Annotated in this window: 51 protein-coding genes (1 of these 51 cut by a window edge); 28 read left to right on the top strand and 23 right to left on the bottom strand. The window is 69.2% G+C overall.

The features are described 5' to 3' along the window. The 4 genes from ACR4XJ_RS09440 to ACR4XJ_RS09425 form a co-directional block, all read left to right on the top strand. A protein-coding gene (locus ACR4XJ_RS09440) for a sensor histidine kinase (protein WP_434754986.1) crosses the window boundary here: on the top strand, positions 1–891 show its 3' portion. The gene continues 723 nt to the left of window position 1, outside the view; the window shows 891 of its 1614 coding nt (coding positions 724–1614); the start codon falls outside the window, past its left edge; it ends in the stop codon at positions 889–891. A gap of 1465 nt (positions 892–2356) precedes the next feature. Then, on the top strand, positions 2357–2638 hold the full coding sequence (locus ACR4XJ_RS09435; RefSeq protein WP_333506971.1) for a hypothetical protein: 282 nt from the start codon (positions 2357–2359) through the stop codon (positions 2636–2638). A gap of 51 nt (positions 2639–2689) precedes the next feature. Continuing rightward, complete coding sequence (locus ACR4XJ_RS09430) at positions 2690–5305, top strand: heavy metal translocating P-type ATPase (RefSeq protein ID WP_434754985.1); 2616 nt, start codon at positions 2690–2692, stop codon at positions 5303–5305. Between the two features lie 51 nt (positions 5306–5356). Continuing rightward, positions 5357–5794, top strand: coding sequence for an HMA2 domain-containing protein (locus ACR4XJ_RS09425; protein WP_434754984.1), 438 nt, complete (start codon positions 5357–5359; stop codon positions 5792–5794). Between the two features lie 23 nt (positions 5795–5817). Here the strand turns inward: ACR4XJ_RS09425 and ACR4XJ_RS09420 are convergent, their stop codons facing one another. From ACR4XJ_RS09420 to ACR4XJ_RS09405, 4 genes are all read right to left on the bottom strand, one after another. Further along, positions 5818–6108, bottom strand: coding sequence for an Ada metal-binding domain-containing protein (locus tag ACR4XJ_RS09420; RefSeq protein WP_434754983.1), 291 nt, complete (start codon positions 6106–6108; stop codon positions 5818–5820). A gap of 154 nt (positions 6109–6262) precedes the next feature. Continuing rightward, the gene (locus ACR4XJ_RS09415) at positions 6263–7507 is read right to left on the bottom strand and encodes a phosphoglycerate mutase (protein ID WP_434754982.1); all 1245 of its coding nucleotides are present in this window, start codon (positions 7505–7507) and stop codon (positions 6263–6265) included. A gap of 390 nt (positions 7508–7897) precedes the next feature. Beyond that, complete coding sequence (locus tag ACR4XJ_RS09410; RefSeq protein ID WP_434754981.1) at positions 7898–9214, bottom strand: homoserine dehydrogenase; 1317 nt, start codon at positions 9212–9214, stop codon at positions 7898–7900. A 31-nt stretch (positions 9215–9245) separates the two neighbouring features. Then, on the bottom strand, positions 9246–10430 hold the full coding sequence (locus ACR4XJ_RS09405) for an aminotransferase class I/II-fold pyridoxal phosphate-dependent enzyme (protein WP_434754980.1): 1185 nt from the start codon (positions 10428–10430) through the stop codon (positions 9246–9248). A 363-nt stretch (positions 10431–10793) separates the two neighbouring features. Between ACR4XJ_RS09405 and aroL the strand changes: the two genes are divergently transcribed. From aroL to aroC, 3 genes are all read left to right on the top strand, one after another. Then, the gene (gene aroL / locus ACR4XJ_RS09400) at positions 10794–11327 is read left to right on the top strand and encodes a shikimate kinase AroL (protein WP_434754979.1); all 534 of its coding nucleotides are present in this window, start codon (positions 10794–10796) and stop codon (positions 11325–11327) included. Positions 11328–11530: 203 nt separating this feature from the next. Continuing rightward, positions 11531–11953: a universal stress protein gene (locus ACR4XJ_RS09395; RefSeq protein ID WP_434754978.1), complete on the top strand. Its 423-nt coding sequence runs from the start codon at positions 11531–11533 to the stop codon at positions 11951–11953. Between the two features lie 46 nt (positions 11954–11999). After that, positions 12000–13061, top strand: coding sequence for a chorismate synthase (gene aroC / locus ACR4XJ_RS09390; RefSeq protein ID WP_434754977.1), 1062 nt, complete (start codon positions 12000–12002; stop codon positions 13059–13061). A gap of 228 nt (positions 13062–13289) precedes the next feature. On the opposite strand, the gene ACR4XJ_RS09385 is transcribed toward aroC, so the two are convergent. The 3 genes from ACR4XJ_RS09385 to ACR4XJ_RS09375 all read right to left on the bottom strand — a co-directional run bounded on the left by ACR4XJ_RS09385 (position 13290) and on the right by ACR4XJ_RS09375 (position 16680). After that, the gene (locus tag ACR4XJ_RS09385; protein WP_434754976.1) at positions 13290–15353 is read right to left on the bottom strand and encodes a CHASE2 domain-containing protein; all 2064 of its coding nucleotides are present in this window, start codon (positions 15351–15353) and stop codon (positions 13290–13292) included. 274 nt (positions 15354–15627) lie between these two features. Beyond that, the gene (locus tag ACR4XJ_RS09380; protein WP_434754975.1) at positions 15628–16212 is read right to left on the bottom strand and encodes an OmpA family protein; all 585 of its coding nucleotides are present in this window, start codon (positions 16210–16212) and stop codon (positions 15628–15630) included. A 9-nt stretch (positions 16213–16221) separates the two neighbouring features. Then, complete coding sequence (locus ACR4XJ_RS09375) at positions 16222–16680, bottom strand: FecR family protein (protein ID WP_434754974.1); 459 nt, start codon at positions 16678–16680, stop codon at positions 16222–16224. A 701-nt stretch (positions 16681–17381) separates the two neighbouring features. On the opposite strand from ACR4XJ_RS09375, the gene recD2 reads away from it, so the two are divergent. The 5 genes from recD2 to ACR4XJ_RS09350 all read left to right on the top strand — a co-directional run bounded on the left by recD2 (position 17382) and on the right by ACR4XJ_RS09350 (position 23275). Further along, complete coding sequence (gene recD2, locus ACR4XJ_RS09370; RefSeq protein ID WP_434755170.1) at positions 17382–19580, top strand: SF1B family DNA helicase RecD2; 2199 nt, start codon at positions 17382–17384, stop codon at positions 19578–19580. Positions 19581–19644: 64 nt separating this feature from the next. Further along, positions 19645–21126 (top strand): NlpC/P60 family N-terminal domain-containing protein, encoded by a 1482-nt coding sequence (locus tag ACR4XJ_RS09365; RefSeq protein ID WP_434754973.1) that lies wholly within the window; start codon positions 19645–19647, stop codon positions 21124–21126. Beyond that, the gene (locus tag ACR4XJ_RS09360; RefSeq protein ID WP_434754972.1) at positions 21123–22487 is read left to right on the top strand and encodes a MiaB/RimO family radical SAM methylthiotransferase; all 1365 of its coding nucleotides are present in this window, start codon (positions 21123–21125) and stop codon (positions 22485–22487) included. Before ACR4XJ_RS09365 ends, ACR4XJ_RS09360 begins: the two co-directional genes overlap by 4 nt. 101 nt (positions 22488–22588) lie before the next feature. Continuing rightward, positions 22589–22828 (top strand): type II toxin-antitoxin system HicA family toxin, encoded by a 240-nt coding sequence (locus ACR4XJ_RS09355; protein WP_434754971.1) that lies wholly within the window; start codon positions 22589–22591, stop codon positions 22826–22828. A 39-nt stretch (positions 22829–22867) separates the two neighbouring features. Then, positions 22868–23275 carry a type II toxin-antitoxin system HicB family antitoxin gene (locus tag ACR4XJ_RS09350; RefSeq protein ID WP_434754970.1) on the top strand — a complete coding sequence of 136 codons (408 nt, stop codon included), beginning with the start codon at positions 22868–22870 and terminating at the stop codon, positions 23273–23275. A gap of 274 nt (positions 23276–23549) precedes the next feature. Here ACR4XJ_RS09350 and lipA read toward each other — a convergent pair whose 3' ends face one another. From lipA to ACR4XJ_RS09330, 4 genes are all read right to left on the bottom strand, one after another. Continuing rightward, positions 23550–24458: a lipoyl synthase gene (gene lipA / locus ACR4XJ_RS09345; RefSeq protein ID WP_434754969.1), complete on the bottom strand. Its 909-nt coding sequence runs from the start codon at positions 24456–24458 to the stop codon at positions 23550–23552. Next, complete coding sequence (gene lipB, locus ACR4XJ_RS09340) at positions 24388–25044, bottom strand: lipoyl(octanoyl) transferase LipB (protein WP_434754968.1); 657 nt, start codon at positions 25042–25044, stop codon at positions 24388–24390. Before lipB ends, lipA begins: the two co-directional genes overlap by 71 nt. Positions 25045–25116: 72 nt before the next feature. Continuing rightward, positions 25117–27861, bottom strand: a complete 2745-nt coding sequence (locus ACR4XJ_RS09335; RefSeq protein ID WP_434754967.1) for a small ribosomal subunit Rsm22 family protein — start codon at positions 27859–27861, stop codon at positions 25117–25119. Positions 27862–28094: 233 nt separating this feature from the next. Further along, positions 28095–29894: an ASKHA domain-containing protein gene (locus ACR4XJ_RS09330; RefSeq protein ID WP_434754966.1), complete on the bottom strand. Its 1800-nt coding sequence runs from the start codon at positions 29892–29894 to the stop codon at positions 28095–28097. A gap of 225 nt (positions 29895–30119) precedes the next feature. Here ACR4XJ_RS09330 and ACR4XJ_RS09325 point away from each other — a divergent pair, with 225 nt between their 5' ends. Together ACR4XJ_RS09325 and fliM are read left to right on the top strand one after the other, a co-directional pair. After that, positions 30120–30587, top strand: coding sequence for a hypothetical protein (locus ACR4XJ_RS09325; RefSeq protein WP_434754965.1), 468 nt, complete (start codon positions 30120–30122; stop codon positions 30585–30587). A gap of 164 nt (positions 30588–30751) precedes the next feature. After that, entirely contained in the window at positions 30752–31732 is a 981-nt protein-coding gene (gene fliM / locus ACR4XJ_RS09320) for a flagellar motor switch protein FliM (RefSeq protein WP_333506953.1), read from the top strand. Positions 31733–31897: 165 nt separating this feature from the next. Here the strand turns inward: fliM and ACR4XJ_RS09315 are convergent, their stop codons facing one another. The 10 genes from ACR4XJ_RS09315 to ACR4XJ_RS09270 form a co-directional block, all read right to left on the bottom strand. After that, on the bottom strand, positions 31898–32737 hold the full coding sequence (locus ACR4XJ_RS09315; RefSeq protein WP_434754964.1) for a tRNA pseudouridine synthase A: 840 nt from the start codon (positions 32735–32737) through the stop codon (positions 31898–31900). A gap of 3 nt (positions 32738–32740) precedes the next feature. Further along, positions 32741–33550 carry a MotE family protein gene (locus ACR4XJ_RS09310; protein WP_434754963.1) on the bottom strand — a complete coding sequence of 270 codons (810 nt, stop codon included), beginning with the start codon at positions 33548–33550 and terminating at the stop codon, positions 32741–32743. Then, positions 33507–33947, bottom strand: a complete 441-nt coding sequence (fliJ, locus tag ACR4XJ_RS09305; protein WP_434754962.1) for a flagellar export protein FliJ — start codon at positions 33945–33947, stop codon at positions 33507–33509. Before fliJ ends, ACR4XJ_RS09310 begins: the two co-directional genes overlap by 44 nt. A 125-nt stretch (positions 33948–34072) precedes the next feature. Next, on the bottom strand, positions 34073–34810 hold the full coding sequence (locus ACR4XJ_RS09300; protein WP_434755169.1) for an adenosylcobinamide-GDP ribazoletransferase: 738 nt from the start codon (positions 34808–34810) through the stop codon (positions 34073–34075). 14 nt (positions 34811–34824) lie between these two features. Beyond that, positions 34825–35712, bottom strand: a complete 888-nt coding sequence (locus tag ACR4XJ_RS09295; protein ID WP_434754961.1) for an SAM hydrolase/SAM-dependent halogenase family protein — start codon at positions 35710–35712, stop codon at positions 34825–34827. Positions 35713–36017: 305 nt separating this feature from the next. After that, positions 36018–36713 carry a redox-sensing transcriptional repressor Rex gene (locus ACR4XJ_RS09290; protein WP_083818067.1) on the bottom strand — a complete coding sequence of 232 codons (696 nt, stop codon included), beginning with the start codon at positions 36711–36713 and terminating at the stop codon, positions 36018–36020. Between the two features lie 64 nt (positions 36714–36777). Then, a complete protein-coding gene (locus tag ACR4XJ_RS09285) occupies positions 36778–37107 on the bottom strand; it encodes an ATP synthase F0 subunit C (protein WP_333506947.1) in 330 nt (109 codons plus the stop codon). A gap of 55 nt (positions 37108–37162) precedes the next feature. Continuing rightward, positions 37163–37864, bottom strand: coding sequence for a F0F1 ATP synthase subunit A (gene atpB / locus ACR4XJ_RS09280; RefSeq protein ID WP_333506946.1), 702 nt, complete (start codon positions 37862–37864; stop codon positions 37163–37165). Positions 37865–37868: 4 nt separating this feature from the next. Next, complete coding sequence (locus ACR4XJ_RS09275; RefSeq protein WP_434754960.1) at positions 37869–38303, bottom strand: ATP synthase subunit I; 435 nt, start codon at positions 38301–38303, stop codon at positions 37869–37871. Next, on the bottom strand, positions 38272–38550 hold the full coding sequence (locus ACR4XJ_RS09270) for an AtpZ/AtpI family protein (RefSeq protein WP_333506944.1): 279 nt from the start codon (positions 38548–38550) through the stop codon (positions 38272–38274). Before ACR4XJ_RS09270 ends, ACR4XJ_RS09275 begins: the two co-directional genes overlap by 32 nt. Positions 38551–38795: 245 nt before the next feature. On the opposite strand from ACR4XJ_RS09270, the gene ACR4XJ_RS09265 reads away from it, so the two are divergent. Beyond that, complete coding sequence (locus ACR4XJ_RS09265; protein ID WP_434754959.1) at positions 38796–39278, top strand: pyridoxamine 5'-phosphate oxidase family protein; 483 nt, start codon at positions 38796–38798, stop codon at positions 39276–39278. Positions 39279–39447: 169 nt separating this feature from the next. Then, positions 39448–39960, top strand: coding sequence for a multiheme c-type cytochrome (locus ACR4XJ_RS09260; RefSeq protein ID WP_434754958.1), 513 nt, complete (start codon positions 39448–39450; stop codon positions 39958–39960). A 119-nt stretch (positions 39961–40079) separates the two neighbouring features. Here ACR4XJ_RS09260 and rlmD read toward each other — a convergent pair whose 3' ends face one another. Continuing rightward, positions 40080–41522 (bottom strand): 23S rRNA (uracil(1939)-C(5))-methyltransferase RlmD, encoded by a 1443-nt coding sequence (gene rlmD, locus ACR4XJ_RS09255; protein WP_434754957.1) that lies wholly within the window; start codon positions 41520–41522, stop codon positions 40080–40082. 245 nt (positions 41523–41767) lie between these two features. On the opposite strand from rlmD, the gene ACR4XJ_RS09250 reads away from it, so the two are divergent. Then, a complete protein-coding gene (locus tag ACR4XJ_RS09250) occupies positions 41768–41908 on the top strand; it encodes a hypothetical protein (RefSeq protein WP_333506940.1) in 141 nt (46 codons plus the stop codon). A gap of 211 nt (positions 41909–42119) precedes the next feature. Here the strand turns inward: ACR4XJ_RS09250 and rfbA are convergent, their stop codons facing one another. Beyond that, positions 42120–42998, bottom strand: a complete 879-nt coding sequence (gene rfbA, locus ACR4XJ_RS09245; protein ID WP_434754956.1) for a glucose-1-phosphate thymidylyltransferase RfbA — start codon at positions 42996–42998, stop codon at positions 42120–42122. Positions 42999–43694: 696 nt separating this feature from the next. On the opposite strand from rfbA, the gene rplU reads away from it, so the two are divergent. The 11 genes from rplU (at position 43695) to ACR4XJ_RS09190 (ending at position 55247) form a co-directional block, all read left to right on the top strand. Further along, on the top strand, positions 43695–44003 hold the full coding sequence (rplU, locus tag ACR4XJ_RS09240) for a 50S ribosomal protein L21 (protein ID WP_007523828.1): 309 nt from the start codon (positions 43695–43697) through the stop codon (positions 44001–44003). Between the two features lie 18 nt (positions 44004–44021). Further along, positions 44022–44291 carry a 50S ribosomal protein L27 gene (gene rpmA / locus ACR4XJ_RS09235; protein WP_035066468.1) on the top strand — a complete coding sequence of 90 codons (270 nt, stop codon included), beginning with the start codon at positions 44022–44024 and terminating at the stop codon, positions 44289–44291. Between the two features lie 198 nt (positions 44292–44489). Beyond that, positions 44490–45596 (top strand): GTPase ObgE, encoded by a 1107-nt coding sequence (gene obgE / locus ACR4XJ_RS09230; protein ID WP_434754955.1) that lies wholly within the window; start codon positions 44490–44492, stop codon positions 45594–45596. Between the two features lie 47 nt (positions 45597–45643). Beyond that, entirely contained in the window at positions 45644–46831 is a 1188-nt protein-coding gene (gene proB, locus ACR4XJ_RS09225; protein WP_434754954.1) for a glutamate 5-kinase, read from the top strand. 219 nt (positions 46832–47050) lie between these two features. Beyond that, the gene (gene thiD / locus ACR4XJ_RS09220; protein ID WP_434754953.1) at positions 47051–47896 is read left to right on the top strand and encodes a bifunctional hydroxymethylpyrimidine kinase/phosphomethylpyrimidine kinase; all 846 of its coding nucleotides are present in this window, start codon (positions 47051–47053) and stop codon (positions 47894–47896) included. 591 nt (positions 47897–48487) lie between these two features. Continuing rightward, entirely contained in the window at positions 48488–49789 is a 1302-nt protein-coding gene (locus ACR4XJ_RS09215) for an ATP-binding protein (RefSeq protein ID WP_434754952.1), read from the top strand. Beyond that, positions 49761–50996 carry a PAS domain S-box protein gene (locus ACR4XJ_RS09210; RefSeq protein ID WP_434754951.1) on the top strand — a complete coding sequence of 412 codons (1236 nt, stop codon included), beginning with the start codon at positions 49761–49763 and terminating at the stop codon, positions 50994–50996. Before ACR4XJ_RS09215 ends, ACR4XJ_RS09210 begins: the two co-directional genes overlap by 29 nt. After that, complete coding sequence (locus ACR4XJ_RS09205) at positions 50993–51244, top strand: hypothetical protein (protein ID WP_434754950.1); 252 nt, start codon at positions 50993–50995, stop codon at positions 51242–51244. Before ACR4XJ_RS09210 ends, ACR4XJ_RS09205 begins: the two co-directional genes overlap by 4 nt. A 409-nt stretch (positions 51245–51653) precedes the next feature. Next, positions 51654–54077 carry a methyl-accepting chemotaxis protein gene (locus ACR4XJ_RS09200; RefSeq protein WP_434754949.1) on the top strand — a complete coding sequence of 808 codons (2424 nt, stop codon included), beginning with the start codon at positions 51654–51656 and terminating at the stop codon, positions 54075–54077. A gap of 482 nt (positions 54078–54559) precedes the next feature. Further along, positions 54560–54844 (top strand): helix-turn-helix domain-containing protein, encoded by a 285-nt coding sequence (locus ACR4XJ_RS09195; RefSeq protein ID WP_434754948.1) that lies wholly within the window; start codon positions 54560–54562, stop codon positions 54842–54844. A 10-nt stretch (positions 54845–54854) separates the two neighbouring features. Then, positions 54855–55247: a hypothetical protein gene (locus ACR4XJ_RS09190; RefSeq protein WP_333505892.1), complete on the top strand. Its 393-nt coding sequence runs from the start codon at positions 54855–54857 to the stop codon at positions 55245–55247. The last annotated feature ends 135 nt before the right edge of the window (positions 55248–55382 follow it).

Here is a 55382-nt window from a genome sequence, read left to right as displayed (position 1 = left end):
GCGGCCATGGTGGACATCGCCGCGTCGGCCACCCCCGTGGACGCGGAGTTCCGCATACTCCGGCCCGACGGCCAGGTGCGCTGGGTGCATGCCCGGGCCTTTCCGGTGCGCGACGGCGACGGCCGCGTGTACCGCGTGGCCGGGGTGGCCGAGGACGTCACCGCCCGCCGCCGGGCGGAGGAGAGCATTCGGGCCTCGCTGCGCGAAAAGGAAATCCTGCTGCGCGAGGTGCACCACCGGGTCAAGAACAACCTGCAACTCATCGTCAGCCTGCTGAATTTGCAGGCTGCCTACGCCGACGGGGCCGCCGACCGCGAGCGGTTCATCGAAAGCCGCAACCGCGTGGCCTCCATGGCCCTTGCGCACGAGGAATTGTACCGCGCCAACGACTTGGCCAGCGTCAACTTCGCCGACTACGTGGAACGGCTGGCGCGCAGGCTGGTGCTGGCGTCGGTGGATGCCGAGGTGGAACTGGCGCTGGACCTGCCGCCGCTGTTCCTGCCGGTGTCGGCGGCCATCCCCTGCGGGCTGATCCTCAACGAACTGGTCACCAACGCCATCAAGCACGCCTTTCCCGGCCGCGATGCGGGGCGCGTCGCCATCGTGGCCCGGCGGGACGGGCGGCTGGTGGAGGTGCGCGTCACCGACGACGGCGTGGGGCTGCCGGAAGGCTTCGACCCCTCCGGGGGGGCCACGCTGGGCATGCAACTGGTGGGCAGCCTGGTGGCGCAGCTGGGCGGGCGGCTGAAGGTGGCCTCCGGCCCTGCGGGGGCCAGCTTTGCCGTGCTGTTCGAGGAGAACGAGGCCGAGCCCGATGCGCCGGACGTGGGCCACGGGTTGCCGGAGATCACGGGGCTGGCTGGAGAGTTCATTGCGCCGGACGAAGGATAGGGGCTGTTTCTAAATTGTCCTTTCGCCCGTTGGCTACGTCAAACTTCGCCTGCCATGGCTTTGCTGTCCTTATCCGTAAGACTCGCGCTGCGCGCTCGCCTAACGGCTAAGGCTCGGTCGAATACGAGAAGAGTACGCTCTGCGGTCGCCATCCGTGCTTTGCTGTCCCCATCCGTAAGGTTCGCGCTCCGCGCTCACCAACGGCTGGGGCAAGGCTCGCAAGCTCGCCTAACGGCTGAGGCATGCTCCCTCATGGCAGGCTCGTTTTCCTTGCCAACGAACAAAAATCCTAATTTGGAAACAGCCCCTAGGGGCGCGGCGGAGCGTTGTTCCGGCGCGCGCGTGCCGGAGCCTGTGGCGGGCGCTCGCATGGACGTCCGGACGCATGGACGTCGCAACCCGCATGCGGCGCGTCAGCATAACGTCAATCCATGTACTTTTTTTCTCATCCGCCCGGTTTTGCCTTGACTTCGGGGACTGGCGGGCGGAACATGTCCTTGCACCGACCGGACGCTCAATGAGCGCCATGCGGCCGATGCATGCCGAAATCTCCGCTCTGCGCACCACCGCGCGGGAGGCCAGGCCATGCGTTCACGCCGTGTCCCGTCCGTCTTTCTCCTTCCTTCCCTCTACGCCCCCTGGACGCAGTCGTCTTCTCCCCTGTCTGCTTGTTGCGCGCCCGCCATGCCGGGCCAGCGGCGTCCGGGCCGCTCCATTCCTGAACCTGTCATTGCCGGGCCGCCCCGCCCTCGCGCATTTCGCGCGGCACTCCGCCGGGCGGCCTCGTCCGTTGTCCTCTCCGTTCAGTACCCGCATGCGGCGGGGCCGTTTCGTGTACGGTCAGCCGTTGACCAGAAGACATGCCGCCCAGGCGGCGTCCAGCAACGCGCCGTCACGTCCCCGTTCCGGGAAGGCGCGGCGCAAACCCGGTGGACGACGGAAGCCGCCTGCCGATCCTGTCGGGCCAGGCCCGAGGAGGCACCATGAGTTTCGCGGATATCGGTTCCATTGTCGTTGGCGTCATCGTGCTCGGAGTGATCGGATACTTCATGTACACCAAGCTCCTGAAGCACTAGCGCAACACCATCCGCATCGACCCGGCCCACCGGCCAGCCACGCTTGACCGACCGGCGCGATCCGCCCCGCCGATGCCCCTTGCCGGCGTCCTTCACTTCACTGGAGGACGCCGGATTTATTTGTGTAAAGAGGACGGCGTGTTGAAGTTGAACGTGATAATCAGGCACAAAATTGGAAAAAGATTGTCACGATCCGGTTACGGGTGCTAGCGTTGGCAAATCCTCTGTCCCATCCGGTCGACATCGGCCAGGGCGGGGGCGGAGAAGGGGTGTTGACAGTGATTTTCGATATCAAATAAGGTGGCACTCCCGCACGGCACCGGGCCGGCGGAGGTGATTGCCTGACATGGCCGGACGCGTGACGGCGCACTCAGCACAAGGAGTCGGGAATGAACGAGAATCTCAAGTACGGGCTGTATTTCGTGGGCGGCGTGGCGCTGGGCGCCCTGGGCGCGGTGATGCTGGGCCGGGGCAAGTTCGACATCCGCCCGGCCATGGCCGACCTGCTGAGCCATGGCTTCGATCTGAAGGAAAAGGCCTCCGCCTACGCGGAAACCGTGCGCGAGCACGTGGAGGACATCGTGGCCGAAGCCGAACACGTGCACAAGCAGCGCAAGGACACCGCCGAAACGGCCACCCCCGAAGCGGCGGCCGAAGCCGCCAAGGCCTGATCGGGCCGAGCCCGGATCAAACCCGCACCAAACTCGTAACGGACGAGGCGCATGGACTATCGCATAGCACACGAACTGCCGGGGCGCATGCGCCTGCGTTGCGCCCCCGGTTCGTTTTCCCAGGATCGGGCGCACGACCTGGTGGCCCGCATCGTGGCCGTCGAAGGCGTGGCCGAGGCGCACGCCACCGCCAGTACCGGCAGCGTGCTGGTACGTTACGCCCGCCCCGCCGCGCGGGGCGAGGTGCTGGCCGTGGTGGACGGTTTCGTCGCCGGTGGCGCGCGCGCGTCTGCGGGCAAGAAGGCTGCCGACAAGGCCTCGGGCAAGCCCGTGGCCGAGGCCCGGCGTCCCTCCGGCCGGCAGCACGCGCGTGGCGCGGCCCGGCATGATGGCGTGATTCCGGGCGGCGCCGCCGGTGCGGCCCGCCAGGCGCGCGGCCCCATGGGCGCGCACCTGCCGCCGGGGGTTCTCGCCGCCGGGCTGCACGGCATGGGCGCCGTGGCAATGGACGGGGCCGCCGGTGCGGCTGGCGTTGCCGGGCTGGGCGGATTGGCCATGGCCGGTGCCACGCCCGGCGCAAGCGGGCTGATCCGCTACCTGATCCTGCGCCCCTTCCTGCCGCGCATCGTGCGGATGATCTCCGCCTTCTTCCGTGCGTTGCCCTTCCTGCTCAAGGGGGGCCGCTCGCTGGCCTCCGGCCGTCTCAACGTGGACGTGCTGGACGCCGCGGCCCTGGGCATCTCGCTGGTGCGGGGCGACTTCCGCTCCGTGGGGCTGATCACCGCGCTGTTCGCCGTGGGCGAATTCCTGGAGGAATGGACCCGCAAGAAGTCGCGCGAAAGCCTGGCCGAAAGCCTGGCCGTGGACGTGGACACCGTGTGGGTGAAGCGCGGCGAGGCCGAGGTGCAGGTGCCCCTTTCCGCCCTGGCCGACGACGACCTGGTGGTTGTCCGCGCCGGGTCGTCCATTCCCGTGGACGGCGTGGTGGCCGAGGGCGAGGCCATGGTCAACCAGACCTCCATGACCGGCGAACCGCTGGCCGTGGCCCGGCGGCCCGGGGCCTCGGTCTACGCGGGCACCGTGGTGGAGGAAGGGCGGCTGGACATCCGGCCCACCGGCGTGGGGTCCGAGACGCGCATCAACCAGATCGTGGGCTTCATCGAGCGGTCGGAAGCGTTGAAGGCCAACGTGCAGGGCAAGGCGGAACGCCTGGCCGACGCCATCGTGCCGTACAGCTTCCTGCTGGCGGCGGGGGTGTGGGCCGTCACCCGCGACGTGGCCCGCGCCGCGTCGGTGCTGCTGGTGGACTACTCGTGCGCCATCCGCCTGGCCACGCCCCTGGCCATCCTTACCGGCATGCGCGAAGGTGCGCGCCATGGCGTGCTCATCAAGGGCGGCCGGTTCATCGAAGGTCTTGCCGGAGCCGACACCGTGGTCTTCGACAAGACCGGCACCCTCACCGAGGCGCGGCCCCGCGTGGCCGAGGTCATCCCGCTGAACGGGCACGGGCGCGACGACGTGCTGCGCCTGGCCGCGTGCCTGGAAGAGCATTTTCCCCACCCCGTGGCCCGCGCCGTGGTGCGCAAGGCCGAACAGGAATCGCTGGACCACCAGGAGGAACACGCCGAGGTGGAATACGTGGTGGCCCACGGCATCGCCTCGCGCCTGCGCGGCAAGCGCGTGCTGGTGGGCAGCCGCCACTTCGTCCACGAGGACGAGGGCGTGCCCCTGGACGAATTCCTGCCGGTGGTCAACGAATGGGCCGCCAAGGGCTACTCCATCCTGCACCTGGCCATGGGCGGCAGGCTGGCGGGCATCCTGTGCATCGAGGACCCGCTACGCCCCGAGGCCGCCGACGTGGTCAAGGGCCTGCGCGGGCAGGGCGTGAAGCGCATCATCATGCTGACCGGCGACGGGCCGGTGACGGCTGCCGCCGTGGCCTCCGCCGTGGGCGTGGACGAATGGCGCGCCCAGGTGCTGCCCGCGGACAAGGCCGACATCGTGCGGCAGTTGCAGGCCGATGGCGGCAAGGTGGTCATGGTGGGCGACGGCATCAACGATTCGCCCGCCCTGTCCGCCGCCGACGTGGGCGTATCCCTGCGCGACGGGGCGGACCTTGCCCGCGAGGTGGCCGACGTGGTGCTTTCCGGCAACGACCTTGCCGAACTGCTGACCGCCCGGCGGCTGGCCAAGGCCACCCTGCGGCGCATCCACGTCAACTTCGGGTCCATCATGGGGCTGAACTCGGCCTTCATGGCGTTGGGCCTGGTGGGCCGGGCGCAGCCGGGCATGCTGGCCCTGCTGCACAACCTGACCACCGTGGGGGTGGCCCTGAACGCCATGCGGCCCATGCTGGGCAACGGCGACGCGGAAGGACGGCGCGGCGCGGATCGCAAGCCGGGCGTGATGGCCCTGCCCGTGGGCACGGCGGTGACGGCCGGGGCCACCCCGGCGGCGGCTTCCAAGCCCGCCAAGGCCGGAACCACGGTGGCCAAGGCCGGTTCCTCCCGTGCTTCGGCCAAACCCGCCAAGCCTGCCAAGTCTGCTACGTCCGCCAAGGCCACGCCCGCAAAGGGTACGGACAAGGGCGAGGCCAAAAGCGGGGGCAAAGGCGCGGGCAAGGCCACCAAAGGCCCCCGCAAGGCCAAGGATTCCGGCACGGCATAACGGACGTATCCGCAGCACGGCCGCGCCCGGCGCGGCAAGGAGGAGTGGATCATGATCAGCAGCTTCATCGACGGCAGGGTGCGCATCCGGTGTGATGCGTTGCGCAATCCGGAGGCGGCCGCCGCCATCGAAGGCACCCTGCGCGAAACGCCGGGCGTGCTTTCCGCCACGGCCAACCCGCGCACCGGCGGCCTGCTGGTGGAATACGACCCGGAGGCCGTGACCCAGGAGCAGTTGCTGGAAGCGGCCAAGATGCTGGATGCCTTTGCCGCGCAGGAACAGGCGGCCCCGAAGAAGGCGTGCTGCCGCCGCCGCCTGACCAAGGCCGAGGCCATGCGCATCTCCAAGCGGGGCATGGCCGGATCGCTGGCGGCGCTGATCCTGTTCGGGCTGGCCGGGCGCGAGCGGGCGCACATCGTGGCGGGCGGACTGTTCCTGGCCTTCAACGCCTACCATCTGTACGCGTACCGCAAGCGCATCATGGCCTAGGCCAGCGCGATCTGGCCGGAGTCCTACGGCTTGCACACCTTGCAGGGGCGAAAGCCCGCGTCCAGGGCTGCTTTGCGCGTGGTGAACACCGCCGTGCAGGCTTTGCACGCGTAGTAGGTGCAGCCCTGCTGGTGGAAAATGTGCGACTGCACGTTGCCGTGGTAGACGGCATTCTGCGCGGCCTGTGTGGGGAGTGCGGAAAAGACGGCCAGCGTCAGGGGCAGCGCCAGCAGCAGGGTCAGCAGGGCCGCCGCTGCGGCGCGGACCGCGAGCGGCCACGGGCCGGAACGGAAAAGTGACGGCGTAGGGCGCATGCGTGCCTCCTTTGGTGTGGCCCTACCGCGAAGCGGGCAGGCGCGCAACGGACTGAGAATGCATGCGTGCGAGAAGGGGCGTCCCCATGGGGCGCCTCTTTTTCGTGCGGCGGGGAAAGGGTGGCGTGGAAAGTTCTCGCCAGTGGGGTGGGCGCTACGCGCCAGCCCGGTTCGTGTCGGCCCGCAGGAGCAGGTCCAGCAGGGCCGGACCGGAAGGAATGCACAGGCCCGTGGCCGCGCAGGCGGCCTCGTCGAACCGGTCGGCCGGATGGGGAGAGACGCCCGGCCCGTGCAGCAGGAAGGGAACGGCGTCTGGGTGGTGGCGGCCATCGCCGCAGTGGGTGACATGGTCGCAGGTGACGCAGAGCAGGGCGTCGGGCCGGGCCGCGCGCAGCGGGGCGACGAGTTGCGCGTCGATGCGGGCCAGCAGGGCGGATTTGGCGCGGGCATCGCGGGCGTGGGCGCACATGTCCGGCCCTTCCACGTGGATGAATACCACCGCGTGGTCGGCCAGCAGGGCGAGGGCGGCGGCGGCCTTGGCGGCAAGGTCTGTATCCGCGCCGCCGGTGGCTCCGGGAATGACGGGTGCGGCGAGCCCGGCGGCCATGGCCAGCCCGCGCGCCAGCGGCACGGCGGCAACCATGGCGGCCCTCAAAGGTGCATGGGGCGCGGTTTCGGGGATGGCGGTGGCACGATGGGCGAAAAACGGCGGCAGATGGGGCCGTGGGCCGCAGCCCCAGGGCCACAGGGCCAGACCGTGCGGGGTGTCCGGTCCCGTCAGCCGGGAAAGGTGCGCGTTGGCCGCCGTGATGCGCGCATGCAGGGCCAGGTGGTGGCGGGCCAGATTGCGCAGCCCGTCGGCGGGGGCTTGGCCGGTGACGTCCTGCGGTCCAACGGGAGTGAAGGAGGCGGGCGCGAAGGGCTCGGCGGCGGCGTGCCCGTCACCCCGTTCCACCACCGTGAAGCGGAAGCCGCCGCCGTGGGCTGTGGCGTGGGCCGGGGCCGGGAAGGCAGCGCGCACGATGCGGGCCACGGCCTGTTCCGTGGCGGGGTGCATGGTGGCGGCGGGGTCGGCGATGCGGCCACGGGCGTCCAGCACCACCACGTTGCAGCGCCATGCAGTGTCGCCGGGACCAAGGGGCAGTCCGGCGGCCAGGGCTTCCAGGGGACCGCGCGCGGCGGGGTGGCGCAGCGGGTCGTAGCCGAGCAGGGCGGGGATGCCCGCGTCGGAACCGGCTTCCGCACCGGGGGGGATGACCTGGCAAAGTCCGGCGGCGCCGGTGGCGGCAAGGCGGTCGAGGGTGGGCGTGCGGGCGGAGGCCAGCGGGGTGGGCTGTCCGTCGGCCTGCGGCAGGTCGGCCATGCCATCGAGGATGCAGACGATGCGGGACGTGTGCATGGCGGTGGGATGTGTGGTGGGCTTGGGGTAACGCGGTCACGTTGCGGACGGCATCCGCCTTTTGCCGCCAGACCGCGTTGCTTCAACGTTTTTGATGCTCACGCACGAAAGTGCGCTGCGCTCAAAAACGTCGAAGCGCCTTGTCTGGCGGCAAAAATCGTAATCCCGTGCACCGTGTCCGCACCAGCCATCCGCGCCGGAAGACCGGCGCGGAGTATAAGGAAGAAAGGCATCCTCTGAAAACACGTGGAGTTGGCTGGCGTTGTAAACGGTCAGAACGTGGGTAAGAGCAAGGAAAACGGCCCTTTTGACGGAGGGAGTGTACTCTTGTTGTACTCGACCGTAGTCAAAAGGGCCGTTTGACGATGCAATTGCCCGAGTTCTGGCCGTTTACTGCAACACCCGGTAACAGACGGGCGGCGCCAGCAACAATCCGGCTGCCTGCACCTGGGCGATGGCGCCCTGGATGGCGCTGGCCCTGGCGGCGTGGGTCATGAACACCAGGGGCACGCCGCGCTGGTCCTGCCCCTTCTGGATGGCCTGGGCGATACTGATGGAGTGGTCGGCCATGGCCCCGGCCAGGTCGCGCAGCACGCCGGGGTTGTCCGGCACCATGGCGCGCACGTAGTAGCTGCTTTCGGCGTCGGCCGGGGGCAGGATGTCCGCGCGCGGGGGCACCTGGCGCTGGAAGCCGGTATTGTGCGGGGCCGCGCCGCGCGCCACGGTCATCAGGTCGGCCAGCACGGCGCTGGCGGTGGGCAGGCTGCCCGCGCCAAGGCCGTGCAGGAACACGGGGCCCACGGCGTTGCCCTCCAGTCGGATGGCGTTGTACGCGCCGCCCACCCGCGCGATGAGGAAGGTGTGCTTGACCAGGGTGGGGAACACCCCGGCCTCCAGCCTGCCGTCAACCTCGCGCACCTGGGCCAGCAGCTTGATGCGGAAGCCCAGTTCCCGCGCGAACTCGATGTCCATGCGGTCGATGCCCGCAATGCCCTGCACGGGCAGTTCGGCGTAGGGGTAGTCCAGCCCGTAGGCCAGGCGGATGAGCAGCACCAACTTGTGGGCGGTGTCGTGCCCTTCGATGTCCAGCGTGGGGTCGGCCTCGGCGTAGCCCAGTTCCTGGGCCTGCGCGAGGGCGGTGGCGAAGTCCAGGCCGTTGCTGGTCATTTCAGAGAGGATGTAGTTGGCCGTGCCGTTCAGGATGCCGACCAGCGAGCCGATGCGGTTGCCCGCCAGGCTTTCCTTCAGCGTCTGGACGATGGGGATGCCCCCGGCCACGCTGGCCTCGTGGTGCAGGCCCACGTTCTTCCGCTCGGCCAGGCGGTACAGGTCGTAGCCGTCCTCGGCCAGCAGGGCCTTGTTGGCGGTGACCACGTGCTTGCCCGCCTCCAGCGCGCGCTGGATGATGGCGTGGGGCGCGGCGATGCCGCCCATCAGTTCCACCAGCACGTCGATTTCCGGGTCGTCGGTGAGGACTGCCGGATCGGCGGTCAGGGTTGCGCCCTGCGGCACGGGCCAGGCGCGCGGCTTGGCCAGGTCGCGCACCAGAATGGTCTTGATGACCAGCTCGCGGCCGGTGCGCTCGGTGATCCACTGGCGGTTCTCGTCCAGCACGCGGGCAAGGCCGCTGCCCACGGTGCCGAACCCGGCCATGCCGATGGTCAGGCGGCTCTGGGGGCTCTGGGAATTCTGGGGCGTCTGGGGCATTGGGCGTTTGCCGCCCGGCTTGTCGCTTTCGCTATCCACACGACCTCCCGGAGAGCACCTTCTTGATGCCCTTCATGGCCTGCTTGGTACGGTGTTCGTTCTCGATGAGGGCGAAACGCACGTGGTCGTCGCCGTGCGCGCCGAAGCCGAGCCCCGGCGAAACGGCCACGTGGCCTTCCTTGAGCAGCAGCTTGGAGAATTCCACGGAGCCCATGGACCGGAATTCCTCGGGAATCTGGGCCCATACGAACATGGTGCCCTTGGGCGGCGGCACGTCCCAGCCCGCGCGGCCAAGACCCTCGATGAGCACGTCGCGTCGCTTGCGGTAGGTGTCCACGATGTCGGTCACGCATTCCTGCGGGCCGTTCAGGGCCACGGTGGCCGCGATCTGGATGGGCTGGAAGATGCCGTAGTCGAGGTAGCTCTTGATGCGGGTGAGCGCGTAGACCAGGTCGCGGTTGCCCACGCAGAAGCCCACGCGCCACCCGGCCATGGAGTAGCTTTTGGACATGGAGAAGAATTCCACGCCCACGTCCTTGGCGCCTTCGGCCTGCATGAAGCTGGGCGGCATGTGCCCGTCGAAGGCCAGGTCGGCGTAGGCGAAGTCGTGGATGACGTAGATATTGTGTTCCTTGGCGAAGTCCACGACCTTCTGGAAGAATTCCGGCGCGGCGATTTCACAGGTGGGGTTGTGCGGGTAGCTGATGAACAGCAGCTTGGGCTGGGGCCAGGTCTGGCGGGTGGCCACCAGCAGGTCTTCGAAGAAATCGCGCCCGCGCCCGATGGGAATGCGCCGCACGTCGGCCCCGGCGATGATGGGGGCATAGGTGTGGATGGGGTAGGTGGGGTCGGGCGCGAAGACCACGTCGCCGGGCGAGAGCATGGCCAGCGACAGGTGCGAAAGCCCTTCCTTGGCGCCCATGGTGGCCACGGCCTCGGTGTCCGGGTCCAGGTACACGCCGAAGCGGCGCATGTACCAGTCGCAGATGGCCTTGCGCAGGTTGGGAATGCCGCGCGACACCGAGTAGCGATGGTTCACGCCCTTGGACGACGCCTCCACCAGCTTGTCCACGATGTGCTGGGGCGTGGGCATGTCGGGGTTGCCCATGCCGAGGTCGACGATGTCCACGTTCTGGCGGCGCAACTGCATCTTCAGTTCGTTCACCGTCGCGAAGACGTAGGGAGGCAGACGGTGCATGCGCGGAAACTGGTTCATGGCGAAGTTCTCCGTGGTTGAAACAAAAAGAGGCGGCAGCGCCGCCTCGAACCAACGGCGCAAGCCTGCGTCACCGGGCGGCGGTTGCCGCGGTGGCGGCCGCGGCGGTAGCGGCGGCGGTGGTGGCGATGGTAGCGGTCCGGTCGAGGTGGGACATGCCGATGACTCTTGTGGTGGAGAATGGCCGTGTGTAGATTGCGCGTGCGCCGGATGGACGCCTTGTCCGGACAGGTTTCCCGGACAGGCCGCGCAGGTTCCGTGGGTTGCGGTGTCCGAAGTTTGTACTGCAAAAGAGAAATGCCGGTCAATACGCAGGAATGCGATGCGTGCGGACTGGTCGCCCGAACGGTGCGGGGGAACGGAATGAGCCACGGCATGAAGCACGCGCGGCGGGTGTACCTGGTGGGGCCGCGCGCCAGCGGCAAGACCACGGTGGGCAAGGCCCTGGCCGCCCGCGCCGGATGGAATTTCGAGGATACCGACGCCACGGTCGTCGCCACGGCGGGCATGACCGTGGAACAAATCGTGGAGCGCGAGGGCTGGGAAGGCTTCCGGCGGCGCGAAACGGAAGCCCTGCGCGCCACCCTTGGCCGGGACTGCCTGGTGGCGGCCACCGGCGGCGGCATGGTGCTGGCGGATGAAAACCGGCGCATGCTGCGCGAAGGCGGTCTGGTGGTCTACCTGCGGGGCAGCGTGGAACTGCTGGCCGGACGCCTTGCGCGCGACCCGCTGGCCGCGCAACGCCCCTCGCTGACCGGGCGGCCCATCGCCGACGAGGTGGCCGGGGTGCTGGCCGCGCGCGAACTCCTGTACCGGGAATGCGCCCACGCGGTGCTGGACGCCGGGGACGGCGTGCAGGCGCTGGTGGACCGTCTGGTCCTGCTGCTGGAGGAGTAGCCCCCGGCGGACCCCGGCGGCCCGGTCAATTCCGCCCGGCCCGCTCCCTCTTGCCATGCCCGCCCCCACGGGGGCATAGTGGCGCACCCGCGCGGCATGGCAGCGCGCGGCGGCCGTGCCCTTCGCCCGTGCTTCGCCCCGTTCAGTTTGCTCTGTCCAGTTCGTCCTGTCCAGCCGTTGCCGTGTTCATCCGTGAGGTCGCCATGCAGATCCGCAAGATACTCGTTCCCGTGGACGGTTCCGAATACTCGCAGCGCGCGGCGGAATACGCCGCCGACTTCGCCAGGCTGGTGGGGGCAGAGGTGGTGCTGCTCATCTGCCGCATGTCCATCCCGCCCATCCTCGGCCAGGCGGCCTACGACCAGGCCCGCAATTCGCTGGTGGCCCAGGCGGAAGAAGTGCTGGAACCCTGCCGCCGCCTGCTGCGCGAGCGCGGCGTGCCCTTTGCCGACCGGGTGCTGGAAGGCAAGGTGGAGGTGGCCATCGTGGACGCCGCCGACTACGAGCGTTGCGACCTGATCATCATGGGCTCGCGCGGGCATTCGGAACTGGAGGGCCTGCTGCTGGGCAGCGTCACCCACCGGGTGCTCCAGATGGCTTCGTGCCCGGTGATGGTCATCCGGTAGCCCGCCGCCGGGGCGGTTTCATGTCTTCCAGTTCACAGGAGCATCCATGAGCGGCAACACCTTCGGTCGCATCTTCCGGCTGACCACCTACGGCGAATCGCACGGCCCCGGCCTTGGCGGCGTGGTGGACGGCTGCCCCGCCGGGGTGCCGCTGGACGAATCGGTCATCCAGCGCGAACTGGACCTGCGCCGCCCCGGCAGCGCCGCCGCCGGGCTCGCGGGCACGGCCCGCAAGGAACCGGACACCGTGCGCCTGCTTTCCGGCGTGTTCGAAGGGGTCACCACCGGCACCCCCATCGGCTTCCACATCGCCAATGAAGACCAGCGTTCGCGCGACTACGGCGACCTGGCCCGGCTGTACCGCCCCGGCCACGCGGACATCACCTACGACGCCAAGTACGGCCTGCGCGACCATCGCGGCGGCGGACGGGCATCGGGACGGGAGACCGTGTCGCGCGTGGCGGGCGGCGCCGTGGCCCAGGCCCTGCTGGCCATGCACGACATTTCGGTGCGCGCGTACACGGTGGAGATCGGCGGGGTGCCCGCCGACGTGGTGGACCCGGCCGGAGCGCAGGAGCGGATGTTCTTTTCGCCCGACCCGGACGTGGTGCCCGCCTGGGAATCGCTGGTCCACGACGTGCGCGCCGAGGGCGACACCCTGGGCGGCATCGTGCAGGTGGAGGCCACCGGCGTGCCCGCCGGGCTCGGCGAGCCGGTGTTCGACAAGCTGGACGCGCTGCTGGCCCACGCCCTGATGTCCGTGGGCGCGGTGAAGGCGGTGGAGGTGGGCGCGGGGCTGGAAGCGGCGCGCCTGCGCGGCAGCGAGAACAACGACCCCATCATCCCCGGCGGTTTCCACACCAACCATGCCGGGGGCATTCTGGGCGGCATTTCCAACGGGCAGCCCATCGTGGTGCGCGCGGCGGTGAAGCCCATCCCCTCCATCGCGCAGGAGCAGATCACCATCGACACCAACGGCAGGCCCGCGCCGCTGCGCGTGGGCGGCCGTCACGACATCTGCGCCATCCCGCGCGTGGTGCCGGTGCTCAAGGCCATGGCGGCGCTGGTGCTGGCGGATGCATTCCTTCTCCAGCGCCGCATGGGTTGAGCGAAGCCCCCAGATTGGTTCTTTTGCCTTCCGGCTTCGTCAAACGCGTTTTTTGCTCCGGTCGAGTACGAGAAGAGTACACTCCCTTCGCAAAAAACGCGTTTTCCTCGCCGGAAAGGCAAAACTCCTCAATCTGGGAACTTCGCAAAAGTCATCCGCTGTTGGGTGCAGTAAAAAAGAATACGGCGGACGTTCCGGAAGGAGCGTCCGCCGTGGGCGTTTTGCATCTCACTGCCTGGGGTCGCCCGGCTGCATCTCTGCGCCGGACAACCCCGTCGCGGGCGCGGGCCTGGGCTCGGTGTCGCGGTAGGTTTCGGCGATGGTCTTGAATTCCTCTTCGGCCAGCAGGAAGGCGTCCACCACGGCGGGGTCGAAGTGGGTGCCCCGGCCTTGCAGGATCATCTCGCGCACCCTGGCGTGCGGGAAGGCGGGCTTGTACTGCCGGGCGCAGATCAGCGCGTCGTACACGTCGGCCAGGGCCATCAGGCGGCCGGACAGGGGAATGGTCTCGCCCGCAAGTCCTTCCATGTAGCCGCTGCCGTCCCATTTTTCGTGGTGGCTCCAGGCTATTTCCGCCGCCAGGTGCAGGAAGGCGTCGTCCTCCATGCCTTGCGCGGCGTTGGCGATGATGTTCCGGCCGTGGCGCACGTGCTGGCGGATCACCGCATATTCCTCGTCGGTGAGCTTGCCGGGCTTGAACAGCACGTTGTCGGGCACGGCCACCTTGCCCACGTCGTGCAGCGGCGCGGAGTGGAACAGCAGTTCGATGTAGTCCTCGGTCAGTTGGGGGTAGGTCTCCCTGCCGCCCCCCCGTCCGATGTCGCGCAGGGCCTCGGCCAGCGCCCGCACGTAGTGCTGGGTGCGCTTGATGTGCGCGCCGCTGACCTCGTCGCGGCTTTCGGCCACGGCGGTCATGGATTCCAGGGTCATCTGCCGGGCGTGGTTCAACTGGCACAGCCGCACATAGGCCATGCGCTGTTCCCGCGCGTACAGCGCCAGCGAAAGCAGCGCCCCCTGCGCCAGCGCGGCCATGACCGGCGCGGCCATGGGCACGGCGATGCCCCGCCACAGGAACAGCGCGAACCCCACGGCGGGCATGACCATGGCCACGGCCAGCGTGGCGCCGCCCGCCTGCAACGGCCCGGCTCGCAGGAACAGCAGTCCCGCCAGCACGGTGACCAGCGCCGCCGGAATGAACCGGTACGCTGCGGCGTGCGCGGGGTCGCGCAGGTGGTTGCCGTCGAACAGGTTGTCCAGGGCCACGGCGTGCACCTCGGTGCCGGGGTAGTTGGCCGACACCGGGGTGTGGTGCAGGTCGTTGAGCCGCGCCGCGCTGGACCCCATGATGACCATGCGTTCCTCGAACAGGGCCGGGTCGTGCGCGCCGCGCAGCACGTCGGCCGCCGGCACGAACCGGTGCGCCCGCGCGCCCCCGTCGAAGCGCAGGCGCATGCGAGCCATCCGGTCCACGGGTATGCGCGCATCGCCCGCCACCAGCACCGGCCCCAGCACATCCGTTTCCACGCGCAGTTGCCGCAGGTTGCGGGCCTGCATGAACAGGGCAAGCGCCAGGCTGGGGTAGTACTGCCCCTGAAAGCGGTGCAGCAGGGGCACGCGGCGGATGCTGCCGTCCTCGTCCTTTTCCACGTTGATGAACCCGGACGAGGCAACCCCCGCCTGGATGGGGCCGACATTGCACAGGATGCCCGTGGCCTCGGCCGGTTCGATGGCCGTGGTCTCGCCGGTCACGCGCACCGGGCGCGGCAGGTTTTCGGGGTCGGGGGTGACGAGGTCGAACAGGTGCATCACCGCGCCCACGGCCTCGGCTCCGGCCAGCACGCTGCCGAAGTAGGCGTCGTTGTCCTCCATGCTGCGCGGCACGCCGGTGATGGCGATGTCCAGCCCGAAGTCGCGCCGGAAAGCGCCGCGGATGGTGGCGATGGAGGTGCGGTCCGGCTCGGAGAACAGGATGTCCACGCCCACCCCCAGGGGGCGGGCGGCGGCCACGCGCCGCACGATGCCCCCCGTGAGGTAGCGCGGCCACGGCCACTGGCCCGCCGCGGACAGGCTTTCCTCGTCGATGTCCACGATGACCACCCGGTCCGGTGCGGGGCCCTGGGCCATATGTCTGGTCAGGCCGTCGAGAATGCGGTTGTCCGCAAGCCGCACCAGACCAGGCTCCGCCAGGCAGAACAGCGCGGTCAGCAGCAGCCCCGCCACGGTGACGGCGGCCACCAGCCGCCCGCGCGGGATGGCGACCGGGCCGGGCACGGGTTTGGCGGTTGGGGACATGGGCGCTCCTTGTGCGTGCGCCGGAACGGGGGCGGGGCGGGCCTTCTCGGGGCGGGCCGCGTCCGTGGGCCAGCCCCAAGGGGCTGTTTCTAAATTGTCCTTTCGCCCGTTGGCTGCGTCAAACTTCGTCTGCCATGGCTCTGCTGTCCTTATCCGTAAGGTTCGCTTCGCTCACCAACGGCTAAGGCTCGGTCGAATACGGTAAGAGTATACTCCCTCATGGCAGGCTCGTTTTCCTTGCCAGCGAACGAAAGTCCTAATTTGGAAACAGCCCCTAGCGGACCAGGATTTCCACGCGCCGGTTTTTGGCCTCGGCCACGCCGGGGGCCGTGGGCACCAGCGGGTCGTTGGCGCCGTGGCCGGAAAGCGCCATGACGTCGCCGGACACGCCGCGCGTTTCGAGCATGCGGCGGATGGCGTCGGCCCGCGCCATGGACAGTTTCTGGTTGGCGGCCGGGTCGCCCGCGCTGTCGCTGTGGCCGATGACCGAAACGTTGCGCACGGCGCGCCGCTTGATGTCGGCGGCAGCCTCGTCCAGCGCCGGCAGCGAGGCGGGGTCCGGCGCGGTGGAGCCGGTGGGAAAATACAGCAGGAAGCTCTTGGGCGGTTCCGGCATGACGGCCACGGTGCGCCCGAACAGGCGGTCCACCTCTTGATGGGACATCACCTTGGGCGCGGCGGGCTTGTCGGTCACCTGGGTGGATTCGTTGGCGGCGGCCAGGGGCTGTTCGGCCCCGCCCGCCTTCACCACCACCCGGCCCACGCTGCCGTCGTCGTCGGGCACCAGCACCACGGTGGTCTTGGGCGCGCAGGCCCCCAGCATGAGACACAGCAGAAGGATGGAAAACAACGTGCGCATGACGTCCCCCTATTCGGCGCGGATGAGGAAGCGGGTGCCGCGAACGCCCACGGCGGCCTGCGGCGTGCGGAAGCGGACGGCCTCGGGGGCCAGCTTGGCCAGCCTGCCGGAGGAATAGGCCGCCTCGCCGCGCTGCATGTACACGTCGAAGTCGTAATCCTTTTCCAGTGGCACGAAGCGGTAGGACTGCACCGTCAGCTCCGAGTCCGGCCCCACGGCGATGCGCGAGCCGTCCTGAAAGCTGACCCCGGCCTTGCCGTCCGGGCCGGTGCGCAGGATGTCGCCCACCTGCAACGGGTCGCCCGGAGCGGGCCGGATGAGGCTGCCCGTGCGCTCCACGGTGACGGCGCCGGATACGGAGCGGAAGTTGGCGGCGGGTGTTTCCGCCCATGTGACGGATGCACAGAGGACAAGGCCCAGGGCCAGCAGTGCCAGTGGCGCGCGAACGAGCAGGCGTGTAATGCGCATGGTATCCCCCCGATGTGGCGGTGAACCGCCCGCCATATGCGGCCGGTACGGGGACATGCCGTATCCGGCCAGTGTTGCGGAAGGCGGGCGCCGTCGCCGCAGACCCGTTCGCATGCCGGCGCGCGTCGAGCGCGGGCATGCCGTCCGGGGTGCATGGCGGGCTTGTCCCGCTATCACTGTTTTGACATTGATTTTTTTTGCATACAATTAGATTTCGGAACAGGACGGAGCGGGGCGGGACCGATGACAGGGAAAACGGCAGCCGGGGGGCGCCGCATGCCCTGTCCTGCCCCTGTCCTGCCCCGGTTCTGCCCAGGTTTTGCCCCCGTCGGGCCAATGTCGCGCCAATGTCCCGCCAATGTCCCGACTGCCGCGCCGTCCTTGACGGGTGCGGCCCGAGCGGCTAGGGGCAGTTGCAGAACTTCCGGCATCCGGCGCCAGCCGCCGGTATCGGCCGCCTTTGCCGGACCGTACCGGCCAGGCCGCATCGGCCACGCATCTGCCGCGCATCTGCCGCGCATTGGGCACGCACCGCGCACTCCGGCCCGCCCCCATCGCCCCCAACCGGACACCCCATGCAGCACGACCCGCGCAACCCGCGCTCCTCCAGAATTTCCCGCTCCGCCCCATCGTCCGGCCAGTCGTCCGGCCCTTCGTCCGGCACTGTGGCCGGCGTCCCGTCCACCAGCCAGGCAGCGCCCATGCTGGCCGCCCTGCAAGAGGCGCAGGACGCCCCGGTGCAACTTTCCGGCGTGCTCGACCGCGTCATCTTCCACAACGAGGAAAACGGCTACACCGTGCTGCGCCTGCGCCCGCTGCCCAAGGGCGACATGCTCAGCGTGGTGGGGCACATGGTTGCGCCGCAGCCGGGAGCCTCGCTGAAGCTGGTGGGCCGCTGGGTGAACAACCCGCGCTTCGGGCGGCAGTTCTCCATGGAAAGCTACGAGAACCTGCTGCCTGCATCCGTGGAGGGCATCCGCCACTATCTCGGGTCCGGGCTGATCAAGGGCGTGGGCGAATCCATGGCCGCGCGCATCGTGGACATCTTCGGCGAGGACACCTTCCGCGTGCTGGACGAAGAGCCGGAACGGCTGCTGCGGGTCAGCGGCGTGGGCCGCAAGACCCTGGAGCGCATCAAGGCGGGCTGGTCCGACCACCAGGGCATCCGCGACCTGATCATGTTCCTGCAACCGCACGGGGTCAGCACCGCCTACGCCGTGCGCATCTACCGCCACTACGGGCAGCAGGCGCTTGCGGTGGTGCGCGAGAACCCCTACCGCCTGGCCATGGACATCCACGGCATCGGCTTTCTAACCGCCGACACCGTGGCGGAAAAGCTGGGCTTCTCGCGCGACAGCGAACTGCGGGCAGAGGCGGGCACCCTGTACACCCTGCAACGCCTGAACGACGACGGCCACGTCTACGTGCCGCACGACGCGCTCATCGCCCAGACCTCGGACCAACTGGACATCCGCGCCGACCTCGTGGAGGACGCCCTGCGCACCCTGGAGATAGAGGAGCGCATCGTCATCGAGGAAATGGACGGCGAACTCGGGGTGTTTCTTTCCCGCTACCATCATTACGAAACCAAGATCGCCTACTACCTGCAACGGGTGCTGCGCTCGCCCAAGGCCGTGCATTTCGACGACCCGGAGGCCGTCATCGCCGAAGTGCTGAGCAAGCTGTCCATCACCCTCGCCCCGGAACAACTGGAAGCCGTGCGCACCGCCGCCCGCTCCAAGGTCATGGTGCTTACCGGCGGCCCCGGCACCGGCAAGACCACCATCATCAACGCCATCATCAAGGTTTTCGCCGAGACGCGCGCCAAGATATTGCTGGCCGCGCCCACCGGCCGCGCCGCCAAGCGCATGTCCGAGACCAGCGGGCGCGAGTCCAAGACCATTCACCGCCTGCTGGAGTACAGCCCCAAGGAGGACGGCTTCGCCCGCAACGAGGACAACCCCCTTGCCTGCGGCCTGCTGGTGGTGGACGAGGCGTCCATGATGGACACCATGCTCATGTACCACCTGCTGAAGGCCGTGCCGCTGGGGGCCACGCTGCTCTTCGTGGGCGACGTGCATCAGCTGCCCTCGGTGGGGCCGGGCAACGTGCTGCGCGACGTCATCGCCTCGGACGTGGTGCCGGTGGTGGAACTGGTGGAGGTGTTCCGCCAGGCCGCCGAAAGCGAGATCATCTGCAACGCCCACCGCATCAACCACGGCGAGGTGCCGCCGCTGGAATCCTCGCGCGACCGGCTGTCCGACTTCTACTTCATCCGCCAGGACGACCCCGAGAAGGTCGTGGAGATGATCGTGGAACTGGTGCGCGACCACATCCCGCGCCGCTTCGGGCTGCACCCCGTGGACGACATCCAGGTGCTGACCCCCATGCACAAGGGCGCGGCGGGCGCGGGCAACCTGAACGTGCGGTTGCAGCAGGCCCTGAACGGCCAGACCCTGTGCGTGCAGCGCGGCGAGCGGCAGTACCGCCTCGACGACAAGGTGATGCAGATCCGCAACAACTACGACAAGGACGTCTTCAACGGCGACATCGGCCGCATCTGCATCGTGGACCCCAAGGAGCGCCAGCTCACCGTGCGCTTCGACGAGCGCAACGTGCCCTATGCATGGGAAGAACTGGACGAGATCGTTCCTGCCTACGCCATTTCGGTGCACAAGTCGCAGGGGTCGGAATACCCCGCCGTGGTCATTCCCGTGCTGACCCAGCACTACATGCTGCTGCAACGCAACCTCATCTACACCGGCGTCACGCGCGGCAAGCGCCTGGTGGTGCTGGTGGGCGAGCCGCGCGCCCTGGCCATGGCCGTGAAGAACAACCGCATGCACAAGCGCCATACCCGCCTCGCGCGGCGGCTGGCGCTGGGGTTGGGTGCGGGGTAGGCAGGGCGGGATGGAAGAGCGGGAGAAATCCCGGAACAGTCCGCCCGGAACAGGGAGAATGAAGATGTCGCAGGAAATCGTTGCCGTCGTGAATGTCCGCCGCCTGACGCCCCGCGCCGTGCGTTCCTTCGCCGCCGCGCTGGCGGTGCTGGTGCTGGCCGCGTCGCTGCTGGCCGGGTGCGCCGGGCGCGGGCCGCGCGAGGCCGCGCCGCCGCGCTTCACCGAACTGGAGCGCCATCCGCAGGATATTTCCGTGTACGCCGCCCGCGCGGGCGGTGACAGCCCGCTGCTGGACGCCGCCACCCAGGCCGCGCAGGACGAGCGCTGGAACACCCGCTTCTTCGCCCCGTGGCTTCAGACCCGCACCGGCGTCACCATCGCAGAGGTGGCCCGCACCGCGCCCTACCTGACCAAGGACGGCCGCCCGCGCGGCCACGCCGAAAACCTGCTGCCGTGGGACGCCAGCCGCTTCGCCACGCTGACCGCCAACTGCGACGCCGCGTCCTTCCCGGCCCTGGCCGAGCGCGGCATCATCGTGCGCAACACCGCCCTGCGCGAACTGCCCACCCTGCGCCCCTCGTTCGCCAATCCCGACAAGGCCGGGCAGGGCTATCCCTTCGACGATCTGCAACGCTCCGCCGTGTGGACCGGCACGCCGGTGTTCGTCTCGCACGTGTCGCTGGACCGGGCGTGGCTGTACTGCGAAACCGGCTTCGCCTCCGGCTGGGTGCCCGCCGAGCACGTGGCCCTGACCGACGCCGCGTTCCGCGCCCTGTACCAGAACGGCCGCTACGCCGCCGTGTTGCGCGACGACGTGGCCCTGACGTCTTCGGCCGGGCAGCCGGGACAGTCCGGCGGGCAGGGGGCGTACATCGCCACCGCGCACATCGGCGCGGTGTTCCCCGTGGCCGTGGAATCGCCCGGCGGGCTCACCGTGCTGGCGCCTCTGCGCGACGCCGACGGCCGCGCCGTGCTCGGCCAGTCCGTCCTGCCTGTCGGATACGCGGCCATGAAGCCGCTGGCCATCAGCGCCGCACGCATGGCCGAGGTCGGCAACCGCATGATGGGCCAGCCCTACGGCTGGGGCGGCATGTACGAGAACCGCGACTGCTCGGCCACCCTGCGCGACCTGTTCGCCCCCTTCGGCATCTGGCTGCCGCGCAATTCCGCGTCGCAAGCCAGGGCCGGGCGGTTCGTGGACTTCGGCAACGCCTCGCCCGACGGCAAGGAGGCCATCATTCGCGCCCAGGGCGTACCCTTCCTGACCCTGCTGTGGCTCAAGGGGCACATCACCCTGTACCTTGGCGAATACGACGGCCATCCGGTGATGTTCCACAACATCTGGGGGCTGCGGGTGTTCAGCAACGTCGGCGAGAATGGCGAGCGCGGACAGGAAGGCCGGTTCATCCTCGGGCGGGCGGTGGTCACCTCGCTGCGGCCCGGCACCGAACTGCCCAACCTGACCACTCCTGACGGGCTGGTGGCCCGCATGCTGGGCATGTCCATTCTGCCCGGCGGGTCTGGTCTGCCCGGCGGACAGCCATGAGCGGACGCGTGTTCCACGCGCTGACGCTGGGCTGCAAGATCAACCAGTACGAGACCGAGGCTGTGCGCGAGGCATGGCTGGCGCGCGGCTGGCGCGAGTCCGCCGACCCGGCCGGGGCCGACGTGCTGCTGATCAACTCGTGCGCGGTCACCGCGCGCGCCGTGGCCGACGTGCGCCAGGCCGTGGCCCGCCTGCACCGGGCCGCACCGCACGGGCGCATCGTGGTCACCGGCTGCGCGGCGCAGGTGCTGCGCGAGGACATGGCGGCGCTGCCCGGCGTGGCCGACGTGGTGGGCCAGCGGGCCAAGGTTTCGCTGCTGCGCTATGACCCGGAAAAGGGCGCGGTAGGCGCTGGCGGGGACGAGGCCGACGGAAGCGAGGACGCTTCCGCACCTGAATCCGGCATCGCCTTCCCGGCCTTCCGCATCGACGGCTTCACCCGGTCGCGCCCGGTGCTCAAGGTGCAGGACGGCTGTTCGCACCGCTGCACCTACTGCATCGTGCCGCTGGCGCGGGGCGGGGCGCGCAGCCGCGACCCGCGCGAGGCGTTGGCAGAGGCGCGCCGCCTGCTGGACGCGGGGTTTCGCGAACTCATCGTGTCGGGCGTGAACCTGCGCCAGTACGGGCGCGATTTGCCCGGCGGCGGGCCGGACTTCTGGGATCTGCTGGCCTTTCTGGAGCGGGAGCTGGCCCCGCGATGGGCGGGCCGGGCGCGGCTGCGCATCAGTTCGCTGGAGCCAGGCCAGCTTGGCGAGCGCGCGCTGGACGTGCTGGCCGAAAGCCGTCTGGTTGCCCCGCAACTGCATGTTTCGTTGCAGAGCGGCAGCCCCGGCGTGCTGCGCCGCATGGGGCGGGGACATTACCGGCCGGAACCGCTGCTGGATTTCGCGCGCGAACTGGCCGGGGTGTGGCCGCTGTTCGGACTCGGCGCGGACATCCTGACCGGCTTTCCCGGCGAGACGGACGCCGAGTTTGGCGAGACGCTGGATTTCGTGGACGCGCTGCCGCTGACCTATGCGCACGTGTTCCCGTATTCGCGGCGGCCGGGCACCCTGGCGGCGACGATGCAGGGGCAGTTGCCGCAGGAGGTGAAGAAACACCGGGCGGCGGAATTGCGCGGCGCGGTGGCGGTGAAGAAGTCCGCCTTCCTGCGCCGCCTGCTGGACGAACCGCAACTGCTGGTGGCCCCGGAGGGCGCGCGCGGGGCGAAGGGCGTGTGCGAGTTCTACGCCGAGTGCCGGTTTGCCGGTGGACGGCGTCCCGCTGTGGAGCAGGGCGCGGGCGGCGGTGGTTCCGGGGAACTGGTGGCCGTGCGTCCGTTGGCCGTGGAACGTGACGGCCTGCTGGTGGAGGATGTGTAGGGGACGGAGGAGATTTCCTGATGTGCTGATGGACAGGGCTGCTTCGGCGCGTGTGCGTTGGAAGCAGCCCCTGTTTCGTTATGGATGGCCGGGGAGGCGCAATGCGCATGATGCGTATTTTTGCTTGCGTTCATGCGTATGATGCGTATTGTCTTCGCATGACGAGCCGTGAGGTGATACGACGACTTGAGGCGGCAGGTTTCGAGCGGGTCAGCCAGCGTGGCAGTCATCTGAAATTGCGACATCCGGACGGGCGCATAGTCGTGGTGCCGGACCCTCGGAAGGACATCAAGACCGGCACCCTGCGGAGCATCGAGAAGCAGGCTGGCATCAGGTTTTAGGCTTGCCGAGTGGCGCAAGCCCCTGCAGGAGGGTAACTCATGAAGTATCCCATCATTGTTCACACCGACGCGGAAACCTTCGGTTTCAGCGCGAGCGTGCCGGACTTTCCCGGCTGCTTCACCGCCGGCGACACGTTGGAGGAACTGACCGCCAACGTGCAGGAAGCCGTGGAACTGTACCTGGATGGTGAGGACATCACCCCTCCCGCACCTACTCCGCTCGAGGTGGTTCTGGCGTCGGAAGAGGCCAGGGACGGAGCGGTGTTAGTCGTGGACGTGGACCTGTCCTTTCTTGACGACAAGGCAGTACCGGTGAACATCACAATGCCCGTCTACGTGCGAAACACCATCGACCGTGCCGCCAGGGCGCGGGGCATGACCCGGTCGGCCTTCATCGTGGAAAGCGCCTTGCAGGCTGCCGGACGGCGCGGGGGGGCGGCAGCCTGAACGGGCGGTCAGGCATGGTGCAAATGGAACGGCCCGTACTTTTCGTGAAGTGCGGGCCGATTTGTTTTTGAAAACGATGGGGCGGGCCGGATCGATTCCTTGGAATCGCCGTCACGGTGAAGGTGGCAATTGCTGGTGTCCGGCTGACAACTCTTGCCAGAGCACCCCGTCCACAATGAAAAAGTTGAAAGGGGAGGGGTGCGGGGAGGGGAAAAATTTAAATTTTTCCCCTCCCCGCATTCTCTTCGCATTTTCTTTTCCGCTCTTCCTTTTCTTACTTCCCCCGCAACTGCTGCAAGGCGTCGTAGGCGGCGCGGGCGTTGTAGCTGCTGCGCACGAGGGGGGCGGAGAACACGTGGGGGATGCCGAGGGCGTGGCCGTGGGCGGCGTAGCTTTCGAACACGTCGGGGTGGACGTAGCGCTGCACGGGCGGGTGGTTGCGGCTGGGGCGCATGTACTGGCCGATGGTGGCGATGTGGCAGCCCGTGGCGGCCAAGTCGGCCAGGGTGGCGCGCACCTCGTCGTCGGTTTCGCCAAGGCCCACCATCAGGCCGCTTTTGGCGATGGCTCCGGCGGCGCGCACGCGGGCCAGCAGTTCCAGGCTCTGGGCGTAGTCGGCCTGCGGGCGGATGCGCGGGTAGTGCGCGGGCGGGGTCTCCACGTTGTGGTTGATGATGTCCGGTGCGGCGTCCAGCACGGCGTCCAGTGCGGACCGGCTGCCCTGGAAATCGGGGATGAGCACCTCGATGGTGGCGGGCTGGCCGTCCTGGGTGGCGGGCAGGGCTTCGCGCAGGGCGCGCACCGTGGCCGCGAAATGGGCGGCGCCGCCGTCGGGCAGGTCGTCGCGGGTGACGGAGGTGACCACCGCGTGCGAAAGGCCCAGGCGCGCGGCGGCCTCGGCCACGCGGCGGGGTTCGTCCGGGTCGGGCGGGGCGGCGTGGCCGGGGGTGATGTTGCAGAAGGCGCAGTTGCGGGTGCACACGTTGCCCAGGATGAGAAACGTGGCCGTGCCCGAAGAGAAGCATTCAAACATGTTGGGGCACTTGGCGCTCTGGCACACGGTGTTCAGGCGCAGGTCGTCCACCAGCGAACGGGTGGCCCCGTAGGTGTGGCTACAGGGCAGCTTGACCCGCAGCCACGGCGGAATCCGCAAAGATGGCGCGGAATTGCCGGGCACAGACATCCTTAACCTCCTGCATGGCGGGGGAATCGCCGCCCAGTTCGCGGTGCAGCGACGTGGCCTGCGCGTCGGGCAGGCCGCACAGGGTGATCATGTCGAACAGCGACAGGTCGCGCCCCACGTTCAGCGCGAACCCGTGGTACGAGGTCCAGCGGCGCATGGCCATGCCGATGGAGCATATCTTGCGGTTTCCGATCCACACGCCGGGGCGGCCCTCCCACCGGGCGACGGACAGCCCGAAGTGCCCCAGCGTGGAGATGACCACTTCTTCGAGGTCGTGGAACATCCGGCGCAGGCCGCCGGGCCGTTTGGCTATCCGGAACACCGGGTAGGCCACCAGTTGGCCGGGGAAATGGCAGGTGATGTTGCCCCCGCGCGACGACTGCACGAGGTCGATGCCCTGCGCCGCCAGCCATTCGCGGCCCACGTGCAGGTTTTCGCCCCCGCCGTTGCGGCCAAGGGTGATCACCGGGTGGTGCTCCAGCAGGTACAGCGTTTCTTCCGCTCCCGCCGCCACTTCCTCCAGCCGTGCCCGTTGCAGGGCGTCGGCCTCCGCGTAGCGGACGAGGCCCAGGTCGATGATGTTCATGCGCGTGATGTTCCGGTGGGAATGGGCCGGGGGCGGTTGCTCCCCCGGCCCGGAAGTTTTCGTCGGGCTGGACTAGTCGTCGCGCCGGGGCTTGCGCCGCCTTGAATGATGATGGCCCGCGTTGTCCGGACGGTCGTCGGCATGATTGGGACGCTTGTCGTTCCGGCGGTCGTCTCGCCGGTCGTCCCGCCGGTCATCCCGATGATCGGGGCGGCGGTCGCCGCGCTGGTCGGCTTGCGAGCCGGGGCTGCGTTCCCCACGCCCGGCTCGCTCGGGCTGGTTGCCCGGACGGGCCTGCTGCGGGCGCTGCTGTCCTCCGTCACGACGGTCCGTGGGACGGCGTTCCTCGGGGCGCCGGTCTTCGGCGCGGCGATCGTCGGTACGGCGCGGGGCGCGGCCGTCGCCGCCGGGCTTGCCTTCCCGGTCGAAGTGACGGCGCGGCTTGCCCTTGCGGCCTTCGTCGGGGCGCTGCTGGCCCCCGGAATCGCGCGGCGCGTCGGGCCGGGCGTCGGGGTGGCGCTGGGCGCGGTGTTCGTGGCGTTGGCCGCCCCGTTTACCCCGTTCGCCCCGCTCCACCTTGTCCATCCGGTCCATCCGATCGGGGCGGCGCTCGCGGCTGCGTTCCTGATTGCCGTCCTGCCGCGGGCCGCGCGGCTGCCCATGATCGGCCCGGCCGTCCCGCCGCCCTTCCTGGTCGGCGTCGGGCCGCTGGCGTCGGGCATTGCCGAAGGGGCGCTGCGGGCGGCCCTGCGTGCGCTGCTGGCCGTCGCGTTCGCCGTGCGCCCGTCCCTGGCCCTGCCCCTGTTGTCCCCGCCGTGCGGACGGCGCGGCCTCTGCCGCGTTGTCCCACGCATTCAGGGCGCGCTGGGCCGTGGTGTTGGGGCCGTGCCCTTCCTGCCCGGCAGCATCCTGCCCGCCGCGCCGTGGACGGCGGTTGGCCCATTGGCCATGCTGGTTGTCCTGCTGGCCTTCCTTGCGGGCGGCACGCTGTCCGTCGGGATGATGCTCTCTCCGTGCGGCACGCTGCCCGTCAGGGTGATGTTCCCTCCGTGCAGCACGCTGCCCGTCAGGGTGATGTTCTCTCCGTGCAGCGCGCTGCCCGTCGGGCTGACCTGCGCCCCGTCCGGTCTTGCGCATGCCGGTGTTTCCCCCACGTCCGGTGCGCCCGGCCCGCCTGTCACCCTGTTCCGCGCGGTTGCCGAAATCATCGGGCAGGCCATCCTGGCGGCGGGAGCCGTAGCCCATTCCACCGGATTCATTCATGAAGCCGCCATTGAAATTCGCATCGGCTCCACCGTCGTGGGCGCGGCCGCGCCGCGCGCCGAAGCGGGGCACCCCGCGCCGTTGCGCGGCCCTGCCCCCGTGCGGATGGTTTGGCTGGTTGGCGAACATCTGGCCGTAGGTCTGCCCGTGGTCCGGCCCGTCGGCTCGGTTGCCGTCGGGTTCGGACGGGTCGTGCCCGTCATGATTGTCGGAATCGCCGTCGCCGCCTTCGGTCCCCGCCCCGGCTGCAACGGGCGCATCCCACTGCGGAGCTCCTTCCATCAGGAAGGCCGGTTGCAGGTCGTCCTCGTTGTCCGGACCGCCGGGCATCTGCGCCGTACGGCCCGCGGCCTTGCCCCGCGCGGGCTTGCCCTTGGAGCCCTTGTCCGCCGCGCCCGCGTTCTTGGGTTCCCGGCCAGGCGGGGTCCATTCCAGTTCCAGCGCGCCGGACTTGCGGTCGCGGCGTTCCACTTCGGGCCAGGTGATCTCGATGGCCGTGCCGGAATGCACCTGTCGCGCATCGTGCAGCAGGGCCAGGCCCCGTTCGGAGCAGGCGTAGCGCGCGGGTTCGCGGCGGCCGGGCAGCGGAAAGGCGTCGGAAATGATGCGGATGGTGTCGCGCGGCGGCGCCACCTTGTCCGCCTCGCCCAGCAGCACGAAGGACAGGCTGGCCGTGCCCTTTTCCAGCTTGGCCCGGCGGCTCAGTTCTTCCAGCCACGCGGGCGCGCCCTGGATGGGGAAGGTGAAGTGGCACCAGCCGCCGGGGCCGCCCGTTTCCAGCAGGGGGCATTGGTCGTGGTGGGGGCAGGGGGCCAGCGGGGCCAGCCCCACCTCCATGGCCGCGCGGCGGAACTGGGTGACGTAGCGCGCCCCCAGGCGCGTGCCCGGCTCGATAACCAGTATGCGGCCGCCGTGGGCCAGGGCGGACCCGGCCATCTCGGCCAGTTCTTCCATGCGGTATTCCAGCGGTTCGTCGCGGCGGGACTTCAGTTCGTTCAGCACGTTGCCCGCCAGGATCAGCGCCGCGTCGCCGCGCGCCTCCTTCAGGGCCGCCTCCATGGGCGCGCGCAGGGTGCGCAGCGCCCAGGGCGATTCCTCGCCCGCGATGACCTGCAACAGGTCGCGGCCCACCTCCAGCGGGTGGGGGGCGATGTCCGCGCACAGGAAGGTCAGCGGCAGGCCGCGCAGGTCGGGCCGGGCCAGCCACAGGGCCAGCGGCAGGGTCAGCGGGCCGCTGCCCAGGTCGAGGATCAGCGGGCGCTCCAGCAGGGCTTCGCGGTCCACCAGTTCCAGCGAGGGCAACAGGCGGCCAAGGCGCACCAGGTTCCACGGCATGAAGTAGCGCAGGTAGGCGGAAAGCAGGCGCGGGGCCGCCCAGTAAGGGTCGGAGAGCGCGCCGCGCTCGCTGGTGAGCATTTGCGACAGGTCGCGGATGGCCATGGGCAGGTCGCGGCGGTGCGCGGTGCGCAACGGGGCCACGGTGTCCAGCGCCGTGGGCAGGGATTCCAGGCGCTGCCGGTATTCCGGCGACAGGGCGGTGAAAAGATGGTGCATGCGAAGTCCGTTGGTTGGGTGCCGGCGTTGCCGGCGATGCATGGGCTGCCGCGCGTGCGGGGCGCGCGCGGGATGCGGCTCTCGCCGGGGCCGGGCGTGCCGGGGGCGGGGCCGGTGTCGTGGCGCCCTGGGGGAAGCGGGTGGGCGCGGACCGACCGGGCTTCCCGGTGTTCAGGTGCTGCTGGTGGTCCCGGAGGGCCGGTGCGGCCTGATGCACCCTTGCGGTGCGGCCGTCAGCGAAAGCGCATGTGGCGCAGGAACGCGGCGGCGAAGTCGCTGGCGGCAGCCAGGTCCACCACGCGACAACCCGCGCGCCAGGCGGCGATGCGCCCGCGCAGTTCCGGCCGGAGCAGCAGCAGTTCCGCCCCGCGCAGCGAGGCGTTGCCCACGGCCCGCGCGCGGCCGGCCACCCCGGCGGGCAGGAATCCCAGTGTTTCGAGGTCATCGGGGCGGGCGTATTCGCCCAGCGCCCCGGCAAGGTACACGGCGTCCAGCACCGTTCCGGGCATGCCGGCTTCCGCCAGCAGCCGTTCGTAGGCCAGGGAGAAGGCGGCCTTCACCTTCAGCACTTCTTCTACGTCGCCCGCGGAAAGATGCAAGCCCCCTGGCAGGGGCAGGCGACGTTCGCCGCGCACCTCGACCAGCGAGGCGGCAAGGCGGCGCGCCAGCGGGGAATGCGGTTCCATCACGAAGCGGCCGTCTTCGTCAAGCAGCCCGGCGCGCAACAGCACCCGGAGCAGCGAAAGATAGCCTGTGCCGCACAGGTGGGTGGGGGCGGCGGGCGTGGCGTCGTCCTCGGGCAGTACGGTGGGGGCGAGCCCGGCGGGGCCAAGGGTGAAGGCCGCGATGGCCCCCGGCTGGGCCACCCCGCCGCAGGACAGACCGATGCCTTCCAGCGCCGGGCCAAGGGCCACGCTGGTGACCAGGGCGCTGTCCGGCCCGGTGGCCAGCACGAATTCGCCGTTGGTACCCAGATCCGCAAGCAGGAAGGGGAAGCGGGGAGGGGCGGATTCCGCTGGCGGGACCGGCGGGGGGGCGTCCGGAGCGGGCGATATCCCGCCCCCCGCCCCGGTCGCCAGACCGCCGTAGAGCAGGGCGGCCATGCCCGCCGCCACATCGCCGCCCACGAAGGGCGCGGGCTGCGGGGGAATCCACACGTCGGGCACGGCGGCAAGGCTGGCCGGTTCCGGCAGGGCTTCCGCCGCGCCGCCCGCGTAGTCCAGCCGATAGGGGGCGGAGGCCAGGCCGGAAACGTCGCGGCCCAGCAGGATGGCGGTCATGGCCGTGTTGCCCGCCACGCACAGCCCGCGCACCGGGCCGGGCAGCCCGGCGGCGATGCGGCCCACGGCGGCCAGGGTCAGGCGGCGCAGGGAGGCCAGCCCGGCGGGGGACGAGGCCACGGCCAGGCGGGACATGACCTCGCTGCCTGCGCCCATCTGGGGGTTCAGTTCCGCGCCGTGGGCCACGCGGCGGCCGTCCGGGGCCAGGGCCGACCAGTGCAGGGTGGTGGTGCCGAGGTCGATGGCCAGCAGCAGGGGGCTGCCGGTTGCCGGGCAGGGGGCCGCCTCGTCCGCCACCCGCGTGCGGCGCGGGGCCGCTCCGGCGGGCAGGGTGAAGGCCATGCCGCCATCGGGAGGGACGCCCGTATCCTTTGGGTGCGGCGGGGCGTGGCGGCACAGCAGCCGCCAGCCGTCGGCCAGTTCGGCCTCGGAAAAGTGGGCTGTATCGGCAGGGAGGGGCGCCGGGGTCCCACGGGTGAAGCGCGCCGCGCAACGCCCGCAGCGGCCCAGGCCGGAACACAGCGCGGGCGGGTCCACCTGGCCGCTCATCCACACCAGTTGGGCCAGGGTGGTGGCCGGGACCGCCGCGTCGCCATCCCGGCCGCCCCGGCCCGCAGGCAGGGGCAGGCGCAGGGCGCGCCCGTCCGGCAGGGTCACCTCGGCCACGGCTTCCGGCGCGTCCGCTCCGGCGGGCGTTCCGGCCATGCGCGCGGCCGGGCATGGCGGCGATTTCGGCGGGGATTGGGGGGGCATGCGGCTCCCTGGCATGGTTCCGGGAATGGCTTCTTGCCTGCAACTGCCTCAAGACGCTGCATATGGCAAGTGGCCACGGCCTTCCGGCCCCGGCGCGCCGGATACCCCCGGTTTGGCGTTTTGCGGGCGCGGAACGCGACGCATTGGCGGTTATCATTGCATATTCGGTAACGGTCCTGTACGGTTAGATGAATATCTCTGATTTTTGCGAAAGGGGTTTCGGGCATGGAAATCGTGCTTGGCGCGGTGGTCGGTTTTCTGCTGCTGGTGATGGTGCTGGTTTCGACCCAGCGCTCCAACGCCGCGCACGAGGAACGCCTGCGCGGACTGCACGCCCGGCGCCGCGCACTGGCCGTGGACCTGCGCAAGTTGCAGGAAAACATGCAGCAGTTGAAGATCGTGGAGCACGAACTGCGTCGCAAGCTGGCCGAGGCCGACGAGCGCGCCAGCCGCGAGGTGGAGGTGCGCAGGCAGCGCGAGGCGCGCCAGCAGGCAAGCCGGTTCGGCAGCATCCTCGACGTGCTGCTGCACGAGCGGCTGCTGTCCGCCGAACAGCTGGCCAAGGCCCGCAGCTACAAGGACCAGACCCGCTCGCACTACCCGCTGTCCGAAATCGTGACCATGCTGGACTACGTCAAGGCCGACGTGGTGCAACGCATGCGCCAGCGCTACCCCAAACTGTCCGACGAATAGCCGGGGCGGCGGCCCGCCGGGCGCTTGGCGCTCATCTTGCATGAAATAAAGGTGGCGGCAGGATTCTCCCTGTTCCGGCCACGGGCATGCGGCCGCTTGACCCGGCCCGCCGTCGCTGCCACTATCCGGCCAGTACGCACCCACGCGCGAGGAGCCCGCACCACATGAACAAGATTCTGGCGCAGGACGAGGTCGATGCACTGCTTCGCGGCCTTTCCGGCGGCGAGATAGAGAGCGAGACCGACATCCCCGAGGACGACTCGGGCATCGTCCCGTTCGACCTCGCCAACCAGGACCGCATCATTCGCGGCCGCATGCCGGTTCTTGAAATCGTCAACGACCGGTTCGCGCGGCTGTGCACCAACGCGCTGTCCAACACGGTGCGCAAGCGGGTGGAGTTGAATCCCATCTCCATCGACATGACCAAGTTCGGCGATTTCATGCGTTCGCTGCCGGTGCCCACCAGCATCAACATCTTCAAGATGGAGCCGTTGCGCGGTAACGCCATCATCGTGGTGGACTCGCGCCTGGTCTTCGCCCTGGTGGAGAACTTCTTCGGCGGCGCGGGCAGCCAGCCCAAGATCGAGGGCCGCGAATTCACGCGCATCGAGCAGGCCATCGTGGACCGGGTGATCAAAATCGCCCTGGACAACATGGAAGAGTCGTGGCGGCCGGTGCACGACGTGAGCCTGGAACTGGTGCGCTCCGAGATCAACCCGCAGTTCGCGGCCATCGTGCCGCCCAGCGACGTGGTGGTGGTGATCACCTTCGAGGTGGAACTGGAAACGGCCATCGGCTCCATGGTCATCTGCCTGCCGTACGCCACCATCGAACCCATCCGTTCCAAGCTGCACGCCAGCTTCCAGACCGAACGCCTGGAAGTGGACCACGCCTGGGTCTCGCGCCTGAAGGAACGGCTGCTGGAAACCCCGGTGAACCTCAAGATACGCTTCGGCGAAACCAAGATCACCGGCAACCAGTTGTTGCGGTTGCAGGTGGGCGACGTGCTGCTGCTGGACACGGACACCGACGACCTGCTGGAATGCACCGTGGAAGGGGTGACCAAGTTCTGGGGTATTTCCGGCACGGTGAAGGCCAACAAGGCCTTCCAGATCATCAATGAAGAGGAGCCGCGCTACACCTGACGCGCGGCGGCCCGCCACGCGCGGGATATGCAGGAAGAACGACGGCGCGCCCGCGAGGGTGCGCCGTTTTGCGTCGTGTGCGAGGAGAAGGCAGGAGCGGCGGATGCGGCCAAATCTGGCCGGACGCGGCCGGATGCGGACGCCCCGCCGTTCCCTGCGATACGTTCAGTACAGCACGCGGGTCAGGGTCAGCCCCTGCGCCGGGGCCGTGGCGGGGGCCGCCTTGCGGTCGCGGGCGGCCAGCACGGCGGGCACGTCGTCCGGGCGCAGCTTGCCGCGCCCCACGGCCACCAGCAGGCCCATCATGTTGCGCACCATCTGTTTGAGAAAGCCGTCGGCCTCGAAGTCCCAGGCGATGACACGCGCCGCCTCCGGGGCGGTGGCGGCGTCGGGAGCCATGGCCGTCAGCGTCAGCGGAAGAGAGGGGGGGGTGGGCAGGGGATCGCCCTCGTACCGGCGGGCCACCATGGTCACGGTGCGCACGGTGGTGGCGATGTCGGTGCCGGTGTTCTGGAAGCTGGCGAAATCATGCGTGCCGTGCAGATGCGCGGCGGCGGCGTCCATGGCCTCCAGGGCGTCCGGGGTCAGCGGCCCCGTGGCCCAGACGAAGGGAGCCAGCCGGGGCGGCACCCAGCGCCGGGTGGGCCACAGGCGGTAGGTGTAGGTCTTGCCGCGCGCGTTGAACCGGGCATGGAAATCGTCGGGCACGCGGGCCACGGCGACCACGGCGATGTCGTCGGGCAGTCCGGCGTTGAAGGCGCGCTGCCAGTCCAGGTCCGCCTTGTGGTCGGGCACGTCCATGTGGGCCACCTGGGCTTCGGCGTGCACCCCCGAATCGGTGCGGCCCGCGCCGTGCACGCGCACCGGCGCGCCCACGATGCGTTCGGCGATGCGCTCCAGTTCGCCCTGCACGGTGCGCGGCCGGGACCGGCCGATACAAGCCTGGATCTGCCACCCCGCAAGGTGGGTGCCTACGTAGGACACGGTCAGCGCGAGACGGGCCATGCGCTATTCGAGGGGCAGTTGCATGCGGGTGAGGGCCTCGGACAGCTTGGCCGCCTTTTCCGCCTGCACGTAGGTCAGGATTTCGCCCGCCTGCCTGCCGCGCATGCCTGCCAGAATCCTGACGGCGATCTTCTCGTCCAGGGTTTCCAGCACGGCCGCCGCCTGCTTGGCCTTCATGTTGGTGTACACGTCCACCAGATGGCGCAGCTTTTCGTCCTTCATGCCCTGCGCATCCTTGAGCATGGTCTGGATGCGCGCCTCAAGGTCCTGCATCTGGGCCAGCTTGGCGTCGATCTGCTGCTCCAGACTCTTCAGTTCCTGCTCGCGGCGGTTCAGGTCTTCCTGGCGGCGGTTCAGGTCGTCGCGGGACGGCTGACTGGCTGCGGCGCCCGTGCCTGCGGCGGCGGGGGAGGCCGGGGTGGCAGGCGGCACGGCGGCCGGGGCGGGCTGGGCTTCGGCAGCCCAGGCAGTACCGTCGCGGGTCACGCGGTTGCGTACGTCGTTGGCGGCGGGGGCCGCCGGACCGGTGGGCGCGGAGTCGGCCGCCGCCGGAGACGCCAGGCCCGTGGCCCGGGCGATGTCCGCCGCCAGCGGCAGGTCCAGCGAGCTGCCGGGCTGGCCACCGGTCTGGCTGGTGCTCTGGCCGGTGGCCGTGCCCACCACGGCGGGTGCGGCGTCCGTGGCGAACGGCCACGGCTGTTCCAGGGCAAAGCCCGCCAGCAGCGCCACCTTGAGGGCGGCGGCGGCGGCGATGAGCCAGCGGCAGAGCCTAGAAAGACGGAGGCTCGAAGCGAAGCGTTGCGGTTTCGTCATAGGTACGCTGTTCGCGGAGGAGTTCGTCGTGCGCATGGCGGGCCGCCTGTTTTTCCTTGAGCTTTTCCAGTAGCTTGCGTTCCTGGGATTTTTTCACCAGTTCGGCGCGGGCCTGTTCCGCCATCTGGGCCAGCATGCGCAGGCGCAGTTCGGCGTGGGTCAGGTCTTCGCTCAGGCCGCGCAGGAAGTTGCGTTGCAGCCAGAGTTCGTCGCGCGTGAGGCGCGCGTCTTCGTACAGTTTCCGTTCTGCTTCGGCAATGGCCGCGCGCACCGCGTCCACCTGGCGCTGTTGTGCCTCGTGGGCGGCCTTGGCGCGGGCGAAGGCCAGCTTGGCCTGTTCCTCCAACTGTTCCCGGTAGTCGAGAACCTGTTGCAGGCGGAAACGGAACGGGGGCATGGAGGGTCCCTTGGCGGTTGTTGCCGGTGCGGCGGCGTCGGAAAATCGCCGCGCCGCGCCCGGTGCCCCCGGAATAGCAAATACCGGGCCGCATGCGCCGGGTGGCTGGCGCGGCGGCGGGGAGGCTACGCCAGTGTGGTGCCCAGCAGGGCGGACAACTCGCCTAGGATGATGCACGCCCCCAGGAAATCTCCGTTCAGGCCGCCCTCGCGCCGGGCCAGCGAGGCCAGCCAGGCCACGGCGCAGGCGCAGGGCAGGGCGGCGGCCAGCACGGCGGGCGGCCCGGCCAGGGCCACACCGGTGGCGGCGGCCACTCCGGCGCAGAACAGCACGGCCGTGTGGGTGGCCCCGGCCGAGGTCAGGCGGCCCAGGGTGGAACGGATTCCGGCGGGCACGCAGGCGGCCAGCACCACGCAGGCGGCGCGGCCCAGCACGGGAGCCCACACCAGCGCCCAGGCCCGGTCCATTATGATGACCTCGTGGGCCAGCACCACCTGCCCCAACACCCCGAAGACGATGCCCAGCACCCCGAAGGCGCCGATGCGGCTGTCCTTCAGGATGTCCCAGAACCGGTCGCCGGTGGCGGAACTGCCCCAGGCATCCATGAGGTCGGCCCAGCCGTCCCAATGCAGCCCGCGCGTGGCCCACAGCAGCAGGGCCGTGTAGCCCAGGGCCTGCACCCATGGGTGCCCGCCGAGCAGCCCCAGCAGGAACGGCCCGGCGCAGACCAGCCCGGCCAGCAGCCCCACCAGCGGGTAGTGGGCCACCCCGGCGGCCATTTCCGCGTCGGTGGCGGCACGGGCCGGGGCAAGGCGGGTCAGGAAGCCCGTGGACAGGGCAAAGGCGCGCCACTGGGCAGCCATCAGGGGGGCCAGCCTCACCGGCAGTCCTCCAGCAGCACTTCCATGCCCGGTTGCAGCCAGTGGCGTTCGGCGGCCGAGGCCTTGTCCGCCGTCAGTTCCAGGTAGCCCTGGCTGCCCGCCACCAGGCCGGTGCGGCCGGGGGGAATGTCCGCATAGGTCGCGGCGCGGGCGATGTCGATCAGGGTGCCGTCGGGCAGGTGCAGGCGGCAGGTGGACAGCCAGTTCCATTCGCGCAGGGAGAGGTTCAGGACCACGTTGCCGAAGCGGTCCACGTGCAGCACGGCGGCATGCACGCCGTCCGCCTCGCGCCGGGGCACGGCCCACGGGGGGCGGGCGAGGTCGGTGGGCAGCACGGGGTCCCCGAAGGCGGCCGGTGATTCGCCCCCCGCCAGGCGTGCGGCCAGCGGGGCCAGCACGTCGCGGCCGTGAAAGGTGGCGCTTTGCGGCTCCGGCAGGCGGGCCGGGTCCAGCCTGCGCAGCACGGCGTCGGTCCGGGCTTCCGCGGCCAGGTGCAGCAGGCCGTTGTCCGGGGCCAGCATCACCTGCCCGCCCGTCTCCATGGCAACGAGATCGCGCGGCGTGCCCACGCCGGGGTCCACCACGCAGATGAAGATGGCTCCGGGAGGGAAGTGCGGATGGCTGGCGGCCAGGAAGAAGGCGGCGGTCTCCACCCGGTGGGGCGGCACGCCGTGCGAGATGTCGATGATCGGCACGGCCGGGGCCAGCCGGTGCAGCACGCCCTTGAGCTGGCCCACGTAGGGGTCGTCCAGCCCGAAGTCGGTCAGCAGGGCGAAGCAGCGGGCATGGGCGCGGGGCCTGGCCGACGCGGCGGAGGACGGGGGCGTTGCGGCAGGCGGAGAGGATGAGCCTGACGAGGCGGACGGGCGATGTGGGGTGTCCATGGGCGCTCCGTGGCTGGGGGAAGGGCGGCCCGCCTGCGGACGGCAGGGCGCGGGCACGGCACCGGAGGGCATGCCCGGCGGGGGCATGGTTGTACCCTAGCGCGGGCGCGTGGCGACCACAAGCGGGGCGGGGCTTGCCGGGTGGCCCTTCAAACTACGGAACCCGCTTTGTGGCGGTGGCCTGTCCAAACTATGGAACCCGCCGTACGGCGGCGACCTTTCCAGACTACGGAACCCGCCTTGCGGCGGGTTCCATGGCGCAGCGGGGAACGGCTGCGGAGCGTGCAGGCCGCGCGGGCGGCGGATCAGCGGTTGGCGCGGTCGAAGGTGATGTTGAACGACAGCGCGTAGAGGTGGTGGAAGAAGTCCACGTATTCCACGAACACGTCGTCCGGCACCGTGATGCGCGCGGGCGCGAAGTTGAGGATGCCCTTGATGCCCGCGTCCACCAGGTGGTTGGCGGCGCGCTGGGCGCGTTCCGGCGGCGTGGTGATGATGCCGATCTCCACGTCGAGGTCGGCCACCTTTTCCTTCAGCCGCTTGGTGCACACCACCTCGAGGCCGGAGACTTCCTCGCCGATCTTGAAGGGGTCGCAGTCGAAGGCGCCCACGATGTGGAAGCCCCGCAGCTTGAATTCCTTGTGGTTCAGCAGCGCGCGGCCAAGGTTGCCCACCCCGACGAGCACGGTGCGCCATTCGCGGTTCACCCCGAGAACGCTGGTGATGGATTCGATGAGGCTCTTGACGTAATACCCGACGCCACGTACGCCGAACTCGCCGAAGTAGGCGAGGTCCTTGCGGATTTGCGAGGCATTGACGTTGCACGCCTTGGCCAGCGGTTCGGAGGATATGACGTCGGTCCCTTCGCGCAGCAGGTTTTCCAGCACCTGCACGTACACGGCAAGGCGCTGGATGGTGGCGCGGGGAATGTGTTCGCTCTTGGGGGTTTGCATGGCTTGATTCGTCTCTCGTTTGGCGGATGTCGTACGGCGAGCCGCCATAATGCTGAAAAAGGAGGCCGTTTGCAACGGCCTCCTTCCGTACTGTCGAAACGAGGCTCGCGAACTAGCCCACGAAGGGGTTGGCGACGAGCAGGATCAGGTTGACGACGAGGGCGTAGATGGCGAGGGATTCGATGAAGGCCAGGCCCAGGATCAGGGTAACCATGATCTTGCCGCCCGCTTCGGGGTTGCGCGCGGTGCCTTCGCAGGCAGCCTTGAGGCCCATGCCCTGGCCGAGGCCGCAACCGGCGGCGGCGATGGCCATGCCGAGGGCGGCGGCGAGGCAGGTCAGGCCAAGCGCGCCGGCGTCCATCTTGCCATCGGCGGCGAAGGCAAGGGCGGCAAAGGACATCAGGGCCACGGTGTTCAGGGCGATCATCAGAAACTTGCGCATGACAAACTCCTCTTAGCGTATGGTTGTTTTGGTCGGTTGACCATTCCCTTCGAGATTAATGGGCGTGTTCGAACGCGCCCTTCAGGTAGATCATCGTCAGCATGAAGAAGATGAACGCCTGGAGAACCTTGGCGATCATGAACAGGAAGTAGACCGGGATGGTGCCCACGAGGGGGGCCATCAGGAAGAAGAGGACGAGAACGATTTCCTCGCCGCGGATGTTCCCGAACAGACGCAGCGTCAGCGAAAGCGGGCGCGCGGTGTGCGAGATGAGTTCCAGCGGCAGCATCAGCGGCGAAAGCCACCACATGGGACCCATGAAGTGCTTGATGTAGCCCGGGCCCCAGCGCTTGACGCCCTGATAGTTGTAGTACAGGAACACGAAGACGGCCATGGCAGCGTTGGTATTCACGTTGGCCGTGGGCGCGTCGCAGCCGGGCACCAGGCCCAGCAGGTTCTGAAACAGGATGAACAGAAAGATGCCGCCGAGCAGCGGGAACACCTTGCGTCCATCCTCGCCGATGTTGGTCACGACGAAGTCTTCAAGACCTCCTATGACCACCTCGAAAACGTTCTGTATGCCGCCGGGCACCAGTTTCAGCCCGCCACGGACCAGAAGGCCCAGGCTGAACAGGACGGCCATGGCACACCACGTGTAGAAGACATGCTTGAACTCGACGGTCGCTCCACCGATGGTCACCTCGTCCACATGCAGCAGCGTGGACCAGAGTACCGGATGCGGCAATCCACCAGCCATTCCCTTACGCCTCCTTCACTTTTTGTCCTGCGCCCCTGGCTATTCCCCACGCGGCGATGCTGAGAACGCACGTGGACAGCCCCGCCAGCAGCGCGGAGACAGAGACCTTTAGCCATACGATCAGGCCGAAGAGGACCAGACCGGTAAGCAGCAGCCGACCGTAGAATCTGAACATGAGCCCGACCGCCATGGCGCGCGTGTAAGGCATGAAGACGATGCCCTGCACGAACTTGGCCAAGGCGTAGAAATTGAAGGTCGATAGCGCGGCCCCCACGCCGAACCACAACCCCCAGTCCCAGAGAGGCGCGCACGCGACCCCGGCAAGCAAGGACGCCCCCGAAACCAGGATCTGGCAGCGCAGCAGCAAGCGGATTTCCGCGGCGCGGAATCCCTTGTGCCACAGCCATTCATCCGTCTTTCGGGCCAAACTTTTCAGCATCTTCCTTGTCCTGGGCCTTGAGGAGCCTCCGCGAGTCAAGCCAGACGTTCTTGAACCCGGCGACGATGCCGAGAATCAGGAACACCCCGGTGAGCCACGGCTTCGTTCCCAACCAACGATCAAGATACCAGCCCATCGCAAGGCCCACCACCGTGGCCGACACCATGTGCAGGCCGATGACCCCGGCGGTGGAAATGGCGTCGAGGTATTTCTTGTCGTTGATTTTGAACCAATCTTTGAAGAACATAGGCACCGTCCCGTGGCTGCCGCGCCCGTTCCGGAGCGGGCGGCCGCATGGGGCACTTCGTGCAAACGTTCACAAGTCGGCACGTGTCTACCACAGCCGCCGGTGGGCGTCAACGCGCGGGGACGGAGTTCGTGAAAAAATTCCCCATCGAAGTGCCGGGCATGTTTGCTGATTGCCTGAACAATTCAACAGTGGAAGGGCGGTGCCGCGAGGTTCGCGGGCACGCGGCCGCATCCGGAGGAATCATGCGCCACAAGGACAGGGAAGTGACCGATACGGGTGAGATCTGGGCGGCCGTGGCGGCCAGCCCGTGGATGACCGTGGCGCTGTGCGACGGCGACGAGCCCTACGCGGTGCCGCTGTCGTTCGGGGTGGCCGACGGGGCCATCTATTTCCATTCCTCGCGCAAGGGTCACAAGGTGGAACTCTTGCGGCGCGGCGGCACGGCCTGCTGTTCGTTCGTGCCGTACGCCGAGGTGGTGCGGCCGCCGGACGGCACGGGGTGCCGGTATTCCATGCGCTTTACGAGCGTGCTGGCCTGGGGCCGGCCCGAGGAACTGCACGACCCGGCCGACGTGGCCGTGGCGGTGCGCGCCCTGCTGAGCGCGGTGCGCGACCCGGATGCCCCGGTCAACGAGGCGGCGGTTGCGAAGACGGCTTTCTTCCGGCTGGTGCCGGAACGGATGACCGGCGCGCGCTACGAGAAGCCGGCCGCGTCCGGAGGCTAGGGCGCGCCGGGCGAATCGGCGGCAGGGGCGCGTGTCCCTGCCTGACAACGAAGCCACGCGAAACCATTCGAGAAGGCTGGACTGTACGGTTGTAACGCGATACCAATGCGCAACGCTGTACCGAACGTGCCGCCGTGCCGAACCGCCGGAACCGATTCTGGGGGATGCCATGCGCCTGACCGAGCCTGCCGTTGCGTGCCGCCGCCTGCCTGCCGCCTTGCCCATCCTGCTGCCGGTCTTTCTGCTTCTGCTGCTGGCCGCCCCGGTCTTGACCACCCCGGTCTTGGCCGCCGAGGAACGCACCTACGTGGGCACCGACGCCTGCGCCCCCTGCCACGCGGACCAGCACGCCACCTTCCGCAAGTACGCCAAGAAGTCCAAGTCCGCCCACAGCGTGAAGGTCATGTCCCCCAAGCTGACCCGCGAGGAAGTGCAGGGCTGCTACGCCTGCCACACCACCGGCTACGGCAGGCCGGGCGGATTCGTCAGCTTCGAGGCCACCCCCCACCTGGCCGACGCGGGCTGCGAGGTCTGTCACGGCCCCGGCTCCGCCCACGTGGATTCGGGGGGCGACGTTGCGCTCATCGACAAGCCCACCATGGAGGGCTGCGTGGTCTGCCACAACGAGCAGCGGGTGCGCAGCTTCAATTTCAAGCCGCTGCTGCATGGGGGCGCGCACTAACCGTCTCTTTCCGGGAACGAAAACGCCCGCCGCATGGTGACCATGCGGCGGGCGTCGCTTTTTTGGGGGATGGTGAGAGGGGGCGGAACGGTTACCGCCGTCCCCCTTTCTTCGCGGCTCTAGGCTTCCGCGCGGGTCAGCAGGGCCACGCATTCCACGTGGGGCGAATGGGGGAACAGGTCCACGGGGCGCGCCTCTTGCAGCGCATACCCGCGCCCGGCGAACAGGGCCACGTCGCGGGCCAGGGTGGCCGGGTTGCACGAAACGTACACGATGCGCTCGGGCCGGTGGGCGGCCACGGCCTCCACCACGTCCTCGTGCAGGCCCGCGCGGGGCGGGTCCATCACCACGATGCGGGGGGATGCGCCCTCGCCCGGCCGTTCGCGGCGCAGGCTGGCGCGCACGTCGCCGGAAACGAAGGAACAGTTCAGGATGTTGTTGCGCGCGGCGTTGGCGCGGGCGTCGTTGACCGCCTCCGGCGTGATCTCGAAGCCGCGCACCGCCCCGGCCGTGCGGGCCAGGTGCAGGGCGATGGCCCCCACGCCGGAATACAGGTCCCACACCGTATCGTCGGGACCGGCGGCGGCCATGCGGCGCGCCTCGTCGTACAGCAGGCCGGAGGCGGCCGTGTTGGTCTGGAAGAAGGAGTCCGGCCCCAGCAGCAGGTCGTTGCCGCCCAGGCGTTCGGTCAGCACGGCCTCGCCGTCCACGGCCAGCACCCGTTCGCCGTAGGCCACCTGTTCCGGGTCCATGCGCAGCGAATGCACCACGCCGGTCACCTCGGGAAAGCGGGCGCGCAGCGCTTCGGCCAGGCGGGACACGGCCTGCGCCGCGCCGGGGTGCCGCCCGGTGATGCACTGGATCATGCACTGGCGGCCCGGCGTCCCTTCCGCCGGTCCGTTCCCGGACGGGGTTCCGGTTGCGGCCTCGCGGCCCAGTTCCGGCTCGCGCACCACCAGAAAGCGCCAGAAGCCGTCCTGCCTGCGGTCGTCCCAGCCGGGCAGGCCGCTTTCGCGGGCCAGTTCGCGCACGGCGGCCACGATGGCGGCCGTGAGCGGGGTTTGCAGGTGGCATTCGGCGATGTCCACCACCGCGCGCGAGGCGCGGCGGCGCAGGCCCAGGTGCAACTGCCCGTCACGGTCCTGGCTGAAGGCGAATTCCATCTTGTTGCGGAAGCCGCGCTGGGCGGGGGATGCCAGGATGGGCAGCACGTTGGCGTCGCGCAGGCCGCCGATGCGTCCCAGCGCGTCGACGACGAAACGCTCCTTCCAGCGCAGCTGTTCGGCGTAGGGCAGGTCCTGCCAGGCGCAGCCGCCGCAATCGCCGAAGTGGGCGCAAAACGGGGCGCACTGGATGGGCGAGGGTTCGAGCACGGCGTCCAGCGTGGCCTCGGCGAAGCGGCGCTTCACCGTGGTCAGTTTGGCGCGCACGCGCTGGCCGGGCAGGCCGCCCGCCACGAACACGACGCGGCCCTCGTGGCGGCACACGGCGCGTCCGCCGGCGGCAAGGCCGTCCACGGTCAGTTCCAGAAGGTCGCCGGGGCGGAGGGTGGTATCGGACATGGTCTCTCCATGAATATGTTGATGTGGGGGCCGGGCCATGTACAGCGGGACGGCGCGCGAGGCAAGTGTCCGCCGGGGCTGGCAGTCCCGCTCCTTGTGCGGGAATTCACGACGCGCTTGACATTTGCCGGAAAAGCGGCAAGTAATCTGCGGACCTGAAGTGTTCACGTCAATCCCCGCCCGACGCCGTGGCGGCCGTCTTGCGCGGCCGCGTGCCGACGCCGGGCCGCACAAGGAGTCCGGACATGCTGAACGAGCTGATTCAGAATGCGATGCACTCGACCCCGCAGGGCTTCGTGGGCGTCAGCCTGATCGCCATCTACTTCTGTGTCATCGTGGCCGCCGCTTTCTACCGCATCGGCAAGGGCGACCACATGCATCATTAGGAGGGGGGCCGGGCGGCCTTGTCCGCTGGGCATCCTTCGCCGCCGCGCCGCTTCCCCTCGCCGGGGTGCCGCGGGGTTTCAGGCGCGCCGGTGCGCGCAACGCCAGTTTTCCGCAAGGGCCGTCCGCAGGGGCGGCCCTTGTCGTTTCCGCCGTCCGTTCCCGCCGTCCGGAGCCTGCCCGGCGGCGGCCCCATCTGGTCCAGTCCGGCCGTCACGCCCGCAGGCGGTCCTCCATGATGTCCATCAGGTAGCGGCCGTAGTCGTTCTTCAGCATGGGGGCGGCCAGGGCGCGCAACGCATCGTCGCCGATGTAGCCCTTGCGCCAGGCGATTTCCTCGATGCAGGCGATCTTCAGTCCCTGGCGGTCCTGCACGGCGCGTACGAACGAGGCGGCTTGGTGCAGCGATTCGAAGGTGCCGGTATCCAGCCAGGCCACCCCGCGCCCCAGGAATTCCACCGACAGGCTGCCCTCGCGCAGGTACAGGTTGTTCAGGTCGGTGATCTCCAGTTCGCCGCGCGCCGAGGGGGTGAGCCGTGCGGCCAGTTCCGGGGCGCGTCCGTCATAGAAATAGAGGCCGGTGACGGCAAAGCGCGACTTGGGCGCGGCGGGCTTTTCCTCGATGCTGACGACCTTGCACGCCGCGTCGAACTCCACCACGCCGTAGCGTTCCGGGTCGCGCACCTTGTAGCCGAACACGATGCCGCCGCGTTCCAGGGCGGAACACTGCTCCAGCAGCGAGGACAGCCGGTCGCCGTAGAACAGGTTGTCGCCGAGGATCAGGCAGCTGGGTTCCCCGGCCAGGAAGTCGCGCGCCAGCAGGAAGGCCTGGGCCAGGCCCTCGGGGCGGGGCTGCTCGATGTAGGTGAACGAGAGGCCCAACTGCGCGCCGTCGCCCAGCAGTTCGCGGAAGCGCGGCTGGTCCGCCGGGGTGGTGATGATGCAGATCTCGCGGATGCCCGCCAGCATCAGCACCGACAGCGGATAATAGATCATCGGCTTGTCGTACACCGGCATGAGCTGCTTGGAGACGCCCATGGTGATGGGATAGAGCCGCGTGCCGGACCCCCCGGCGAGAATGATGCCTTTCATGCCGACCTCTCTGGTGACGTCGCCGCGCGGGGCACGGCGGTGTGCATGGTAGCCGGGATGGTGCGGGAAGGGAAGGGGGGCGCGCGGCGCGGCCGACTGGCGGGAAGGCGCGGCGCTTCGCCCGCGCGGCTCTTGCCCTGCGTTTCGGGCAACAAAAAAGACGGCCTGCGCCGTCCTTGAGAAACGGCTTGCGCCGTCTGGTTGGCCCCGCGTGCGGGGCGTGCCGGTGTGCTCGCGTTTTGGGTGGTCCGGGGGGAACAGCCTTGGGGGAGGGCCTTGGTGCGGGGTTCCCCCCGGACGCGAGACGAGACACACTCGAGAAGTGATATACTCCCGGAACCATGAGGCGTCTGTTAGAAATTTCGCGGCGTGGGGGCAGGTCGGGCGGTGAGTGGTTGCTGACGCGCAGTATCGTTGGAAAAAGCGGAAAATCCGGCAAGGGCGTGATGCGCGGCCCGAATGCGGAAGGGGGGAATCCCGACCTTGCGGGACGGGTGGGCGTGTGCTATCGACTTCGGCCCCGCATGCCGGGGGCCCGCGCGCCGGGCATGCACGCCCCGGGACGCGGCGCGCGCGGCCGACCGCGCGGATTTTTTCGAACGTTGCCGGGGTCCGGCGGCGCATGATGCCATTCCGGGGTTGACTTCCTGCCCCGAATGAGGATAAGTCAGCCCTCTCTCGTCATGGAGGTTACGAATGTACGCGATTATCGAAACGGGTGGCAAACAGTTCCGCGTCGAGGAAGGCGCCAAGATCTTCGTCGAGAAGCTCGAGGCCGAAGCCGGCAGCGAAATTGTCATCGATAAGGTTCTGATGCTGGGCGGCGGCGCGTTTTCCGTCGGCGCTCCCTATGTGGAAGGCGCGAAGGTCACCGCCGAGGTGGTCGAGCACGGTCGCGGCGAAAAGCTCATCGTGTTCAAGAAGTGGCGCCGCAACGACTCCCGCAAGAAGCAGGGCCACCGCCAGGATTTCACGGCCCTGAAGATCAAGGCCATCCAGGCCTAGCGCCAAGGAGAACACGTCATGGCACATAAGAAAGCAGGCGGCAGTTCCCGCAACGGTCGCGACAGCGCCGGACAACGCCGCGGCGTGAAGCGCTTCGGCGGCGAACAGGTCCTGGCCGGCAACATCCTCGTCCGCCAGCTGGGCACCCGCGTGCACCCCGGCGACAACGTGGGCATGGGCAGGGACTACACCCTGTTCGCCACCGTCGAGGGCACCGTGAAGTACGAAAAGTACACCCGCAAGAAGAAGGTCCAGACCCGCGTGCACGTGGTGCCCGCCCAGGCGTAGGCCCGGCCGCACATACACGTCCACGGCTTGCATTTCCGGGGCGGAAGTCGCGTAGCGTTCTTCCGCCCCTTTCGTGTTTGCCCCGCGCCCCGGTCCCGTGCAGTGCACGGACATGCCCGGCTCGCCGGGCGGGGCGCGCCGGGGAGCCCCGGCGCCGCATCCATTGTATATCCACAGCATCCAAGGCAGGCATCCATCATGCGCTTCGTCGACGAAGCCACCATCACGGTTCGCGCGGGCAACGGCGGCAACGGCTGCGTCTCGTTCCGCCGCGAAAAGTTCGTGCCGCGCGGCGGTCCCGACGGGGGCGACGGCGGCGACGGCGGCAGCGTCATCCTGCGCGCCTCCTCCCGGCTGCTGTCGCTCTACGATTTCCGCCTGCAACGCACCTACGAGGCGCCGAACGGGCAGGGCGGCATGGGCAGCCAGTGCCACGGCCGCAAGGGCGAAGACTTGACGGTGGAACTGCCCGTGGGCACCCAGATCTACGAGCTGACCGACGACGGCGAAACCCTGCTGGCCGACCTTTCCGACCCCGAAACGGTTTTCGTGGTGGCGCAGGGCGGCCGCGGCGGCAAGGGCAACGAGCACTTCAAGTCGTCCACCAACCGCGCCCCGCGCTTCGCCCAGAAGGGCGAGGCGGGCCAGGAGCGCTCGCTGCGCCTGGAACTGAAGATCCTGGCCGACGCGGGCCTGCTGGGCCTGCCCAACGCGGGCAAGTCCACGTTCATCTCCAGGGTGTCCGCGGCGCGGCCCAAGATCGCGGCCTATCCCTTCACCACGCTGACGCCCAACCTCGGCGTGATGATCGACGACGCCGACCCGGAACAGCGGCTGGTCATCGCGGACATTCCCGGCCTTATCGAGGGGGCGCACGCGGGGCAGGGCCTTGGCCACCGCTTCCTGAAGCACGTGGAGCGCACCCGGTTCCTGGTGCACATCCTGAGCGTGGAGGACGTGTCCCTCGAAAGCCCCGACGGTCCCTGGAGCGGCTTCGACCTCATCAACGAGGAACTGGTGCGCTTCGACGCCGACCTTGGCGAGCGGGTGCAGTTGCAGGTGGTGAACAAGATCGACCTGCGCACCCCGGAAGAGGTGCAGGTCCTGCGCGAACGCGCCGCCGCCGACGGCCGCACGGTGTTCTTCATGTCCGCGCTTACCGGCGAAGGGCTGGAGGCCGTGGTGGACGAGATGTGGCGCATGCGCGACGCGCTGGACACCCACGAGGCCCTGGTGCGCCTGCGCGAGACCGAGGAATTCGACGAGGAAGAAAGCGACATCGAGGTGATCTGGGTGCGTGAATAGGCCCGGCGCGAGCCGGCCGCGCGCCCGCATCCCAACGGAGCGACGGCATGTCCGGACGGAACGAGGCGAAGCAGGATCAGGCGGATACGGCGGGCGATTGGCGCGCCGAGCGGCGCAGGGCGCTGACGGACGCGCGCTGCGTCGTGGTCAAGGTGGGCAGCGCCGTGCTGACCACCGGCGAAGGGCTGGACCTGGCCATGGTGGAATCGCTGGCGGCCCAGCTTTCCGCCCTGCAGGAAGGCGGGCGGCGCGTGGTGCTGGTGTCTTCCGGCGCGGTGGCGGCCGGGCGCGGCGTGCTGCGCAGCCGCTGCGAGATTTCGGGCATGCCCCACCGGCAGGCGGCGTCGGCCATCGGGCAGAGCCGCCTGATGCATTATTATGATGAAGCCTTTGCCCGGCGCGGCCGCATTTCGGCCCAGGTGCTGCTGACCCGCGACGACCTGAAGAGCCGCAACCGCTTCCTCAACGCCCGCAACACCTTTGCCGCGCTGCTGGACTGGGGGGCCATCCCCGTGGTCAACGAGAACGACACCGTGGCCGTGCACGACCTGAAGTTCGGCGACAACGACTGCCTGGCCAGCCTGCTGCTGAACATCGTGGAAGCCGACCTGTTCGTGAACCTGACCTCGGCGGGTGGCGTGTTCGCCGAAAATCCGCAGGACAACCCCGCCGCCTGCGTCATGGACTGCATCGACGACGTGCACGGGCTGGACCTGGACGGCCTGTGCGGCGGCAAGACGTCCGTGGGCACCGGCGGCATGTATTCCAAGCTGCTGTCCGCGCGGCGCGCCGCGCAGATCGGCGTGGCCACGCTCATCGTGCCCGGCCGCGAACCGGACGTGCTGACCCGCGCCTTCGCGGGCGAGGAGATCGGCACCTGGGTGCGCGCCGACGCCAGGACCGTCTCGCGCCGCAAGTACTGGCTGGCCTACCAGTCGGACCCGGCGGGCACCGTCACCGTGGACGAGGGCGCGGCCCGCGCCCTGCTGCAAGGCGGCAAAAGCCTGCTGCCCGGCGGGGTGTGCGCGGTGGAGGGGGGCTTCGGCTCCGGCGCGCTGGTGCGCGTGGCCGCGCAGGACGGCACGGTCATCGGGGTGGGGCTTTCCAACTACGCGGCGGCGGAACTGCGGCGCATCATGGGCCACAAGCGCCACGAGGTGGCGGCCATCCTGGGCGATGCGCATTATCCCGAGGTCATCCACCGCGACAACCTGCTGCTTGACGCCGTGGTCTAGTCGCGAGGATTTTGCCGCATGGCAGCGTCAAACAGGGATGGTTGCTGCGGTCGAGTACCACAAAAGTACACTCCCTCCGCAACCATCCTGTTTTCCTTGCCCTGCGACAAACTTCTCGCGACGAAACTGGATGGACTGTCCGTACGTGCTGGCGGGAAGACTCCCTGTTCGCCTCGCATTATAGGATTCCATTTCCTTTTCTGAAGCAAGGAACCCCGAATGACCGCACACCCTCCGCACGCCACGCCCCCCTGCATCCTGACCATCGCCGGGTCCGACTCCGGCGGCGGCGCGGGCATCCAGGCCGACCTCAAGACCATGACCGCCCTCGGCGGCTTCGGCATGAGCGTCATCACCGCGCTCACGGCCCAGAACGGCCTTGGCGTCACCGGCATCCACGCCCCGGACGTGGAGTTCGTGGCGCTGCAACTGACCACCGTGCTGGACGGTTTTCCCGTGGCCGGGGCCAAGACGGGCATGCTGTTCTCGGCCCCCATCATCGAGGCCGTGGCCGACGTGCTGGACGCGCGCAAGAACTTTCCGCTGGTGGTGGACCCGGTGTCGGTGAGCCAGAGCGGCCACCGCCTGCTGCGCGAGGACGCCGTGGACGCCCTGGTGCGGCGCGTGCTGCCCCTGGCGGACCTGTTGACCCCCAACCGGCCCGAGGCGGAAATGCTGGCGGGCATGGACATCGCCACCGAAGGCGACGCCCGCGAGGCGGTGCGCCGCATCCTGGCCATGGGCCCCAAGGCGGTGCTGCTCAAGGGCGGCCACTTCGAGGGCAGCGGGGACCTGGTGGACTGGCTGGGCCTGCCCGGTGAGGATGGCGGCGAACCGGCCGTCATCGCGCTTTCCCAGCCCCGCGTGGACACCCCCAACAACCACGGCACCGGCTGCACCCTGTCCGCCGCCATCGCCACCTGCCTCGGCCTCGGCATGGAACTGCTTCCGGCCGTGCAGCGCGCCCAGCGCTACCTGAACCTGTGCCTGCGCGAAAGCTACACGCCGGGCCGGGGCTTCGGCCCGCCCAACCATGCCGCGCCCCTGGCCCTGCGCGATTTCTAGGGGCTGTTTCTAAATAGTCCTTTCGTCCGTTGGCTTCCGACCCGAAGGGCGCGTAGCGTGCCCGTTAGGCGAGCTTGCGAGCCTTACGGGCATCGTGCGCAACGCGGTCAAACTTCGCCTGCCATAGCTTTGCTGTCCTTATCCGTAAGGTTCGCAAGCTCACCTAACGGCTAAGGCTCGGTCGAATACGATAAGAGTACGCTCTGCGGTCGCCATCCGTAATGCTCGAAGACTCGCATAACGGCTGCCGCGCTCTGCGGTCCTCATCCGTAAGACTCGCGCTACGCGCTCGCCTAACGGCTGAGGCACTCCCTCATGGCAGACTCGTTTTCCTTGCCAACGAACGAAAATCCTAAGTTAGAAGCAGCCCCTGGCGGATTGCCGCGCGGCTTTCGTCAGCATGCAGCGCCCCTCCCGCCTCCTTTCTCCGTCCGCCGCCATCCCGTCCTGCCGGCTTGGAAATCTCATGGACCTGGGGTAGGCTCTGCCCGGTGCTTCCGGCACCCCGCACGGCCCGCAAGTCTTGTCCGGCATCTCCGCGCTTTTCGGGCCCGTTCCCGGCGTCACCCCGAACGCCACCACAGGACGACCATGACCCCGCCCCTGCCCACGTTCCACGCCTCCGCAGAGCGCTCGGCCGACGCCGACCTGCTGCGCCAGGCCGGTCTGTTCCGGGACCCCACCCTGGTCAGCCTGCTTGATTCGGTGACGGACATCGTGCTGATCCTGAACCGGCACCGCCAGATCGTCTTCGTCAACCGCAACCTGCTGGAACTGCTGTCCCTTTCCGACGGCGCCCACCTGCTGGGCCTGCGCCCCGGCGAACTGTTCCGCTGCGAGAACGCCTGCGACGGCCCCGGCGGCTGCGGCACGGCCGACGGCTGCCGCGAATGCGGCGCGGTAAAGGCGGTGCTGTGCGCCCTGGGCGACCAGCGCAGGGTGGAGGAATGCCGCATCACCCAGCGCAAGGGCGACGACGTGCTGGCCTACGACCTGAAGGTCTGCGCCACACCGTTCACGCGGGACGGCGAGCGCTTCGTCATCTTCGCCATCAACGACATCAGCCACGAGAAGCGGCGGCGCGCGCTGGAGCGCATCTTCTTCCACGACATCCTGAACACGGCCGGGGGGTTGCGCAACCTGGCCCAGATGATCCTGGAAGAGGTGCCCCTGGACCTGCGCGGCGACACCATGCTCCTGCACCGCTTCTCCAATGCGCTGGTGGAAGAGATCATGACCCAGAAGCTGCTGCTGGCCGCCGAGACCGACGAGTTGCCGGTGGACCCGCAGCCGGTGGACGGGGGGGAACTGCTGCGCGACGTGGCCAACCTGTACGCGGGGCACGGGACGGCCCGGAACCGCACCCTCAGCGTGCTGGCCTGCGCGGGCGACGCGGCCATGGTCACCGACCCCACGCTGCTCGGCCGGGTGCTGGGCAACATGGTCAAGAACGCGCTGGAGGCCACCCCTGAACAGGGCGAGGTGGTGCTTGGCTGCGATTGCGACGGGGCGTGCGTCACCTTCCGGGTGCGCAACCCCGGCTACATCCGGCCCGACGTGCAGCGCCAGATATTCCAGCGTTCCTTTTCCACCAAGGGGGCGGGGCGCGGCCTCGGCACCTACAGCATCCGCCTGCTGGCGCAGAACTACCTGAAGGGCCGGGTGGGCTTCGAGACCTCGCCCGCGGGCTGGACCGAATTTCGCGTCTGCCTGCCGCGCAACGCCTTCAACGGCGCGGCGGACGACGTGTCCGCCCCGGAGCCCGCGTGGGCGCGCGAGCAGGGGCAGGCCCCCGGCGAAGGCCCGCTGTGGAAAGACAACGGCGAAGCGCGCGGGCGCGACGCAACCGCATGGGGGAGCGACGATGCAGCCGTTGCGCGTGCTGATCGCTGAGGACGACCCCGTCGGCGCGGCCCTGCTGAAGGGGCTGCTGGTCCGCGAGGGGCACGTGGTGCTCGGCCCCGCCGCCATGGGCGAGGACGCCGTGCGCCTGGCCCGCGACGAGCGGCCCGACGCCGTGCTCATGGACATCTGGCTGGCCGGACGGATGAACGGCGTGGAGGCCACCCGCGCCGTCACCGCCGACTTCGACATCCCGGTCATTCTGGTCACCGGGGCCACGGAGGCCACGGACCGCGACCTCATGGACCAGGTGGCGGGCAGCGGGGCCCTTGGCTTCATGTCCAAGCCGGTCACCGGCGACGCCCTGCGCATGAACCTGCGCATCGTGCGCCGCCACACCCGCCTGCTGGCCCGCCTGCGCGACAGCGAGCAGCGCTACCGGTCCATCTTCGACAACGCCGTGGTGGGCATCTACATGGCCGACCCGGAAGGGCGCTATCTGGTGTCCAACCGGGCCTTCGCCGAAATGCTGGGCTGGTCCGGGCCGGGCGAACTGGTGTCCGGCGTGCGCTCCATGGACGAGCAGGTCTACGAGGCTCCGGGGCGGCGGCAGGAACTGCTGACCCGCCTGCGCGCCGAAGGCACGGTGACGGGCTTCGTCTCGCAGGTGTACGGCCGCGACGGCGACCTGCTGTGGGTGTCCGAGCACTGCACCGCCGTGCACGACTGGGCCGGGGAACTGCTGCATTACGAGGGCATCGTGGTCAATGTCACCGCCCGCATCGAGGCGGAGCAGCGCTGGCGCACCACCCTCGGCATCCTGCGCAACACCATCGACGCCATGCCCGACCATGTGGTGCTGCTGGACCTGGACCGCAACGTGATCATGGCCAACGCCTCGTGGGTGCGCCACGTGTGCGGGCCGGGTGAAGCGGGGGCGACGCCCGGCGCCTCGTATCTGCCGGGAACGGCGGATGCCGCCCCGGGCGCGGTCGTGGTGCGCTGCCCCGACTGCGTGGCCGAGGACGGCGGGCCCGCGCCCCTCGACCGCTTCCTGCGCGAGGGCGGGCACCAGTCCGGCCCCGTGCGCCTGCTGCCCGGCGGCGAGGCGTGCACGTGCAGCGTCTCTCCCTATCGCGCGCCGGACGGCACGGTCATCGGCGCCGTGCTGGTGCTGCACCGCGATGGCGAAGGGGGGTTCGCCTCCACCGGGCGTCCTGCCGCGCGGGTGGATACGGCGGACCGCCGGGGGGCATGATGCGCAAGCATCAGTTCGCCAAGGTGGATTGCAACTGCACCCGCCGGGCCACCCACCTGAAGTGCATCCACTGCGGGGTGATGGAATACCGCAGCCTGGACGAGGCGCGCCGCATGTCCCAGGGCCAGGCCGAATGCCCGCATCCCGACGCGCCGCAGGTGCCGCCGCAGGAAAGGTTCCGGACCATGATGGGCGGCACCCTGGACTGCCTGGCCCCGGACTACGACACCCACTTCAAGGCCGACTGATCCGCACCGGGCCATACCGGACCGCTCCGGACACCCCCCTCTCTTTACGGATGCCTTCGCGCATTCCCGTCCCGCATGCCGGACATGTCCCGGCGAGACCGTGCATGGCGCGGCTCCGTCCCGGCGGCGGCCGGCGGCGCGGCGTCACGGCGTGCGCCGCCGCACGGACTATACCACCGTCTCATGCCATGGACGCGGCGGCTGCATGGTGCCGGACTTGCGGTCATGGTGCGGAAGGCTTGCGATTCCTTGGGGGGCCAACACCTTGGCCAGGGTTGGCAGGTCCGGAGTGATAGTTCTTATTTTCACGATCTAATCGCCCCGTTGTTTTTTCCGATACGGCAGGTAGGATCACAAGTTCTACCGTGCGCAGGGGATGCGCTGCGGAATCACCCAGACGGGGGTCATGATGGGTATCAGGCAAAAACTCTTTCTTCCCTTCGCATTGTCGGTGTTGCTGCTGGGCGGCGGCGCGTACTGGTTCCTGGCGGGCGAACTGACGGACCTGAAGGGCGTCTTCCTGCGCCAGATGGCGCGGGCCAAGGCCAACGAGGTCACCCAGTCGGTGGAGCTGCTGGCCGCGCAGGCCCTGGAGCAGGCCGCGCTGTTCTCGCAACTGCCGGAGGTGCAGGCCGCCTACGCCGTGGCGCTTTCCGGCAGGATCGACGACGAGAAGGACCCCATGGCGCAGCAGGCGCGCGAGACGTTGCGCCGCGACCTTGCCGCGCACCTGGCCTCGTTCGAGGCGGTGACCGGCCGCAAGTTCAAGCTGCATTTCCACCTGCCCAACGGGCGCAGCCTGGTGCGGCTGTGGAGTAAGAAGCAGATCAAGCGCGACGGCCAGGACATCGACGTTTCCGACGACATTTCCTCCTTCCGCAAGACCGTGGTGGACGTGAACCGCACCGGCCAGCCCATGAAGGGCATCGAGGTGGGGCGCGGCGGCTTCGACATCCGCGGCGTCTCGCCGGTGAAGGGGGCGGACGGCAGGCAGATCGGCTCCGTCGAGGTGCTCATCGAGTTCGCGCCGCTGCTCAAGATCGCCTCCAGCGCCGAGGGCGAGGACGTGCTGCTGTACATGAACGCCTCGCTGGGCTCGCTGGCCCAGGGCATGAGCGATACCGCCAAGTACCCGCGCGTGGGCAACGACTTCATCTTCGCCGCGGGCAACCCGCAGATTCCCGCCGCCGCGCTGGTCACCCCGCAACTGCTCATGGCGGGCAAGCAGGGGCTGACCACGGCCGAGGGCGGCGACACCGCGCTGGTGGCCTTCCCGGTCACGGACTACCGGGGCGAGCAGGTGGGCGTGTTCGTGCACGCCTCGAACATCAGCGGGGCCACGGCCATCTTCGAACGCTTCTCGGGCATCATGCTGGCCGCGCTGGCGGCGCTGCTGGTGGTGCCGGGGGTGGTGTTCTCGGTGCTGGTCTCGCGCTTCGTCACCCGGCCGGTGTCGCGCGTGGTGTCCCTGATCCGCGACATCACCGAGGACCGCGCCAACCTCAACGACCGGCTGGACGATTCCGGCCGCGACGAGATCAGCCAACTGGCCCGGTGGTTCAACCGGCTCATGGGCAAGATAGAGGACATCCTGTGCTCGGTGGAAGGCTACAAGAACGTGGTGAACGCCATCCCCGACCCGGTGTTCGCCGTGGACGACGACTTCAAGATCATCCTCGCCAACACGGCGGTGGCCCGGCTGGCCGGGCTGGACGACGGCGAGAAGGTGCGCGGCCGCCAGTGCAGTTCCATCTTCAACGCCTCCATCTGCGGCACCGAGCAGTGCCCCATCAGCCAGGCCATGCGCCTCCAGGGCCGGTTCGAGGCGGACATCGTGGAACTGAACCTGCTGGGCCAGACCCGCTTCGTGCGGCCCTACGGCGACATCGTGCGCGACTGTCACGGCAACAAGGCCGGGTACCTGGAAGTGGCCAGCGACGTGACCGAACTGGTGATGAAGGAACGCGACCTGCACGCCCACATGGAGCGCATGGAAACGGTCAACGCGGAACTGGCCTCCGTGGCCGGGCAGGTGGCCGACGCCACCGGGGCCATCGAGCGCCAGACCGAGGGCGTGGTGCGCGGCACCGAGAACCAGCGCGGGCTGATCACCGAATCGGTGACCGCCATCGAGCAGATGAACGCCACCATCATGGAGGTGGCGCGCAGCGCCGCCAACGCCTCGCGCCAGGCGGACAGCGGCCAGGCCCGCGCCCGCGAGGGGGCGCAGGTGGTGGAAGACGCCGTGGCCGCCATCGGCCAGGTCAGCGACCTTACCGGCGTGCTGCGCGGCAACCTGGGCGAACTGGGACGGCAGGCGGAATCCATCGGCCAGATCATGAATGTGATCTCGGACATCGCGGACCAGACCAACCTGCTGGCCCTGAACGCGGCCATCGAGGCGGCTCGCGCCGGTGACGCCGGGCGCGGCTTCGCCGTGGTGGCCGACGAGGTGCGCAAGCTGGCCGAAAAGACCATGAACGCCACGCAGGAAGTGCGCCGGTCCATAGAGACCATCCAGTCCGGGGCCGCGCGCAACATCGCGAGCATGGAAGAGGTGGCCGGGGCCGTGGACAACGCCACGTCGCTGGCTGGCCGCTCTGGCGATGCGCTGCGCGAGATCGTGGCGCTGGTCAACGACACCTCGGCGCAGGTCACGTCCATCGCCACGGCGGCGGAGGAACAGTCCGCCGCCAGCGAGGAGATCACCCGCAGCGTGACCCAGGTCAGCAACCTGTCCGACGACACGGCACGGCGCATGGAAGAGGCGGCGCGGGCCATCAACGACCTTGGCGCGCTGGCCGCACGCCTGCGCGAGATCGTGCAGGGCTGACACCGGCGCAATGCATGATGCGACAGGCCCGCTCCCTCAGGGGGGCGGGCCTTTTCGCGTCCCGAAGCCGAGGCGGGAAGGAGCGCCAACGTGGCGAGGGCAGCCGAGGGCAGCCAAGGACAGCCGAGGACGGGCATGGATGACCATGAGCGGCCATGCATGGCCGGGAGCGGACTTGCGTAGCCGGAAACAGCCAGGCGTAGCCAAAAACGGCCATGGACAGGCTTGGCCGCGTGATGGCGGGCGAAGGTGACAACGGGTCGTTTTCGGTAAATAATGGTGGTGCGTGTGCGCACGGAGTGGACTATTGTTGACACCAGTTGATTGTCGGTGCTAGTCCGAGCAGGAGATGGGCGAAGGCCGGAACATTCCGGCCCCCCCCAACGGACCATGCGGGGCCGCCATGCGGCGCCGGGGGAGGCATGGCAGGTTGCCGTCCGCCGCGCGGGCACGCGGCGCGCCACATGCGTAAGGACGCGCGAATGGCCAAGACCACCTTTACCCTTGCGGAAGCGGCGGACCTCCTGAGCTGTCATAAGGAGACGCTTCGCCGCGCCATCAAGGACGGCACGTTGCGGGCTGCCCGCCTGGGGCGCGGCTACCGCATATCGCGCAGTGACCTGGAAGCCTTCTGGACCGCGCAGGGCGGCGGCGCCCTGTTCGGCGACGGAGAATCCCCGGCGGACATGCCGCCCGCGGAACGCCCGGCGCCGGCCAAGGCCAGGAAACCGGAAGGCCCCCGACAGCTAACCCTTCCCACATCGTGAGGAGGCGCGCATGGGTTCGGACATGACCTGCAGGGCGATGGAAGACATTTCGCTGCGCAACGACGCGGGCCACGACATCGCGTTCAAGGGCCGCCTGTTCTCCGAATGCTCGTGGTACGACGACGAGACCGGCGTGCTCACCCGCCAGAAGCTCTACGTCACCGAGGACAACGAGCAGATCTACTACATCGTCTCCGGCAGCGGGGCCGCGCGCAGCCGCCGCGCCTACCGCCTGCGCGTGGAAGGCGACCGCTGCGTCATCAACAACGGCCGGTGCGACATGTCCATGCAGCTCGACATGCTGCTGCTGGCCGTGCGCGGCCTGTGCGGGCTGGATGCGGCCCCGTCCGACGCGGCCCTGCTGGCCAGCGTGGAGGAAACGCTGAAGGCCGCCAACGGCTGAAATCCGTGAGCCTGCGGTCCTCGGGACAGGCTGCCGCCTCGGGACAGGCTGCCGCCTCGGGACAGGCTGCCGCCTCGGGACAGGCTGCCGCCTCGGGACAGGCTGCCGCCTCGGGACAGGCTGCCGCCTCGGGAC

Origin of the sequence: Nitratidesulfovibrio sp. D1 (assembly GCF_051133415.1) — a bacterium.
Taxonomy (GTDB): Bacteria; Desulfobacterota; Desulfovibrionia; order Desulfovibrionales; family Desulfovibrionaceae; genus Cupidesulfovibrio.
The sequence above is the reverse complement of the archived record's forward strand: the minus strand, read 5'-3'. Positions and strand labels throughout refer to the sequence as shown.

Excerpts from the sequence above, each read along its gene's own strand:
- ACR4XJ_RS09290 (WP_083818067.1), bottom strand. The coding sequence starts at position 36,713 with ATGGCGGCTCGCCGTACGACATCCGCCAAACGAGAGACGAATCAAGCC.
- ACR4XJ_RS09190 (WP_333505892.1), top strand. The coding sequence starts at position 54,855 with ATGGGTTCGGACATGACCTGCAGGGCGATGGAAGACATTTCGCTGCGC.
- ACR4XJ_RS09215 (WP_434754952.1), top strand. The coding sequence starts at position 48,488 with ATGACCCCGCCCCTGCCCACGTTCCACGCCTCCGCAGAGCGCTCGGCC.
- ACR4XJ_RS09210 (WP_434754951.1), top strand. The coding sequence starts at position 49,761 with ATGCAGCCGTTGCGCGTGCTGATCGCTGAGGACGACCCCGTCGGCGCG.
- rpmA (WP_035066468.1), top strand. The coding sequence starts at position 44,022 with ATGGCACATAAGAAAGCAGGCGGCAGTTCCCGCAACGGTCGCGACAGC.
- ACR4XJ_RS09295 (WP_434754961.1), bottom strand. The coding sequence starts at position 35,712 with ATGGACACCCCACATCGCCCGTCCGCCTCGTCAGGCTCATCCTCTCCG.
- ACR4XJ_RS09405 (WP_434754980.1), bottom strand. The coding sequence starts at position 10,430 with ATGAACCAGTTTCCGCGCATGCACCGTCTGCCTCCCTACGTCTTCGCG.
- rplU (WP_007523828.1), top strand. The coding sequence starts at position 43,695 with ATGTACGCGATTATCGAAACGGGTGGCAAACAGTTCCGCGTCGAGGAA.
- lipB (WP_434754968.1), bottom strand. The coding sequence starts at position 25,044 with ATGAACATCATCGACCTGGGCCTCGTCCGCTACGCGGAGGCCGACGCC.
- thiD (WP_434754953.1), top strand. The coding sequence starts at position 47,051 with ATGACCGCACACCCTCCGCACGCCACGCCCCCCTGCATCCTGACCATC.
- aroC (WP_434754977.1), top strand. The coding sequence starts at position 12,000 with ATGAGCGGCAACACCTTCGGTCGCATCTTCCGGCTGACCACCTACGGC.
- ACR4XJ_RS09265 (WP_434754959.1), top strand. The coding sequence starts at position 38,796 with ATGCGCCACAAGGACAGGGAAGTGACCGATACGGGTGAGATCTGGGCG.
- rlmD (WP_434754957.1), bottom strand. The coding sequence starts at position 41,522 with ATGTCCGATACCACCCTCCGCCCCGGCGACCTTCTGGAACTGACCGTG.
- ACR4XJ_RS09260 (WP_434754958.1), top strand. The coding sequence starts at position 39,448 with ATGCGCCTGACCGAGCCTGCCGTTGCGTGCCGCCGCCTGCCTGCCGCC.
- ACR4XJ_RS09350 (WP_434754970.1), top strand. The coding sequence starts at position 22,868 with ATGAAGTATCCCATCATTGTTCACACCGACGCGGAAACCTTCGGTTTC.
- ACR4XJ_RS09250 (WP_333506940.1), top strand. The coding sequence starts at position 41,768 with ATGCTGAACGAGCTGATTCAGAATGCGATGCACTCGACCCCGCAGGGC.
- obgE (WP_434754955.1), top strand. The coding sequence starts at position 44,490 with ATGCGCTTCGTCGACGAAGCCACCATCACGGTTCGCGCGGGCAACGGC.
- rfbA (WP_434754956.1), bottom strand. The coding sequence starts at position 42,998 with ATGAAAGGCATCATTCTCGCCGGGGGGTCCGGCACGCGGCTCTATCCC.
- ACR4XJ_RS09430 (WP_434754985.1), top strand. The coding sequence starts at position 2,690 with ATGGACTATCGCATAGCACACGAACTGCCGGGGCGCATGCGCCTGCGT.
- ACR4XJ_RS09300 (WP_434755169.1), bottom strand. The coding sequence starts at position 34,810 with ATGGCTGCCCAGTGGCGCGCCTTTGCCCTGTCCACGGGCTTCCTGACC.
- ACR4XJ_RS09205 (WP_434754950.1), top strand. The coding sequence starts at position 50,993 with ATGATGCGCAAGCATCAGTTCGCCAAGGTGGATTGCAACTGCACCCGC.
- atpB (WP_333506946.1), bottom strand. The coding sequence starts at position 37,864 with ATGGCTGGTGGATTGCCGCATCCGGTACTCTGGTCCACGCTGCTGCAT.
- fliJ (WP_434754962.1), bottom strand. The coding sequence starts at position 33,947 with ATGCCCCCGTTCCGTTTCCGCCTGCAACAGGTTCTCGACTACCGGGAA.
- ACR4XJ_RS09315 (WP_434754964.1), bottom strand. The coding sequence starts at position 32,737 with ATGGCCCGTCTCGCGCTGACCGTGTCCTACGTAGGCACCCACCTTGCG.
- aroL (WP_434754979.1), top strand. The coding sequence starts at position 10,794 with ATGAGCCACGGCATGAAGCACGCGCGGCGGGTGTACCTGGTGGGGCCG.
- ACR4XJ_RS09375 (WP_434754974.1), bottom strand. The coding sequence starts at position 16,680 with ATGCGCATTACACGCCTGCTCGTTCGCGCGCCACTGGCACTGCTGGCC.
- ACR4XJ_RS09355 (WP_434754971.1), top strand. The coding sequence starts at position 22,589 with ATGCGCATGATGCGTATTTTTGCTTGCGTTCATGCGTATGATGCGTAT.
- ACR4XJ_RS09380 (WP_434754975.1), bottom strand. The coding sequence starts at position 16,212 with ATGCGCACGTTGTTTTCCATCCTTCTGCTGTGTCTCATGCTGGGGGCC.
- ACR4XJ_RS09325 (WP_434754965.1), top strand. The coding sequence starts at position 30,120 with ATGGAAATCGTGCTTGGCGCGGTGGTCGGTTTTCTGCTGCTGGTGATG.
- ACR4XJ_RS09435 (WP_333506971.1), top strand. The coding sequence starts at position 2,357 with ATGAACGAGAATCTCAAGTACGGGCTGTATTTCGTGGGCGGCGTGGCG.
- fliM (WP_333506953.1), top strand. The coding sequence starts at position 30,752 with ATGAACAAGATTCTGGCGCAGGACGAGGTCGATGCACTGCTTCGCGGC.
- lipA (WP_434754969.1), bottom strand. The coding sequence starts at position 24,458 with ATGTCTGTGCCCGGCAATTCCGCGCCATCTTTGCGGATTCCGCCGTGG.
- ACR4XJ_RS09365 (WP_434754973.1), top strand. The coding sequence starts at position 19,645 with ATGTCGCAGGAAATCGTTGCCGTCGTGAATGTCCGCCGCCTGACGCCC.
- ACR4XJ_RS09425 (WP_434754984.1), top strand. The coding sequence starts at position 5,357 with ATGATCAGCAGCTTCATCGACGGCAGGGTGCGCATCCGGTGTGATGCG.
- ACR4XJ_RS09330 (WP_434754966.1), bottom strand. The coding sequence starts at position 29,894 with ATGCCCCCCCAATCCCCGCCGAAATCGCCGCCATGCCCGGCCGCGCGC.
- ACR4XJ_RS09310 (WP_434754963.1), bottom strand. The coding sequence starts at position 33,550 with ATGACGAAACCGCAACGCTTCGCTTCGAGCCTCCGTCTTTCTAGGCTC.
- ACR4XJ_RS09410 (WP_434754981.1), bottom strand. The coding sequence starts at position 9,214 with ATGCCCCAGACGCCCCAGAATTCCCAGAGCCCCCAGAGCCGCCTGACC.
- ACR4XJ_RS09395 (WP_434754978.1), top strand. The coding sequence starts at position 11,531 with ATGCAGATCCGCAAGATACTCGTTCCCGTGGACGGTTCCGAATACTCG.
- ACR4XJ_RS09200 (WP_434754949.1), top strand. The coding sequence starts at position 51,654 with ATGGGTATCAGGCAAAAACTCTTTCTTCCCTTCGCATTGTCGGTGTTG.
- ACR4XJ_RS09335 (WP_434754967.1), bottom strand. The coding sequence starts at position 27,861 with ATGCACCATCTTTTCACCGCCCTGTCGCCGGAATACCGGCAGCGCCTG.
- recD2 (WP_434755170.1), top strand. The coding sequence starts at position 17,382 with ATGCTGGCCGCCCTGCAAGAGGCGCAGGACGCCCCGGTGCAACTTTCC.
- ACR4XJ_RS09385 (WP_434754976.1), bottom strand. The coding sequence starts at position 15,353 with ATGTCCCCAACCGCCAAACCCGTGCCCGGCCCGGTCGCCATCCCGCGC.
- ACR4XJ_RS09195 (WP_434754948.1), top strand. The coding sequence starts at position 54,560 with ATGGCCAAGACCACCTTTACCCTTGCGGAAGCGGCGGACCTCCTGAGC.
- ACR4XJ_RS09360 (WP_434754972.1), top strand. The coding sequence starts at position 21,123 with ATGAGCGGACGCGTGTTCCACGCGCTGACGCTGGGCTGCAAGATCAAC.
- ACR4XJ_RS09275 (WP_434754960.1), bottom strand. The coding sequence starts at position 38,303 with ATGCTGAAAAGTTTGGCCCGAAAGACGGATGAATGGCTGTGGCACAAG.
- ACR4XJ_RS09415 (WP_434754982.1), bottom strand. The coding sequence starts at position 7,507 with ATGCACACGTCCCGCATCGTCTGCATCCTCGATGGCATGGCCGACCTG.
- proB (WP_434754954.1), top strand. The coding sequence starts at position 45,644 with ATGTCCGGACGGAACGAGGCGAAGCAGGATCAGGCGGATACGGCGGGC.
- ACR4XJ_RS09285 (WP_333506947.1), bottom strand. The coding sequence starts at position 37,107 with ATGCGCAAGTTTCTGATGATCGCCCTGAACACCGTGGCCCTGATGTCC.
- ACR4XJ_RS09270 (WP_333506944.1), bottom strand. The coding sequence starts at position 38,550 with ATGTTCTTCAAAGATTGGTTCAAAATCAACGACAAGAAATACCTCGAC.
- ACR4XJ_RS09420 (WP_434754983.1), bottom strand. The coding sequence starts at position 6,108 with ATGCGCCCTACGCCGTCACTTTTCCGTTCCGGCCCGTGGCCGCTCGCG.